The sequence below is a fragment of the Pseudomonas sp. F9001 genome, assembly GCF_013385435.1.
Lineage (GTDB): Bacteria > Pseudomonadota > Gammaproteobacteria > Pseudomonadales > Pseudomonadaceae > Aquipseudomonas.
Genome location: NZ_JACAPX010000011.1, coordinates 448,974 through 502,177, shown reverse-complemented (window position 1 = coordinate 502,177; position 53,204 = coordinate 448,974). Strand labels below are relative to the sequence as shown.

The following is a 53,204-nucleotide window of genomic DNA, read 5'->3' as shown; positions in this document are numbered from 1 at the left end:
CATCGGCATCGCCCGCGCCCTGCTCACCAGCCCGAGCCTGTTGCTGATGGATGAACCGTTGGCCGCGCTGGACAGCAAACGCAAAAGCGAGATCCTGCCGTATCTCGAACGCCTGCATGACGAACTGGAGATTCCGGTGCTGTACGTCAGCCATGCCCAGGACGAAGTGGCGCGCCTGGCTGATCACATCGTGTTGCTCAGCGACGGCAAGGCCCTGGCCAGCGGTCCTATCGGCGAAACCCTGGCCCGGCTGGACCTGCCAATGGCCCTGGGCGACGACGCCGGTGTGGTGATCAACGGCACCGTCAGCGCCTACGACGCGCACTACCAGTTGCTCACCCTGCAATTGCCCGCGAGCCAATTGCAGATGCGCGTGGCCCATGCACCATTGGCGCTGGGCAAACAGTTGCGTTTCAAGATCCAGGCGCGGGACGTCAGCTTGAGCCTGCAGGCCGAGGAACACAGCAGCATCCTCAATCGCCTGCCGGTGACGGTGACCCAGGAAATCCCGGCGGACAACGCAGCCCACGTGCTGGTGAGCCTGGACGCCGCCGGCACGCCGCTGCTGGCGCGCATCACCCGTTACTCGCGGGACCAGTTGCAGCTGCATCCCGGCCAGACGCTGTGGGCGCAAATCAAGGCGGTGGCGGTACTGGCCTGACTGCCCGACAGCTGCTACGGGGGAGCAAACTTGTTGGCACGACCGCAAAACCCTGCGGTCAATCAGAAATACCTGCCAAGGAATTTGCGCCATGCCCGATCCTGCGTTGCTTGCCGACCTGCCCCGCGACCTGCATTACGTCGACGATACCCAGCCCGGGATCTCCCGCAAAAAGCTGCGGGGCAAATTCCAATACTTCAAGGCCGACGGCACACGCATAACCGATGCCGACGAAATCAAACGCATCAACGCACTGGCAGTGCCGCCGGCCTATACCGATGTGTGGATCTGCGCCGACCCGCGCGGCCATCTGCAGGCCACCGGGCGGGATGCCCGGGGGCGCAAGCAGTACCGCTACCACCCGCGCTGGCGCGAGGTGCGCGACACCGACAAATACTCCCGGCTGCAACAGTTCGGCAGCGCGCTGCCCAAGTTGCGCAAACAGTTGGAAGCACAGATCGAGGCGCCCGGGTTCAATCGGGAAAAGGTCCTGGCCACGGTGGTGCTGCTGCTCGACGCCACCCTGATCCGCGTCGGCAATACCCAATATGCCCGCGACAACCGCTCCTACGGCCTGACCACCTTGCGCACCCGCCATGTGGATATCAAGGGCAGTGAGATCCTGTTCCAGTTTCGCGGCAAGAGCGGCATCGAGCACCAGATCAGCGTCAAGGACCGGCGCCTGGCCACGGTGATCAAGCGTTGCCTGGAGTTGCCGGGGCAGAACCTGTTCCAGTACCTGGACGAGAACGGCGAGCGCCATACCGTCAGTTCCACCGATGTAAATGCCTACCTGCACACCCTGACCGGCGCGGATTTTACCGCCAAGGACTACCGCACCTGGGCCGGCAGCGCCCTGGCGCTGGCAGTGCTGCGCGAGCTTGAGTGGCAGCCGGAATCCGACGCCAGGAAACATGTGGTGGAGATGGTCAAGAACGTTGCCAAGCAACTGGGCAACACGCCGGCGGTGTGTCGCAAGTGCTACATCCACCCGGCGGTGCTGGAGCATTTCAGCCTGGGCGAACTGGCGAAACTGCCCAAGCCCCGAGTGCGCAAAGGCTTGAAAGCCGAGGAAGTCGGGCTGGCGATGTTTCTGGAGCAACTGGCCGAACGCCTGTAAGTGCGCCAAGTCATTGCAGCGGAGCACGAAGCGCCCTACGGTAGTGGCCGGATAATCTCACCGAGGAACCCGGCCCCATGCTGCCTTCATCCCTGAAGCCCTACACCAACGCCGCCTTGCTGCATCGCCACAAATGGCGCGGGCGTGTCGGGTTGCTGCTGGTGGCCAGCCTTTCCGTGCTGGCGGGCATGACCGATGCGATTGGTTTCATGGCCAGCGGGGATTTTGTGTCGTTCATGAGCGGCAACACCACGCGCCTCGCCGTGGCGATCAGCGAAGGCGACCTGGGCCTTACCGGGCGCCTGACGTTGCTGGTGGCGACGTTTATCGCCGGGAATGCGCTGGGCGTGATGGTCAGCCGCGTCAGCCGGCGCCACGCCCTACCCTTGTTGCTGTGCATCGCCACCCTGCTGTGCGGGGCTGCGGCCTGGCCGTTTGCCGATCAATTGCCGGCGTTGCTGGCAGCGATCATCGCCATGGGCATGTTGAATGCCGCCGTCGAAGAAGTGAACGGGTTGCCCGTGGGGCTTACCTATGTCACCGGGGCGCTGTCACGCTTTGGTCGCGGACTGGGCCGCTGGATGCTCGGTGAACGCCGCAACGGCTGGCGCGTGCAACTGATCCCGTGGGCCGGGATGTTTGTGGGTGCGGTGATCGGTGCGTTGCTGGAGCACCACATGGGGATTCGTGCGCTGCTGGTCAGCGGGGTGCTGTCGGCGCTGTTGGGGCTGGTGTCGCTGAAGATTCCGCGGCGCTGGCACCTGGGGTACATGCCCCGCTAGAAAACAGTTGCCCTCCCGACGCTCCGGCCTCGACATCCCTGTACCGGTAAAGAGCCGTCACGCCGGGTGAGCGGGAAAATACTAAAACAATGCCTGCGGGACTGTCCGCAGGGCATTTCTGAACTTTTCTAACGGAATGGATTACAGGCAGGTCGCCAGCGCCGCCAGGCGGCGCTTGGCCGGATAGTCATCCTGGGCCGCGTAATAGTTGACGGAGGCGCCGGCGCCGGCACTGCGCACGTCGACAAAATAGTCACCTGCCGTGGTGTAGATGGTGAAGCCACCAGCCTGTGCAGGCTCCATGAAACCACCGGCATCCACCCCGAACACCGCTTCATCCTGCCAGCCGAACTGGATGCACTGGGCAACCACCAGCGGAGCCTTGTCGGAGGCCAGGGTTTTGTAGGGCGCGCCGGTACGCGCCTCTTTCATCTTCGAGCCCGCGCAACCGGCCAGCGATGCCAGGACCAAAGCGCCAATTACCACCATCCGCATACCGAAGCTTCCTTGGAAAAAACGCGACTGTACCATTAGCAGGCGACACCGAAGGATTATTGCGTCACCCTGCCGCCTACTTACGAACCCGCTTTTACCCGGAAACCCCATGACACCCAATGCCGAGCGCTACAACCCCTCCACCGACTACGCCGACAAGCTGATCAGCCGCATCGGCCAGACGCCTTCGTGGATCGCCAAACGCATCGGCGTGACCGACAAGCGCATCCGCTACATCCTTGACGGCGAGCGCACCGTGAAGGGCGAAAGCACCCCGATCCAGATGACCTACACCGAGCAATTTGCCCTGGAATGCCTGGCGGCCGAGGCGAAAGCCAACAAGAAAGCCGCCGCCCCGGTTATCGAATAGCTGACAGATTCATGAACTTTGTTTCACTGTGAAGGAAGACCTCGCCGCCTATAGTCGGCAGGCTCATTTTTAAGAAGTCTCCCTTCCAGCCTGCCCTCCCGCAGGCTTTTTTTTGCCTTGGTTTTGCTCCCCCGTAGCAGGAGTTTGCTGGTCAGAGCAGCCAGCGGAACAGATAGAACAGCGCCATGCTCAGCAACACGGTGATCAGCACGCTACGGGTCCAGAACATCAACGCCACGGCGCTGATTCCGGCCAGCAGGTAGGGGTTGCCCACACTCAGGTTGAGCTTGTGATCAGCCAGGAAAATGATCGGGCCGCAGATGGCGGTGAGCATCCCCGGTACGGCAAACCCGAGAAACTCCCGCGCCCCGCGATTGAGGCGCACCGGCAGGCGCGGCTCGAGAAACAGGTAGCGGTTGAGAAACACGATCAAACCCATGCCAAAAATCATCACGAAGATCATTGTTGCCCTACTCCCAGCCGCTTGCAGGCATACCCTGCGCTCATCCCCAACACACCGGACACCACCACCGCCGATTCCCAGTGCAGGTAGCTCAGCCAAACCGAGCACAGCAACGACACGGCTACGCAGACGATGGTCGGCACGTCGCGCACTACCGGGGTGATCAGGGCGATAAAGGTCGCTGCGATCGAGAATTCCAGCCCCAGTTGATCCAGCCCGGGAATGCTTTTGCCGAGCACGATGCCGGCGAAGGTAAAGACGTTCCAGATGATATAGAACGTCAGGCCGACGCCCAGGGCGTACCAGCGATTGAAGGTCTGGCGGTCGTACTGGCTGACCAGGGCGAAGAATTCGTCGGTCAGCAAAAAGCCCAGGCTCATGCGCCACCGTGGTTTGAGCGGCGACAGCGTGGGACGCATGTGCATGCCGTAGAGCAAATGCTGGGAGGTCAGCAGCAAGGTGGTCAGCAGGATCGAAATCAGGCTGGCGCCGCTCTTGACCATGCCGATGGCCACCAATTGTGCGGCACCGGCAAACACGATGGTCGACAGCCCCTGGGCTTCCAGTGGCGTGAATTGGGCATCAATTGCAGTCGAACCGGCCAGCAATCCCCACGGCGCACACGCCAGGGACAATGGAATGATCGCAATCGCGCCACGGGAAAAGGCATTCAGAGGCAGAGCGTTAGGCATACACAACAAGCTCATCGACAGTCAGTCGACAAGCATGCCAGCGGTATCAGGGATTGTCTTGAACGATCGTGCTCAAGCCAGTTTGACCGACACCCGCTCAACCGCGTCCCGGGCTTCGCGCAGTTCGTGGGCGTCCTGGTTGAGCCGGTGGATGGTATTGAGCAGGCGCTGGCGCAGCACTTCATCGCTGAGCTTTTCGACGGCGCGCATCAGGTCAAACGCCGCGGTTTCGTTATTGTCCGCGACGGAATCCAGGGTCTTGCGCAGGTTGCGAGTGGCACGGGTCACACGTTTTCTTCCTTCATCACCAATGGGCAGGCACTTTAGGACATTTGTGTTTCAGTTTAATTTCAACCACTTGTCATCGATTGTCGGGCACTTGACGCAGGTCAATCGAAACAAGGTTTGACTAATATATATGGAAATCCGTATATTCGTATTTCCATATGTATCAAGGCACTGACCATGTCAGATCTTTTCTCCCCGCCCAACGTCTTCAAATGCCTGGCCGACGCCACCCGCGCCAGGCTGACGTTGTTGATCCTGCGTGAAGGCGAACTTTGCGTGTGCGAATTGATCCATGCTCTGGACGACAGCCAGCCGAAAATCTCCCGCCACCTGGCGCAACTGCGCAGTTGCGGGTTGCTGCTGGACCGTCGCCAGGGCCAGTGGATTTATTACCGCCTCAACCCGGCCTTGCCGGAGTGGGTGACGGCAGTGCTCGACACCACCCTGCAAGCCAACCAAGCCTGGTTAAAAACAGACGCCCAGCGTCTGGAAACCATGGGTGACCGACCACAACGGGCCAGCGCCTGCTGCTGATCCTGCGGAGAGCTTTTCATGCTTGTAGCCGTTGCTATCTTTCTGTTCACCATCATTTTGGTCATCTGGCAGCCCAAGGGCCTGGGCGTGGGCTGGAGCGCCACGATGGGCGCGATCCTGGCCCTGGCCTGTGGGGTTATCAGCCTGGCCGACATCCCGGTGGTGTGGCACATCATCTGGAACGCCACCGGGACCTTCGTCGCGCTGATCGTCATCAGCCTGCTGCTGGATGAGGCGGGCTTCTTCGCCTGGGCTGCCTTGCATGTGGCGCGCTGGGGCCGTGGGCGCGGTCGGCGACTGTTCGCGTACATGGTGCTGCTGGGCGCGCTGGTATCGGCCTTGTTCGCCAACGACGGCGCGGCGCTGATCCTCACGCCCATCGTGATGTCGATGCTGTTGGCGTTGCGCTTTTCCCCGGCGGCCACCCTGGCGTTCGTCATGGGCGCCGGGTTTATCGCCGACACCGCGAGCCTGCCGCTGGTAGTCTCCAACCTGGTGAACATCGTCTCGGCCGACTACTTCAAGATCGGCTTCAACGAATACGCCGCAGTGATGGTGCCGGTGAACCTGGTGAGCGTCGCCGCGACCCTCGCCGTATTGCTGTGGTTTTTCCGCCGGGACATTCCGCAAACCTACGACCCGGCCGACCTCGACGACCCTGCCAGCGCGATCCACGACCGCGCCACCTTCCGCGCCGGCTGGTGGGTGCTGGGCATCCTGCTGGTGGGCTGCTTTGCCCTGGAACCGCTGGGCATTCCCATCAGCGCAATTTCTGCTGCCTGCGCCATATTGTTGCTGGTGATCGCCGCCAAGGGCCACAAAATCTCCACCCGCAAGGTGCTGAAGGAGGCGCCCTGGCAGATCGTGATTTTCTCCCTGGGCATGTACCTGGTGGTCTACGGCCTGCGTAATGCCGGGCTGACCGACTACCTCGCGACCTGGCTCGACACCTTCGCAAGCTATGGCGTATGGGGCGCGGCCTTGGGCACCGGTGTACTCACCGCGCTGCTGTCTTCGGCGATGAACAACCTGCCAACCGTGCTGATCGGCGCGCTCTCCATCGAGGCCAGCCACGCCGTGGGCGTGGTCAAGGACGCGATGATCTACGCCAACGTGATCGGCAGCGACCTCGGCCCCAAAATCACCCCTATCGGCAGCCTGGCGACCTTGCTCTGGCTGCACATCCTGGCACGCAAAGGCATCACCATCACCTGGGGTTACTACTTCAAGGTCGGGATCGTGCTGACCCTGCCGGTACTGTTGATCACCCTCGCCGCCCTGGCCTTGCGCCTGAGTTTCTAACGGAGTTCGCTTGATGAAAGTCCTGTTCATGTGCACCGCCAACAGCTGCCGCAGCATTCTTTCGGAAGCCTTGTTCAACCATCTGGCGCCGGACGGTTTCCAGGCCATCAGCTCCGGGAGTTTCCCCAAGGGCCAGGTGCTGCCACGCAGCCTGACCACGCTGAAGGCCGCCGGCATCAGCACGGAAGGCTTGTACAGCAAGGGCAACGACGCCTTTGAAGGCAGCCCGCCGGACATCGTCGTCACCGTGTGCGACAAGGCTGCTGGAGAAGCTTGCCCGGTGTATTTCGGCCCGGCGCTCAAGGCGCATTGGGGATTGGAGGATCCGTCGGATGTTCAAGGCGATGAAGCCCAAGTCGACGCCGCGTTCCGCGCCACCCTGGAAATCATTGAACGGCGCTGCCGGGCTTTTTTCGAGATTCCGTTCGCCAGCCTCAGCCCCATCGAAATCAAGGCCAAGCTTGATCGCATCGCCACGCTGTAACCGAAGAGCCGGGCGAGTAGTCGATCTGAAGCCCTTTTCCGGCGTATGCTCGCGGGCAACGGTCACAGCGAGCCCCCTCAATGAGTTCCATGCAGCACGCCTGGCTGGGCAACTACGAAGTCAGCAGCACCACCTGCACCGGCCTGACATTTGCCCGCCACAGCCATGATGAATGCGTGATCGGCGTCAACCTGCTCGGCGAGGAACAGGTGTGGCTGGATCGTCGCACCTTCGAGGCCGGCCCCGGCAGCATCACCCTGTACAACCCGGGGCAGATTCAAGGCGGAGGCGCGGCCGAAGGGCAGCCGTGGCGGTTTGTCAGCTTGTATGCGACTGCCGAGCAATTGGCGGCTGACCTGGGTCTGGCGCACCTGGAGTTTGACCGTTCGCTGTGCTTCCAGCCGGCGTTGGCGATGAAACTCGCCGGGGCGATTGAAGGTGCGTTGAGTGCCGATCCGCTGGCCCGGGAGCTGAGTGAGGAAGCCCTGGTGGTGCTGCTCGGCGAAGTCGTCGGTTGCAGCGGCGTCCGCTTGCCTGGCAGCACTGCGGTGGGACGCGGGTTGGTGATCAAGGCCCAGGAATTGCTGGCTGAAAACCTGCACCAGGCGGTGGCACTCGAGACCCTTGGTGACGAGTTGGGCCTGTCGAAATTCCATCTGCTGCGGGCTTTTCAGAAAGAAACCGGGCTGAGTCCACGCCAGTGGGCGATGCAACTGCGTACCCGGCGCGCCAAGGGGCTGTTGCGCTCAGGCGTTGCGGCGTCGCAGGTTGCCCATGCCTTGGGGTTTGCTGACCAGAGCCATCTGAATCGGCATTTCCGGGCGGCCTACGGGATCACACCGGGGCGCTATCAACGCGTGCTCAAGGGCTGAAAAGCGCAATCTGGTTCAAGACGACTTACACACCCTTCCCTAAAATGCCGGCCATCACTTGAAGGAAGGCAGGCATGTTGACGATCTTTTTTTCGGCGCTGGTGTTCGGTTTTGTGTTTTGCCTGTCGCCGGGGGCGGTGCTGGCGGAGACGCTGCGCCGCGGGCTGCTGCATGGGTTTACCCCTGCGCTGTTGGTGCAGATCGGTTCGCTGGTGGGCGATGCCGTGTGGGCGGTGATCGGGCTTACGGGCATGGCGTTGTTGATCCAGCATGAGTCGGTGCGGGTGCCGCTGACGGCCGTTTGTGGGCTGTATCTGGCCTGGCTCGGGATTCGCAGCCTGATGGATGCCTGGCGCTTGCCAGAGGCCGGGTGTGCGCCGGCCAGGTCCGGGCAGAATGCGCTGGTGGTGGGGGCGGCGATTTCCCTGGCCAATCCGAAGAACATTGTCTATTGGGGGGCGCTGGGGAGTGCGTTATCGGGGATAGTCGGGGCGGCGCCTAGCCATGGGCAGACGTTGATGTTTTTTGCGGGGTTTATGCTGGCGTCGGTGTTGTCGTGTTTTTTGATTGCGGGGTTGGTCAACTTGCTGCGGCGGAATGCTTCGCCCATGTGGCAGAGGGTTAGCTATGGGGCTTGTGGGGTGGTGCTGCTGTATCTGGCGATGTTGGCGTTGCGGGGGATTTGAGGGGGCATATCCGTTATTTGGGTAACGGCGGCCTATGGTTCCGCTCTTACAGCGGCTCACTTTGGAAAAGCCGGAATGCCGGCCCAGCCCAAAGTAGGCAAAGGGCTCCGCAATACCTGCGTTCGGCCTCGGGCTTATTGGGGCAGTCAGATCAAGATCAANNGACCTGAGTGTTAAAAGCAAAAGCAAAGACCAGAGCGAAAACAGATCTGCTTTTCTGTGGGAGCGGGCTTGCTCGCGAAAAACCTGAGAGCGCCGCGTTCATCCAGAATGCCCGCGTCATCGTTAACGACCTTCGCGAGCAAGCCCGCTCCCACATTTGGACCGTGCCCGCTTTAGCTTTTGATTTGGCTTTTGCTCTTCAACACTCAAGCCGGCCGGTAGGCCGCTGTGCTCTTGCTGTTGATCTTGGGCGCCCCGTTAAACCACGCTGGCCGAACGCAGGCTTCGGAACCCCGCAATAAGTTATCCGGCTATTGTTACTTCACCTGCCCGCCACACACCGGCCACTTATCAATAAGCACACTTGATATTGCAACTTCCCCCAACCTTCTATCTGAACAAACTCTGAACCAGTAACAATTTAAGTCATTAAACGTTGACATCCGGCAACTGCCTGAGTAAATTCCCCGTGCCTGCAACTCAGGGCCATTTTTCAACCTCACAAAAGAAGCCAATGGACACAGTATCTAGTCGTTGTCCGATCACCGTGAATGCGGCGAATCGGGCGCCAAACCCAGAAAAAATGACGGGACTCGCCTTTCCGGCCGAGTAAGCTGCGCTAGAGCCTGACGCTCCAACGTAACTGCCTCACCGGATGCCAGTCCGGTCCCGAGGTGTGTTATGACCTTTCAACTGATTGTTTTACCTGATCTGCGTACGCTGGCTAACGCCCTGCGTGCCAAATTGTGCCGCGAGCCCGTAGGCTTTTCCCCTACCCGCAGCACCTTTGTGACCTCATCCCCCCGCGTGTGCCCGACTCCCCGGGCACACTGGCGTATCTGCCCCACCACCGGCCACCTGGTCCAGCAATGGGATCACGCCGACCCTCAAGACCCACAGAGACGGGACGTTTCCAGCCTGGTCGCGCAAGCGAGCCTGATGCTGAGCCTCTACGTGGACGCTCGCGCGGCATAAGCCAGCTGGAAACAGCAACTTCCTGATTATCCGTTAATTGATTAGCTGGAGTTCTCTATGGACGAAGCCAGTAGTAGCCCGCTGCGCGCTAGTTAACTAACGCGCTGTTAGCGGGCCCATAGAAAGTTACCCAACACCTTATTTAAACCGATCGCGAAGTCAGCGACTCGGCATGCTTTCGCTCGCCTGTCATCAGGTAAGTACCGGGTATGTTTTGTCGAAAAATTGGCGACAGGAGTACACACAATGAGCGCAGTAAAAAACCCGAAACTGCACAAGAAAAACGGCACGGATACCGACACCAAGCTGTCGATGCGCGCCGCCCGCGAAGCCCAGAACGGCCTCTCGGCAACCCTCGCCAATGTCCGGGCAACCAAGGATGGCCTGACCGAACTGGATGCCTCTGCTCGCCTGCAACGTGAAGGCTACAACGAGGTGGCCCACGACAAGCCGCCTCACGCCATCGTGCAATTCCTCCAGGCCCTGAACAACCCGTTCATCTACGTGCTGCTGACCCTCGGCGCCATCAGTTTCTTCACTGACTACTGGCTGCCACTGCAGGCCGGTGAAGAAGCCGACCTGACCAAGGTCATCATTATCATGACCATGGTCATGCTCAGCAGCCTGCTGCGCTTCTGGCAGGAGCATCGTTCGGCCAAGTCCGCCGAGGCCTTGAAGGCCATGGTGCGTACCTCCGCCACGGTGTTGCGCCGCGAGCAAGTGGGCTCCAAGCCGACCCTGCGGGAAGTGCCGATGCGCGACCTGGTGGCCGGCGATATCGTGCAACTGTCTGCCGGCGACATGATCCCGGCCGACATCCGCCTGATCGAGTCCCGTGACCTGTTCATCAGCCAGGCCGTGCTGACCGGCGAAGCCTTGCCGGTAGAGAAGTACGACACCCTCGGGGATGTGACGCAAAAATCCGCCACGTCCACGGCGGCCGACCAGGGCAACCTGCTGGACCTGCCGAACATCTGTTTCATGGGCACCAACGTGGTCAGCGGCCGGGCGAAAGCCGTGGTGGTTGCCACCGGCCCGCGTACCTACTTTGGCTCGTTGGCCAAGGCGATTGTCGGCTCCCGGGTGCAAACCGCATTTGACCGCGGGGTGAACAGCGTCAGCTGGCTGTTGATCCGCTTCATGCTGGTAATGACACCGATCGTGTTCTTCCTCAACGGCTTCTCCAAGGGTGACTGGAGCGACGCGTTGCTGTTCGCCCTGGCAGTGGCGGTAGGCCTCACCCCGGAAATGCTGCCGATGATCGTCAGCGCCAACCTGGCCAAGGGTGCAACCGCCATGGCCAAGCGCAAGGTGGTGGTCAAGCGCCTCAACGCGATCCAGAACTTCGGTTCGATGGACGTGCTGTGCACCGACAAGACCGGCACCCTGACCCAGGACAAGATCATCCTCGAGCACCACGTCAACGCCTTTGGCAACCGTGATGATTCTGTGCTGACCCTCGCCTGGCTCAACAGCCATCACCAGAGCGGCATGAAGAACCTGATGGACCAGGCGGTCGTACAGTTCTCCGAGCAGAATCCGAAGTTCCAGGTGCCGTTTGCCTATAGCAAGGTGGATGAGTTGCCGTTCGACTTTATTCGCCGTCGCCTGTCGATCGTGGTCAAGGACGCGCAAAACGATCACCTGCTGGTGTGCAAGGGTGCGGTCGAGGAGATGCTGAGCATTTCCACCCACGTGATGGAAGGCGACGTGGCCGTCGAGCTGGATGATCGGCGTCGCAACGATTTGCTGGCGATTGCCCAGGACTACAACGAAGACGGCTTCCGCGTGCTGGTGCTGGCCACCCGCAACATTCCCCAGGCACTCGCCCGCAAGCAGTACACCACGGCCGATGAGCGCAACCTGGTGATCCGTGGTTTCCTGACCTTCCTTGATCCACCAAAGGAAACCGCTGGCCCGGCGATCGCTGCCCTGCGCGAAATTGGCGTGGCCGTCAAAGTGCTCACCGGCGACAACGCCATCGTCACCAGCAAGATCTGCCGCCAGGTCGGCCTGGAGCCAGGCGTACCGTTGCTGGGGACGGAAATCGAAGCGATGGACGACGCCACCCTCAAGCTGCGGGTCGAGGAGCGCACGGTGTTCGCCAAGCTGACGCCGCTGCAGAAGTCGCGGGTGCTCAAGACCTTGCAGTCCAACGGCCACACCGTGGGCTTCCTCGGCGACGGCATCAACGACGCTCCGGCCTTGCGGGATGCCGACGTGGGCATCTCGGTGGACAGCGCGACGGACATTGCCAAGGAATCCGCCGACATCATCCTGCTGGAAAAGAGCCTGATGGTGCTGGAAGAAGGCGTGCTGAAAGGCCGCGAAACCTTCGGCAATATCATGAAGTACCTGAACATGACCGCCAGTTCCAACTTCGGCAACGTGTTCTCGGTGCTGGTGGCCAGTGCGTTCATCCCGTTCCTGCCGATGCTGTCGATCCACCTGCTGCTGCAAAACCTGATGTACGACATCTCCCAACTGGCCTTGCCGTGGGACAAGATGGACAAGGAATACCTGGCCAAGCCACGCAAGTGGGACGCGAAAAACATTGGCCGCTTCATGATCTGGATCGGGCCGACCTCGTCGATCTTCGACATGACCACCTTTGCCCTGATGTGGTACGTGTTCTCGGCCAACAGCGTGGAAATGCAGACCCTGTTCCAGTCCGGCTGGTTCATCGAGGGGCTGCTCTCGCAAACCCTGGTGGTGCACATGCTGCGCACCCGCAAGATCCCGTTCTTCCAGAGCAACGCCGCATGGCCGGTGATGATGATGACCTGCATCGTGATCGGGCTGGGCATCTACGTACCGTTCTCGCCGCTGGGCGCGATGGTTGGCCTGGAGCCGCTGCCACTGGCGTACTTCCCATGGCTGGTGGGCACCCTGGTCGCCTACTGCTGCGTGGCACAACTGATGAAAACCCTCTACATCCGCCGCTTCAAGCAGTGGTACTGATCAACCGCCCCTGAAAGCGCTGGCTATCGGTAGATAGCCAGTGCACGCGGAGACAGACAATGAACACACTTATGAGCTACCTCGACAACGCTGCTCGCGCGCTGCTGGTGTTCGGCCTCGCCCAGGCGGCCAAGGCGGTGATGGTGCTGGGCGTACGGCTGTACGCGCGCAACGTGCTCAGCGCCGTGGAAATGCGCTTCATGCTGGGGTTTTCCAGCACCTTGAACAGCACCTGCATACGCTTGCTGCGCCCGCGTCGATAAATGGCAATACGCACTACAAGGAAAGATCACCATGCGCGTCTTGATCTGTGCAGGTCGTCATTACGCCGATACAAAAATGTCCCGCCAGGTGCTGGACGCCTACCACCGCCTGCGCCCGGTGCAGGTATTGATCCACGGTGGCAGCCAGTTCCTGGGCAGCGACGTGGAAGACTGGGCCCGGGAAACCGGAGTGGATGTGGTGCGTTACCCACCCAACTGGCAACGCCATGGCAAGCAGGCCGAACGCCATCGCAACCAGTTCATGCTCACCGACAGCCGGCCCGACGTGATCATCGCGCTGCCCGGTGGCGACGACACCTCGGAACTGGTGAGCCAGGCCAGGGCCAGTGGCATCCATGTGCTGACTGTAGACAGCTGAATCAACCCTTATTGGAGTATCCAGGCATGAACGAAGAACCCCGTTGTAGCGGTACCCCGTTGCACACTTTTTTCTATTTGAAACACGGCGCGTCCCTGCCAAGTCCGGTCGGGGCGCGCCACCGGCTGTTGATCGAGGTTCACCATGTACAAGAAACACACCCCTGACGGTTTCACTAAATACCGCAACCGCACCACCCACGTTACCTTCCATCCCCTGCCCGCCTCCAAGCTTCGGGCAGTGCGGCGCAACCTGATTTTCGTCGGCGTGACCGCGGGCATCGTGCTGGTGCTCAGCCTGATGTCGAATGCCCATGCGGCAGGCGGCTCCTACGTGGTCGACGACGGCGCAATCAACGCCCCGGGCGAATGCAATGTCGACGCCTGGTTCACCGCCAACCGGCACGCGGGCTCAACCCACAGTGAAACCCTGGCGCCGGCCTGCACCTCCGCTGCCATTCCTTGGTTGCAGTGGACTGCCGCCGTGTCCCGGGCCAACCATGATGGCGACGGCGAAACCCAAGTGAATCCGCAGCTCAAGGCGCAGTTGTGGGCCCGGGAAGACCTGGGCCTGGAACTGGCCGCGTCTGCCGGCGTACATTACGCGCTGAACCGCCGGCACTCGTTTGATGGCGCGGACTTGAATGTGCCGTTTACCTGGCAGCCCATGGAGGCCCTGCGGCTTAACTTCAACGCCGGCTGGAGCCACGCCTATAACGACGGCGACCAGACCCATCGGCCGACCTGGGGCACCGGGTTTGAATACAGCCTGATGGACTCACTGACACTGATCGCCGAACGCTACGGCCAGCAAGGCGGCGACCAGGCCTGGCAAGCCGGGCCGAGGATGCATATCGGCAAGAATGTGGACGTGGACCTGGTGGTAGGACGCAGTTTGATCGGGGATCAGCATCAATGGCTCACGACGGGGGCCACACTGCGGTTCTAACCCACAGACGATGATCCCAGTGGCGAGGGAGCTTGCTCCCGCTGGAGTGCGAAGCGCTCCCAAAGATTCCGGGGCCGCTACGCAGCCCAGCGAGAGCAAGCTCCCTCGCCACAGCAAGCTCCCTCGCCACCGGCTTGGTATGACCGTAATAGCGATTTAAACCTGCCCCTTGGCCTGCTGTTCCAGATGCACCTGCAACGCAGGATCAATCTTCAACTGCGCCGCCAGCTCATCCAGATAATTGCGCTCCGCGTCCCGCTGGTCATCCACCAGCAGCACACTGACCAGGTACACCTCCGACGCCACCGCCGGGTCGCCGGCAAACTCGGCAAAATCCGCCGCATTCAGCGGTTTGGCTACCTCGGCATCCAGCCACGCCTGCAATTGCGGATCATCGGTGTGCTTGCCGATCTCGGCCGAGATCATCTGCTGCTCCCGCTCATCAATCTCGCCATCCGCCTTGGCTGCCGCGATCAATGCACGCAGCACGGCGTGGCTGTGTTCTTCGACCTGCGCGCCAGACAACTGGTCAACCGTCTGCAACGCCTGCTGCGGCGCCGACGCCTGTTGCCGCTGCCAGGCCTGATACGCCTGGAACGCCATCATCCCCAACGACGCCAGCGCCGCGTAGTTGGTGCCGCCGGTGCGCCCCTGAGGCGCCGCACGGGTTCCGCCGAGCATGCCGCCCAGGCCACCGAGCAAGCCACCAAGGCCGCCACCGCCGGAAGCCGAAGCAGCGCTGCCGCCCAGCAAACCGCCAAGCAAGCCGCCCAAACCACCGAGCCCGCCCTGAGACCCGGGTGCAGCGCCGCCCTGCTGGCTGGACGAGGCCTGGCCCGCCCGCAACAATTGTTCCAGTAGATCGCCGGTATTCATGGTGTCACCCTCCCAGGGCGCAGAGTTCCAGATCAACAACAATAGCTGCGCTGCGCGAGAACACCATGACCGCCCGGCAGGCTCGCATTATCATGGCGACGCGCCCCCCATCGAGGAACCTCACGTGACCCGTACCGAGCAGATTGCCTTGATGGCGACCTATAACCAGTGGATGAACCGCAAGGTGTATGAAGCGGCCCACGGCCTGAGCGACGAAGACTTGATTGCCGACCGTGGCGCGTTCTTCGGATCGATCCTTGGCACGCTGAACCACCTCGCCCTGGGTGATCGCGTCTGGCTCAAGCGTTTCGCCGAGCATCCGGCAGGCTTTGCCGCGCTGGTACCGTTAGACGCGTTGGGGTTGCCGCCACGTCTGAATCAACTGGCCTTCGCCGATATCCGTGAACTGTCGGCCCACCGCGCCTGGCTCGACCAGCTCATCATCGACTGGGTGCAGTCGATCAGTGAGTCGGACCTGGATCAGCCCCTGCAGTACCACAACATGGCGGGCACGCCCATGAACAAGAATTTTCATGCACTGCTCGTGCACTTCTTCAATCACCAGACCCACCACCGGGGCCAGGTGACAACGCTGTTGACCCAGGCCGGGCGCGACGTGGGCGACACCGACCTGCTGGCACTGATGGACTAGTTCAACCGCCGCTGTACTCGGCGTACGCCTGTATCAGCGCGGGGAAATTCTCCCTCTCCGGGAGCTGCGCAAAGCTGTGCTGCGCCGGGGTAGTCGCCCACGGCAGCTTTTCACTGGTCCAGGTTTCTATGAATGGCACATAACCGCTGGCGTCATCCAGCATGGTGGGGCGCAGGTTGATCAGATCTTCCACGCCATTGGGGCGGGAAAACATCCAACTCATGCAGTGGGGGCAGCAGTAGTGGCGGTCTACGCCATGCAACCCGCCGATCACCGGGTTGCCCTGGGTGATGGTGAATCCGTGGCTGGGGATCAGCGCGCTCAGCGAGAACGCGCTGGATGACATCTTCTGGCACCCGGTGCAGTGGCACGCCATGGTGATCAATGGTTTTTCGGTCACGGTAAAACGCACCCGGTCACAACGGCAGCCGCCTTCCTGGGACTCTTGATTGCTCATCTTCCACTCCAGTCACATTGTGTGTGTGACCGGAGGATAAACGAGCGGGTGCGTCGCGAACAGCAGTGCCAGCTTGCATTACCGAACGCATGGAGCAGCGAACTGTCATAAAAGACAGAGCGGTGAACATCAGCCAATGGCTGCCCCGCCCTGCCCGCGCGCATCAGCAGATTACCGATGCGACGCATCCCCCAAGAAGGAGACGCTTACATGGTCATTCACTTCAAGGTCGCCGGGCATCTTGCCTGCGGTCATCACGGCAACAACCTCCCTTCCAGCACCGAGCTGAATCGGGTCAAGTGCCGTACCTGCCGTAACACCGAAGTCTTCAAGGAAGCCCGCCGCACCCAACGCAACGCCGCTCGGCGTGCCGCGCGCAAGTCCAAAATCGCCCATGCCGCCGGTGACTGGCGCAGTGCCTGGACCCAGCGCCTGACCGACCTGCCAGGCCGTCAGCGCCTGCCACGCGGGTTCCACGGCCAGCCATTCGTTTAAGTTACGCAGCCGGGGCACGACGGTAAGCGGCCAACAGCACGCCCATCGTCATCAACAACCCACCCGCCCCACGGTTGAAATGCTGCAAATGTGCGGGCCGCAGGCGACTGAGCAAGCGTGCCCCGCATACCGCGTAGAACATCATGATGCTGACATTGAGCACGCACAGCGCCAGCAACAGGCACGCGTACTGCGGCAGTTGCGCCTGGGTGCTGTCGACAAATTGCGGCAGGAATGCCGACATGAACAACAACGCCTTGGGATTGGAAATCGCCACCAGGAAACTGCGGGTGAAAATACTCGCCGAGCGGGTGCCGCCGTCCTCACCTTCGCCCACCGATGGCAACGCCGCCTGGGGTGATCGCAACATCTGCCAGCCGATCCAGATGAGGTACGCCGAACCGATCCATTTCAGCGCCTGAAACAGCCCTTCGCTGGCCGCGAGCAGCAATCCCAGGCCACACGCCACCGCCGTTACCAGCAACGCGTCCGCCAACACCGCTCCGGCCATGCCCCAGAACGCCGCCTGCAAACCATGGCGCGAACCATTTTGCAGGGCCAACAGAACCGTCGGGCCAGGTATCGCGATAATCGCGGCGCTCATCATGACGAACAGAAATAAGGTTGCCAGGGACATGACAGGTTCCTACGGGCTGATCAGCTGCGAATCATCCCACCATATCCTCTGTGTGGCGAGGGAGCTTGCTCCCGTTGGGTTGCGTAGCGGCCCCAAAATCCTGGGAGCGCTTCGCACTCCAGCGGGAGCAAGCTCCCTCGCCACCGGTCATGTATTGCTCAATTGGGTGCCAATAAAAAGCCCCGGATTGACCGAGGCTGTTGAGGGCTCATGCATCATTGGCGACCGGCCTCGACCGTGCCTTGTAACCCGGTAGCGCCGCGGCATACGCCAGCGCCTGTTCACGGGAACCGAAGGATGCCAGGCGATCAGCCTTGGTACAGACGCGCCACGGGCCGCTGTTGACCTGCACGATGTCATAACCGTTGAGATGCAGCTTGTTCAGCATGGGAGTGCTCATAGTCACCTCTCTCTCCAGAGATAATCCAGGTGTTTGCCCGGTCTACCATACACCCGCTGACGACGAGGCAGCCTACCGGACGTCGAGTCAGCGGTAGGCTGGCAACCCCCATCGCGCGAGGTCAAACGCCTCCAGGCTCAGCAGTCTTCCATCCGCATGCAGGAACTTCTCCTGCGGCATCGCCGGGTCCGGGATGGCCACGGCGTACATGCCGGCCGCCTTGGCCGCAGTGATACCGAATGGCGAATCCTCGAACACCAGGCATTCAGCGGGCGTCACTCCCAGTCGCTGGGCGGCCACCAGGAAGATATCCGGCGCCGGCTTGGCAGCGCCTACCTGAGGGTCATCGGCGGTGACGATGGCATCGAACAAGCAGAACCAGTCGCGGTGCAAGGTGGTTTTCAGTTCGAAATAGTGCCGCGACGAACTGGTACCCACCGCAATCGGCACACCGTGGGCCGACAAATGCCGCACCAGCGCCTGGGCCCCGGCCATGGCCGCCGCCTGGGGGAACCGCGCATTCATCAATGGTGTGCGTTCCTGCAAGAACGTCTCGGGGCTCATCGGCAAGCCCACGGCCTGCACGATATAGCTGGCCAGTTCATAAGCCCCCAGGCCGATGGTGTTCTGCTTCATGCTCCAGTCAAAGGTGCGGCCGTAGCGGTCGGCAATCAGTTGGGTGACTTCGGTGTAGATGCCTTCGGTGTCGAGCAGCAGGCCGTCCATGTCGAAGATCACGGCCTTGATCGGCGCGGGTAGCGGTGCATTCATCACGGTGTCCTCAGGTGCGCCCGGCGTAATGGTCGATCAAGCGGTTGAGCAAAATCGCCAGCACGATGATCACCCCGGTGATCGCCATCTGGTAGAACGAGCCCAGCCCCAGCAGGTTGAAGATATTGCGCAACACCTGCAGCAGCATCACCGCCACCGCCGTGCCTACCACGCTGCCGCGCCCGCCGAACAGGCTGGTGCCACCCAGCACCACGGCGGCAATTGCATCCAGTTCCAGGCCCTGGGCAGCGGTCGGTTGGCCGACGTGCAGGCGTGAGGTCATCAACAAGCCGGCGAATGCTGCCAGGCCGCCGCAGATGGCGAACACCGCAATCGTCACCGCCCGCACCGGCACGCCGGACAGCCGCGCAGCCTCCAGGTTGCCGCCGGTGGCCAGCACATACTCGCCAAACACCGTGTAGCGCAGCACCAGCCAGGCGATGACGGTGATCAGGATAAAGATCAGCCCCAGCACCGGAAACGCAATGCCAGCGCTGGGCCAGATGTCGATCATGGCCGAGCCGAACGAGGTGAAGCTGGCCGGCAATCCGCCAATCGGCGCACCGTCGGATGCCAGGAAGGTGGCCCCGCGCAGCGACACCAGCCCGGCCAGGGTGATGATAAAACTCGGCACCTTGCCAAACACCGTGAGGCTGCCCATCAAGGTGCCGATGGCCAGTCCCACCAGCAACGTGGCCGGCACCGCCAGCCAGCCGCTGACCTGCTGCTGCAGGAGCACCGCCACCAGGATCCCGCCGAAGGCACACAGGCTGCCCACCGACAGGTCGATATTGGCCGTGAGGATAACGAAGGTCATGCCGATGGCGATGATCCCGACAATCGCCCCCTGCTGGAACAGGTTGGCGATGTTGCCGAAGGTCAGGAAGTCGTCCGACAGGAACGTCGCCACCACCACCGCAAACAGGAAAATGAACACAAAGTTGTAGCGCATCACCCACTCCAGCACCGCACTGCGACGGCGGCTGGTGAGGGTCACGGGCTTATCGAAAACCGGGCTTGGGTTGCTTGCAATAGTCATGGTTCTACACTCGTTCTACCGATAAGGATGGCCTGGTCGATCTGGTCGCGACTGGCAGTCAAGGGGTCGAAACACAGCGCGTTGCGCCCCTCATGCATCACCCAGATGCGGTCGCAATTGACGTACAACTCGTCCAGCTCGCTGCTGGCGACCAGCACCGCCGCCCCTTCCTGCGCCAGGCTGCGGGCCAGGGCATAGAGGTCGGCCTTGGCGCCGACATCCAGGCCACGACTGGGCTCGTCCAGCAGCAACAGGCGCGCGCCGTCGATCACCCACTTGGCCATGACCACCTTCTGTTGATTGCCGCCGGAGAGCTGGCGTACCGGTTGCTCAAGGTTGTCGAGCTTGGTCTGCAAGCGCTGCAGCACCGGGCCGGCGCGGTCCTTGGCCTGGCGATGGGAAAACCAGTTCAAGTGCCGGGTGTGCACCAGGCAGGCATTGCGGTAGATCGGCGCATCCAGCAGCAGGCCTTCGGTCTTGCGGTTTTCCGGCACCAACCCGACGCCCTGGCGGATCGCCTGGCGCGAGGTTTGCGGCTGATAAGGCTGGCCAAACAGTTCAACATCGCTGTCGTTGCGCCCCACGCCAAACAAGGCTTTGAGCAACGTGCTGCGCCCTGCCCCGTTAAGCCCGGCAAGCCCGATAATTTCGCCCTGACGCACTTCCAGCCCCTGCACGTCCAGGCCCTGCTCGCCTTGCAGCCGGCGAATATTCAGCGCCAGGTTGTCCCGCGGCGCCTGACGCGGGCTGCGTTCCAGCAGGTCGCGGTGCTCGCCGACCACGGCGGCGATCAGCGCCTGGTCGTCGATCTGCGCCAGCTCGTGGGTTTGCAGGGTTCGCCCGGCACGCAGCACCGTGACCCGGTCACCGATCTCGCGAATTTCATTCAAGCGGTGGCTGACATACAGCACCGCCACACCCGCCGCAGTGATCTCGCGAATCACCTGGAACACCCGCTTGAGTTCGGTCTCGTTCAGCGCCGCCGAAGGCTCATCCATCACCACCAGCCGGGCCTCACAGGTCAGTGCCCGGGCGATGGCCGCCAATTGCTGGTTGGCAATCGACAGGCTGCCCACCCGGTCGGAACTCGAGAAGTTGGCCCCGACCCGCAACAGTGCGGCCTTGGCCAACGCACTGCGCTTGCCCCGGGAAATAATCCCGAAGCGCTGGGGCGCATAGCCGAGCATCAGGTTCTCTTCGACGGTCATCTGCGGGATCAGGTCGAGCTCCTGATAGATCATCGCGATCCCGGCCTGGCGCGCCTGTTGCGGGTTCTTCAGTTCCACCCGCCGGCCCGCCACCGACATCTCGCCGCCATCCGGGCGATGGGCGCCGGCGACGATTTTCAACAGGGTACTTTTGCCCGCGCCATTGGCACCCAGCAGGCAATGCACCTCACCGGGCCGAACGTCAAGGGAGGCATCGGTCAGCGCCACCACATTGGGCGGAAAACGCTTGCTGACATGACGGATATCCAGGGCCAACTCACTCATGATCCTGCTCCAGCAAATAGCGGGCGGTGGCCGCGTCGGTGGCCAGCACATTGACATAGCCGGCCTTGACGCTGGCGTGGACGATGCGGTGCTTCTGCGCGCCGACGCACACGGCAATGGACCAGGCCTTGTCGCGCAAGGCGGCCAACGGCAGGCCCAGGGTGCGGGCGTCGAGTTCGGGCATCACCGGTTCACCGTCCATGCCGATAAAGCGGCCCATGATGTCGCCGACGGCGCCCAGGCGTTCCAGCTCTTCGAGCAATGGCCGGTCGATGTAACCCGACTCCATCAACACCGAATGATCAGACAACTCCCCCAGGCTGAAACACGCCACCGGCGCCTGTTGCCCGAGGCGCAATACCTGGGCGATCACCGGGTCCTGCTCCAGCGCTTCGCGGGTATGCGCATGCCCGAGAATCGCCGGCACCGGCAGCAACGTGGCCTGGCCACGGGCAGCCTGGGCGAAGCGCTCGGCGACGTTATGGCTGGACTCGCCCATCGAACGGGTATTGATCGCGCCGTTCAGCAGCACCACGTTGACCCCCTCGTTCCAGCGCGGCACCAGCCACTGGGCCATTTTGGTCAGGGTGCGGCCCCACGACACGCCGATCAGCGCCGGCATCGGCTGCAAGTTGCACAGGTAACGGGCGGCGGCCTGGGTCACCACGTTCAGCGCGGTGTCGGCATCTTCCACATCCAGCACCAATGCTTCACGCAGGCCGAAACGCCGTTGCAAGGCTACTTCCAGCTGCGGCAAGCGCGCCGAGCGGGCGACGATATCGATGCGCACCACCCCGCAATCCCGCGCCTCGCGCAGCAAGCGGCTGACTTGCCAGCGGGTCAGGCCGGTCTCCCGGGAGATATCGCTTTGGGTCTTTTCCAGGTCGTAATACAGCTTGGCCACCTGGACCATCAAGTCATCACGCTGGGAATCGGCCGACAACCGCGTGGCAAACGTTTCTTCAGGATGGGCGCTCATGCTGCCGGCCTTACGCCGAGCGTGCGGTTCGCCGGTGGCTTGCAACTGATGGGCGCGACGCTGTCGGTGGCGGCGCGATAGCGGCCCAACAGCTCGATGTATTGCTCGTGGGCGTAAGGGTCGGGCTCGATCAGCCGGCCGATGGTGGTGAAGTCGGTAGCGGCTTCCTGCAAGGTGCCGAACTCGCCGAGGGCGCAGGCGGCAGCGGCGGCGGTGCCGATCAGGGTGAGGTTGTCGTGGGGCACCATTTCGAACGGCACACCGGTGGCATCCACCGTGGCCTGCAACCATAACGGGTTCTTCTGGAAACCACCGGCGGCGACCACCCGGGTGATCTCGATGCCCTCGGAGCGCCAGGTGTGAAAGATGTTCGCCGAGCCCAGGGCAATCGCTTCCACCGAGGCGCGGTACAGGTCATGCCGGTCATGGTTCAGCGACAGGCCCATGATCGCGCCGCGCATGTCCGGTGAGCGGTACGGTGTACGGTTGCCCATCCAGTAATCGAGCACCAGCAAGCCGGTGGAGCCGGGCTGCAGTTCTGCGGCCTGGCGGATCAGGCGCTGGTGCCCGGCATCGTCGAGGCCGAACATCTTTTGCGCCAGCCAGTTGAGGATCGAACCGGCGGAGACTTGCCCGCCTTCCATCAACCATTGGCCGTCGAGCAAGGCGCCGGGGTACGGGCCCCAGATGCCCGGTACGTCGATGCGTTGCGGGGTGTGCATCAGTTGCACCACCGAGGTACCACCGATAAACAACAGCTCGCCGGCGCCAGTGGTGCCGGCACTGAGCATTGCCATGTGGGCGTCGATTCCGCCCTGGGCCACCAGCGTGTCGCGGCTCAGGCCCAGATGATTGGCGGCATCGGCGCTCAATGGGCCGATCCGGCCACCAACCTTGATCACTTCCTGAGGGAGTTTTTGCGCCAGTTCAGGCACGCCCAGTTCGGCGTACAATTCCACCGGAAAACGCTGCTGCAAGGTGTCGTAATTCCACTTGCAACTGGCATTCAATTGGGAGGCGACCCAGCGCCCGGTCAACTGAAAGTTGATCCAGTCCACGGCCTCGCAAATACGCTCGGCGCGCTGGTAAACCTGAGGCTCGTGCTCGGCCAGCCACATGGCCTTGGGCACCAGCCATTCCACCGCGTCACCGCCCTGGTTCATCATCGGGTGGCTGACGTGGGCGGTGCGCGACGACTCGGCAGCGGCGCGGCAATCCATCCATAACAACGCCGGGGCCAGGGGTTGGCCGTCCGCCTGGGCAACCACCACGGTGGAGGCTGTGGTGGCGACGCACACCGCCGCCACCTGCGGGTGCCCGGCCTGGGCCATCAACTGCCGGCAGGCCTTGCCCAGCGCCGACCACCAGTCCGCCGGCGCCTGCTCGGCCCAACCCAACTGCGGGTATTGCGTGGCATACGGCGCCTCGGCGACGTGTACCAGTTTGTGGCTGTGCAGGTCATACAAACCGGCCCGCACCCCACCTGTTCCGAAATCCAGTCCCAACAACAAGGTCATCGGTAGTTCTCCTGCGTCTTGTAACAACGCTTTTTGTTTTAAGCCCGGCAACGCACAGCGCCGTCGGGCTTGGCGACACACAGCTGACGGCGTGGCTCAGGGACGGAAAATCACCTTGGCCGCGACTTCGCTGCGATCGGCATAGCGCTTGAACATCGCCGGCAATTCATCCAGCGGCAAGTCGTGGGTAATCATGAACTGCCACTGCAATTCACCGGAAGCCAGCTTGTCGATGGAGGCCGTCCACTCATCGCCCGGGAACGGTGCCGAGAACGAGTTCCAGGCGCCGTGCAGGGAGATTTCCTGGCGCAGGAAGTGCGAGAACGTCGCAGTGCTGAGGGCCACGTCACTGGTGGGAATGCCGATAAACACCACATGCCCGCCAGCCTTGGTCAGTTGCACGGCCTGGTTGATCGAGCTGGGATGGCCTGCCGCTTCAATCACCAGTTGGCAACGGGGCAACTCGGCATCCGCCGCGCCGCTGAGCAGGGTGTGGGTGGCGCCGGCTTCGCGGGCCATGGCGAGTTTCTCTTCGGCGATGTCGATGGCGACGATGTCCTTGGCCCCCATGATCCGCAGCCACTGGATCGCAAACAGGCCGATCGGCCCGCAACCTACCACTGCCCCGCTCTGCCCGGCCTTGAAGTCGGCTTTCCAGATCGCATGCAGGGCAATCGCCGCCGGGTCCACCAGGGACGCGGCAATCGGGTCCATGCCTTGGGGCACCTTGATCAGGTTGCTCAGCGGCACATTGACGTACTCGGCATATGCGCCGTCGCGGCGGCTGCCGAAGTAATCGTAGCGCTCCGAGCGGGACGGAAAGCCTCGGGCATATTGGTCGCTGCTAACGTCCGGGATCATCGGCGGCACTGTCACCAGTTCGCCGATGGCATAGCCTTCGACACCGCTGCCGATCTCTTCGATAAAGCCTGCGAATTCATGGCCGCAAATCAGCGGCATCACATGGGCGCCCTTGCTCAGCATGCGCGGGATATCCGAGCCGCACACGCCGCAGGCGGCGACCCGAACCAGCGCGTGGCCGGCCTTGACCGCAGGTTTTGGAACATCTTCGACCCGGATATCGCCCGGTTGGTACATGACGGCAGCTTTCACAGTGAATTCCTCTGTTGAGTGACGAGTGCGTTCGAACAGGCACCTACCGCAAGAGGTGCCCGCAAAAATCCATAGCGTGGCGGCGCAGATCCGTCAGAGCGCGCCGGGGCGGTATTCGCCGAAGGTAGAGTCATGCTTGACCTCGGCCACGTTGGCCTTGGTCACCACCTGGGTGCCGGCGTCGACAAAGTTCGGCACCGACTTGCCGGCCGCCAGGGCCCGCGCCGCCTCAATGGCGACCTCGCCCAGGTAGCGTGGGTCGTTGAGGGCGGTGGCCACGTATTGATCGCCGCTCTGGATGGCATTCAAGGCCTCGGACAAGCCGTCGATCCCGGCCACGAGGACGTCTTTCTTGCCGCTTTCGGTGAGCACTTGCAGCGCGCCCATGGCCATGTCGTCGTTATGCGCGATCACCGCCTTGAGGTCCGGGTGCGCTTGCAGCAAATCCTGCATTGCCGTGACTGCGTTGGCGCGCATGTACTCGCTGTAGGGGCCGTCGATGATCTTGAAGTCGGTGCCGGCCAAAGCGGTGTGGAAGCCCTTGCGGCGTTCTTTCATTACCGTACCGCCGGCGTCGCCCTGGATCTCGATGATCTTGCCCTTGGTCACACCGCGCTGCTTGAGCGCGGCGAGCAGCGCCTTGCCGGACAGCTCGCCCATCTCGGCATTGTTACGGCCAATGGTGGTGGCGACCGGGGCATTGATTGCGCGGTCGACGGCAATCACCGGCACCTTGGCGCGTTTGGCGGCGTCGAGGGCCGCGCCCACGGCGTCGGGGTTCACGGCGTTGATGATGAGGATGTCGACCTTACGGGTCAGCAGGTCCTGGATATCGTTGTTCTGCTTGCTGATATCGCCGTTGGCGTCGAGGAAGATCAGCTCGTCGCCGCCCTTCGCCGCTGCAGTCTTGGCGCCGTCGCGCAGTTGTACATAGAAGGGAGATTGCAGGGTGACCTGGCTGAAACCGATCTTCAGATCCTTGGCCTGGGCGTTCAGCGCCAGCGCCGAGGCCGCGACAGCCAGTGCAAGGGCCAGCACATGAACAGGTTTACGGGCTATCTGGAGCATGGTGATTCCTATTTTTATTGTTGTCAGGATTCGGGCACGGCCTTCAGGGAGGCCGTGCTCACAAATGTGAACCGCGATCACATTTGAAAAACTATGCCTTGCTCCCGAGAGTGTCAAGGCCAATTTGTTAGATTCCGAACAAATGAAATAAAAATCACAATGCTGTTTGAGTCAGATCAGCAGGATCGCCCCGCTGTCCCTGATCACCTGCTGCTGTGCCGCCTCGAGCCCGGGGTCGCTGATCACCCGCTGGAAGTCCGACAGCTCGGCAAAGTGTGCCGCACGTACTTCGTCGAACTTGCTGTGGTCGGCCACCAGCACGCAGGTCTGCGCCCGCGCCATGACCCGGCGCTTGACCTCCACTTCGTTGAGGTTGTAGCAGGTCACACCGTGGGCGGCGCTGACGCCGGCCGCGGAAATGAACGCCCACGCCACACGGATGCCATCCAGGATGCCCGCCTCGGCATGGCTCTCGAAGACCATGTTGCGCCGATGAAAGGTGCCACCGCAGAGGATGATGGTGCAGTGGGGCTTTTGCTGGAGCTTGAGCAATACGTTGAGGGAATTGCACAGCGCGGTGAACTCCAGGTCATCCGGCAACGCCTCGATAATGAACGGCGTGGTGGTGCCGCAATCGATAAACACCGTGTCGCCGGGGCGCACCAGGCTGGCGGCCAGCACGCCGATCTGACGCTTCTCGGCGACGTGGCGCTGGTCTTGTTCGGCGACCTGGTAATCGGGCTCCGGCGGCCCGCTGCGGGTTACGTGCCCGCCCAACAGGCGCAGGCCCTGTGGGCTGTCTGCCAGGTCGCGGCGCAGGGTCATTTCCGATACGCCCAGCAATGCGGCCATGTCACGCAAGTGAATCGCCGACTCGCCCTGCAAGGCCTTGTGCATGGCCCGAAATCTTTCGCTTTTCTTTGAATCCACTGCGTTCCAACCCTCGTTGAATACGTGCCCTTGATCAGGACAGTCACAAATTCCATTTACAATGTTATTTATTTCACATTTAATGCATCCAACTTAACACAAACCGCCTTTTCCCAGCACCTCATCCTTACAGGACACTTGCCATGCCGACTGATCCGTTGCCGCTCGCAGCCTATATCGACCACACCCTGCTGGCCGCCGATGCTTCCCAGGCGAGCATTCGCCAACTGTGCGCCGAGGCCCGCGAGCATGGCTTCAAGTCCGTGTGCGTCAACAGCGCCAACGTGCCGCTGGCCGCCGAATGCCTGCGCGACGCCGCGCCGTTGGTCTGTGCCGTCGTCGGCTTCCCCCTGGGTGCGGGCTTGAGTGCAGCCAAGGCTTATGAGGCAAAGCTTGCGATCGAGGCCGGTGCAGGCGAGATCGACATGGTGCTGAACATCGGCTGGCTGAAGGATGGCCTGCTGGACCAGGTACGCGACGATATTGCCCAGGTGCTGGCGGCCTGCGGCGCGGTGCCGCTGAAAGTCATCCTCGAGACCGGCCTGCTCGATGACCAGCAGAAAACCCATGCCTGCAGCCTGTGCCGCGAGCTGAACGTGGCGTTCGTCAAGACCTCCACCGGTTTCGGCCATGGCGGCGCGACATTGGCGGATGTGCGCCTGATGCGCGGCGTGGTGGGGGCGCAGATAGGCGTGAAGGCGTCGGGCGGCGTGCGCGATCTGGCGACGGCCCAGGCGATGATCGAAGCCGGTGCTACGCGCCTGGGTAGCAGCTCCGGGATCGCCATCGTCAGCGGCGCAAAGGCGGCCGCGGGCGCCTACTGAGTTGAGTGCAGCGCTGGCGCCCTTTCACAACCCTTTCACAGTCGGGCGCCTATGGTCACCTCAGCTCCTGGTGAAAACCTTTAAGCCCGCGCTCCCCATCGCGGGCTTTTCTTTGCCCGGAATTTATCCGCAGGTCATCTACAGCCGGCGTGGCGGTGAGCCGGCGCAGGCCACGCCCTCCAGGCAGAATACAAACGGGGCTACCACTTGAATTTCGCCTTTGAGCAGCATTGAGGGTGGAGGCGCAGGCACTGGCGACGCCGCCGGAACGAATCGCTCCACGGCGCTGACGAACAGATCCGAACCTGTATGGCTGATGACTTTGTGGCGTATCAGGTTGCCTTTGGCGTCGACCACAAATTCAACCCTGACCAGGCCGGTCAATCCTTGCAGGCGAGCTTCTTCGGGGTACGACTTGAAGTGATTGAGGTGAGTGAGCAACTGGTATTCCCATAAGCGTTGTTCTGCCAGTTGTTCCCGGGTGGGGCCGCTCGTGCAGGCACAAAGCAGTAAGACAAGTGCGATCCAGCTGTATTTCATAAACGCAGTTCCGTTGACGTTTGGTGTGCAAGGTGAGGCTAATCAAGGCTCGGTGCGTCAGCGTGTTATCCAGGTCGAACAGAATGGCCCGTGGGTACACGAATGCTTCTTGTGGAAAACCAAATCTGCCTCTCAGGCGGTGGTACTGACGATGGAACCGGTACCGCTTCCACCGTCGGAAGTTAGTGCCTGCAACAACGCCGAAGACGCAGACTGCAATGCAGCTGCCGTTGCGGCAATCTGCGCCTGGGCGGCAGCCACGGCGGCCGCTTTGGCGTCTGCGCTTTGATTGCTGGCCTGGGCCTTTTGCATGTTTTGCTGCTGCTCTTGAAGCTGCTTTTGCAACTCCGCAATCTGCTTTTTCAGCGCCTTGACGGTGTCGGACTCCTGCGACGTGGATGCCGCCTGGCCGCCACCTGCAGCGGGCGCACTTTTGGCACCCGTGTCCGGGTTGAGACTCAAGGTTCCAGAGTCTTCGGTCTTGGAGCTATCGCTGACGCTGGCCGGACTTGGGTTGGCGGGTACTGAAGCGAGACTGCTGACGTTCGTGATCATGTCAAATATCCAATTCCGGTATCGATGTTAATTGATCGGCGCTTAAGCTGATTACTTTAACCCGTTATCGACCCTACCGAACCTGGCGACAACAGCGGACCAATTCAGCGGCAAGGTCTCGAAAAGACGTTGACCAGGCTTCCATCCGGATCACGCAGCAATACCGAAGTGTTGCCCCATGGCATGACTGTCACCGGCATCACCACATCAGCCCGACCGATACGCAGCAGGACAGCCTCCACATCGTCCACTTGAAACTCCAGGATCGCCGAACGGTTGCTGGCGGCGACTGCCAGTCCATCGTTGTGAAGGCGGACCAGGCGCTCATCGGCTATGGCCAGGACGACGCCGTCGAGGTGAATTTCAGCGAACCCGTCAGCCAGGTGCCTTGGCTCGACAGTCGAGAGGTTGTGATAGAACTGAACGAGCCGTTCAAAGTGGTTGGTAACGAGACGAACAGACGAGAATTTCATCATTTGACCTGACAGGAGTGAGAGAACTCACCTTAATTCAAGCCCGCGTCAGTTCCTGACAGTAGCGTTGTCATCAGTCGATGATCACATCGCGACCCTAAGATGAAACAGTGAGCAGTTGCGGCGAGCTGGCCCGGCGTTTGATTGCCGGGCCAGAGGGCGGAGTCAAAGCAGTACAGTAGCAAGCATGCCCAAGGCGCCGAGGACAAACCCGATGAGCGCGCCACGCCCTGGTGCTTCATGGAACAGCGCCCAGACCACCACGGGCTCAAGCAGCACCAGGGAGGTGACTGAGACCACGGTGACGACCCAGATATCACCGACCGCCACGTAACCCAGCCAATACGCACCCAACAGGCAAAGCCCGGCAAAACACATCAGCACAACGGGAAGGACGAACGCCTCCCATGAACCATGCCCTGTCTGGGCAAGCCTGGCGGTTACCACCTCGCTGTAGATTGCACAAAACTCCCCCACCACCATCAACCCTAGAGCAGAAACTCCGAGTAGTTCTTTGGACATATCAAAAACTCCTTCGTATTCAACGCAATATTTTTCAGCTCCCAGCGAGCAATGCCGCTGCCCAGGAGCGTGTTGCAGTGATACGAAGCAGCCTTGAACAGGCCTGAATTACCGAAGTGCTTTTCCATGCTCATGTCCTTCAAAGGGTGAGTCTCAGCGCCCGGAAAAGGGCGCTCGCTGCGATCATACGTTCCGACAGCCCGCCTGAACAACCTGCCCCCTCTCGGTCTGCCGCGAAGTGCTTGTGCTGGATCAGTGAGCGTTGAACCAGTCGGGGGCACAACCGGAAAATGACACCAATGGTCGTTTCAAAAACAGGTTCCGGTCGTAATGTCAGTGAGCAAAAGCAGGCTTGCTGTAGTCGAAAAGAGGCTTTGCGACTAAACCGGTATAGGGGACATCGCCAAATGAGCAAGGGTAGGCCCCCTACCCCCACGGTGGCCGAACACCCGGCGCACCCGGCACATTGAAGGACCGACGCCATGCAGAACCTCAAGATCGCGACATTCAATGTCAACGGCATAAAGACGCGACTGCCCAACCTTCTGCAGTGGCTGGAAAAGGAGCGCCCGGACATCGTCTGCCTGCAGGAACTGAAGGCGCAAGACAACGCGTTCCCCGCTGGAGAACTTGAGGCGGCGGGCTATGGCTCATTGCACCATGGCCAGGCATCCTGGAACGGAGTGGCAATTCTCGCGCGGGATTCCGAACCCCTTTTGATCCATAAGGGCCTGCCGGGAGCCAAGGACGACTCGCAGTCTCGATACCTGGAAGCGGCTGTCCATGGCGTGATTGTCGGATGCCTGTACCTGCCCAACGGCAACCCTCAACCCGGGCCAAAATTTGATTACAAGCTCGCGTGGTTCGAGCACCTGATCTCCCACGCTGCAACACTGCAGGCCAGCGAACATCCGGTGGTCCTGGCCGGTGACTACAACGTGGTGCCCACCGACCTGGACATCTACAACACCCGCTCATGGCTCAAGGATGCCCTCCTCCAGCCAGAAAGCCGTGAGTGCTTTCAAAGGCTGCTTTCCCAGGGCTGGATCGACTCGCTGAGGCACCTGTACCCGGAAGAGCGGGTGTACACGTTTTGGGATTATTTCCGTCAGCATTGGCAGAAGAATTCCGGGCTGCGCATCGACCATCTGCTGCTCAACCCGGTACTCGCGCCGTACCTGAAAAACGTCGGCGTAGATGCATGGGTACGGGGTGAAGAGCATGCCAGTGATCATGCGCCGACGTGGATCGAGATCTCATCACGGCAAACCCGGTCAAGAAAGAAGCCAAAACGCAGTTGATCACAAGCCACGACGCTGACTACCGGCACGCGTGCCGGTCCCCGACTCACCCATCCCAAGGTGTGATCCGGGCTTACTGATGGGGCACGAATTTCGCGAGCATCAGCCAGCGACTTATGGCCGCAACGAGTTCGGTCTTGCACTCCACCGGCAGCCAATGCCCGCCAGGCAGGCTCGCCACTGTGAGGTCTGCGCAGGCCGCACGCATTGGATCGCCCAACTGATTGCCGTTGATGGTATTCATCGGGTCGTAATCACCGTTCACAAACAGGACGGGCATGGACAGGCGGCCGCCATCGGGTGCGCGATGGGCATATTCGATGTTGGCGTCGTCGTTCAGATACCACGCGCAGGGCGTGCGGAAACCATGCTCCTCGAACGTGCGCACCAGTACCGCGAAGTCCGTCTCGGGCCAGAGCGCCGGGTCTGGCGGGGTCGGGGGAGCCCGGTGCGCTTCGCCAAACCGCCCGCCTTTGCGGGTCACTTCGGCATTGGAGGCGACCCTGGCGATGCTTGCAGGGTCGCCTCTTTGATAAATCGACGCCAGCGATGCTGCTTTGTCCGCGTCAAGATCAGCCACGGCGGACGCAAAATGCGTGTTGTAGTAGCGGTAATAGTCCCATTGGCCGTCTGGATACTGGTCGACCGGGTAAATCCCTCGGTCAACCAGCGGTATGAGCGTCGCCAGCGCGTTCGTCGAAGGAAAGTACGGAACCGAAACCAGCACAACGCCGCGGCTGCGCCAAGGTTCATGGGCGACCAGTTCACCGGCCACGACGCTGCCCCAATCGTGGCCCACCCAGATGGCGGGCGTTCCACCGAGATGGTCATGCAGCTCTGTCATGTCTGCCACGATGTTTTCAATCGTGTACGCATTGATCGCGGCCGGCGCCGAAGAGCCGCCATAGCCGCGCATATCGGGTGCGACGCAGTGCCAGCCTTGGGCAGCGAACGCTTCCATCTGTGCACGCCAGATCAAACCGAGTTCGGGCCAGCCATGCAGGAACATCATCAATGCCCCGTCGGCAGGTCCCGATTCCAGATAATGCGTTGTGTGACGGGGCGTACTGAAGATGCGCGAAGTCAGCTTGAAAGTGGACATAGGATCTCCTCATGTCATACCGGCGCGATGTTTCACTGTAGGTCACCTCGAGTGCGTGAGCACCACTGCCCGCGTATTTTCAGGTAGCACTTATCCTGGGATCGGGAGCAAAAGAACTGAAGCAACCACACGTCAATCAACGTTGTAGAAAATTTGAATTAGCCAGTTGCCCGGCCGGTCAAGAATTATGAACGCAGTAAATCTGACGAGGTAACAGCAATGACTATCCAGGCAGAGACACTCGTACAACTGACCGAAGCCCTGCAAGAGCGAGGCATGCATCTGGTTTCAGATGTTCACTTCACCCGCGCGCCCTATCGGCAGAATCACCTCTGGGTCTGCACCGTAGCGTAACGATCCCTTATGATGCTTGCCTGCCAGAAGGCCGCCAACCGCGACAGATGGATCAATGCGAACACTCTTATGGATAAGCCCGATGCGGATCAACGTTCTGACAATTTCCCTGGCCACCTTGATGATGACCGGGTGTGCCAACCATGGCGCCAAGCCTTCGACGCACGCGGTGGCGACTCAAGATAACGTAGTCGGCATCTGGGCCATGGTTCCTCTGCGCAACGGAATTGCCAACGTGGTCGAATACAGCGCTGATGCCAAAGCCACATTGCATCCATTCAACTGCGCTGAACCCGGGAAGCACCAGGAAAAAGAAGTGAGCGACTTCAAGGTGTCCGACGATGGAAAGGTCATCCATCTCAAATCACCTTCAGACAACTTCGACCTGAAGGTCCTGGCATTCGACCCGCAGACCATGACGCTGAGCATGGATGTTTCGGATACGAGCCTGACCTTCAACTACGTAAAAGTCAGTAACGTCGCACCGCTGTGTGCCCTTTATCCAAACGCCGCCGCTGAAGCTGCGCGCAAAACCCCTTTCAAGGCCAGTGACTTTGTAGCGGATCCCGGGATACCTGCCCACTCCGGTATGGAGCGATATATGGGCAAGTGGGCAAATGACAAAGGCGAGCTAGAGGTAGAAGTCATCATGGGTCCCAACGGCAGTGCCTACCTTTACATGGCTTCCAGCAAAAACTGGCACTTCCTGTACAACGAGGTGCATTGGGTAGGCGACGAACTGCATTTTGAAAGCTATGCCTATTCAGACCTTCCCTCTCTTTACAGCCACCCTTTCCATAAATCCAAGACCCACAGCATTCTTCAGCCGAGCGGCGACGGAGGATTACGTTATTCGATCTTTATCGAGAAGCGTCGGTACGAATTTCCATTGAGCCGGGCGAAGAACTGAGGTTGAGGTAGCGCAGTACTGTTGCGATGACCGGGCGGTGCATCTGCAACGCAGAAGGCAAGGAAGCCTCGCAAACGAAGTGGATTGCGGACCTGTTGAAAAATTGCCGACCGGAAACAAACAAGGGCTTGCATCAGCTTTCGCCCGCAAACCCTTGGTTTTAGATGGTGCCCGAAGCCGGAATCGAACCGGCACGCCCTTACGAGCGGGGGATTTTAAGTCCGGAAACTAATCCTTTAAATACATAGGCATAGAAGCAATTCCTTTCCGCATCAAAGATAAAAATGACCCTCTACAGCCCAGCAAATTCAAGGGCCGGCATTTTTTTGCGGAAAGGAATTAACCCCTCCCCGGCGTCCTGCCGATCGAACACATACCCAAAAACTCTGAACAAGAGCGGGCTGCCTTTTCAGGCTTGGCCAACTTCCTCCAGCGCAGCATCCCCTCGAAGTCTGACCTCTTCTTTTATCTCCGCAACGAGCCTGGCGATTGCGCGGCTTGATCCCAACGTTTTTGGATCAACCCCGGCGACCGTCAACAATTCCTGCTGAGTCATAGGGTCGATCAGCTGAATGTTGAGTGAGTCATACCTGATCGAGCACACGCACCTGGTGGGAAGGAACGCCGTCTCAATTATATGGCGTAACTCTAAGGTAGAGATCATCAGGTGACCCTTTAAACCAATGGATAGAGGCCTTTCGGCGCGGCGATGTGGCTTAGGGACCCTAAATGTAAAAACGTTCAAGTTAGTACATGTTAGTTTAGTTTTTGAGACGTGGTTCACGCATCGTAGCCGTCCGTCGTATGGCCATGGAGCTTAGAAGGTAAAGCATAGTTCGCCTGCTGCTACGCTGTTCACTCCACCAGAGGAACGCCGATGCCCAACTCAGACCTGCTCCCTTCCCTGCTCTCCAAGCTCTACGAAAACCAGCTGGCCCTCGAAGCCTCCATCATGGAGCTATCTAACTGGGTCGAGCAGCGTGGTTCCGCCGATGTAGCCGAGAACGTGCGCGGCGCTCTGCACACCATCGACGAGAATGAAGAGTTCATAAAGCTGACCCTGGCCGTCCTCATGTCGCCCGAGTGAAGTTGATCTGGCGCTGAGCGCTTCACTACTTGCAAGCAACCGACCACAGCTGATCGAGCTTCGTGGTGTAGCTCTGGCTCATCATTTCCCGGCGCATCCCCCAGTCGGGGTTCGTCGGCACACTGGCCGACCGCAGCGTTCCTCTTCCCCACCTGTCGTTGATCTGGTCCAGCACGGTCATCACCCGGGTGGCCTCCGCTGGCTGAGACACCGCAAATAGATCGTCTGTGTATTCGCCTGGCTGGCACAGATTGAGCAACATCACCTCGGCCTTGCTGTATTTGAATCCTGGGCGGTAGATGTGGTCGAGCGCATCGACGGCTGCTTTGGTCAGCAGCCGCACGTCGTCGGTCGGGTACGGCATGTCCACCACTACCCCATTGGCATACTTGGCTTCTTCGGGGTTAAACATGCCTGTGCGGATGCAGACACGGACCTTTTTGCACAGCGAGTTTTGGGCTCGCAGCTTTTCAGAGGCACGCATCATGTAGGTAGCCACCGCCTCCTTGATCGGCGGCAGCTCGGTCAGGCGCTTTCCGAACATCCGGCTACAGCAGATTTCCTGCTTGGGTGGGTCGGGCTCGTCCAGCTCCAGGCATGAGGTGCCGGCCAGTTCGCGGGCGGTCTTCTCGATTACCACGCTGAATTTTTTGCGGAGCGTCCAGGGGTCGGCCTTGGCCAAGTCCATCGCTGTCTTGATGCCCATGGTGTCCAGGTGAAGTTTCATCTTTCTGCCGACACCCCACACCTCCGAAACGTCGGTGTTGCGCAATACCCAGTCACGCTTTACCGGGTCGGTGATATTCACCACGCCGCCGGTCTGGGCCTGCAGGCGCTTCGCTGTGTGGTTGGCCAGCTTGGCCAAGGTCTTTGTATGGGCGATTCCGACGCCCACCGGGATTCCAGTGCACTGAAAGACCCGTGCGCGGATCTGGCGCCCGAGGACATCCAGGCTACCAATACCGGTCAGGTCGGCGAAGGCCTCATCAATGCTGTAGATCTCGACGGCGGGCACTATGCTCTCGATCAGCGTCATGACCCGCTCACTCATGTCCCCGTACAGGGCGTAATTTGAGGAAAATGGGACAATGCCGTGCTGCTTGAGCTTGTGCTTGATCTGGAAATACGGCTCGCCCATCTTAATGAAAGGCTTTGCGTCGTAACTTCGGGCGATGACACAGCCGTCGTTGTTGCTGAGCACCACAATGGGCACCTTCGCCAAGTCGGGGCGGAACACACGCTCGCAGCTTGCATAAAAGCTGTTGCAGTCGATTAGCGCAAAGACAGGTGGCGACTCAGACATGGCTGCGCACGGTGCTGGTGATTACGCCCCAGATCGACAGCTCGTCGCCCTCCAAAATGTACCGCGCCGGGTATTTCGGGTTCTCCGACAGAAGGATCACCTCTTTCCCGCGCTTACACAGGCGTTTGCAGATGGGGTCATTGTTCAGCAGCGCCACGACCACGTGCCCGTGGGCCGGCTCAATAGATCGGTCCACGACCGCCAAGTCACCCTCAAAAATACCCGCGCCCTGCATGCTCTCGCCAGTGATGGCGATCAGATAGACGTGCGGAGCCCTGATATTTAAGACCTCATCCAATGAGATGTGCTGCTCGATGTGATCGGCCGCCGGCGATGGAAAGCCGGCGGGTACCCGAAAAGAGCAAAAGGGCAGCTTCGTGCCACCCTCGGCGATAGGACCTAAAATTGAGAAGCTCATGACGCAGCCTTTTACAGACACTGTACGAATGTACAGTTAATATCGCAGATGGCTTGCGGTCAATTTGGTGCAAGAGATATCTGACAAGCGGGCGCGTCAGCCCAACTCATCTGCGTACGCGACGACGGCCGCTTCGGTCAGTTCCCGCCACTCGCCGCTGTCGATTGCGCCGCGCTCTTTCATGTCGTCAGCCAACGCCAAGCGCCTCTCGTAACGCTCCTCCGGTGTGGCTGAGTTGAAGTCCGGGTCGTTTCGCAGGGAAAACCACGCCTCCATTGCGTTGATCTGATCGATGTTTATTGCCATGACGAATACCCGGGGCCAGTGTCTACAGTGTAGAGATTGGCCTGGCCCAGGCTGTTCATTGGGGCCGACGAGCGGAGACGACTATGTGCGGAAGACTTTCCCAGTACAGCGGCATTCATGACTTCGTTACAGCGCTGAGCATGCCAAATGCACTGGCGAACTCCGTGGGTGAGTTGCCCCTGGAGCGGTACAACGTCGCGCCGACAACCCAAGTCGCCCTGCTCCACCTGCAGGGCGATCTGCTGCATGCCGACCTGGTGCGCTGGGGATGGCGACCGCACTGGGCCAAGGACCGTGCTGCACCGATCAATGCCCGCGTAGAGAAGGTGGCCCACGGCCCGTTCTTCCGGGCGATCTGGCCGCACCGGGCAATCACACCCGTCGATAACTGGTTTGAGTGGGTGGATGAAGGCGGGCCGAAGAAACAGCCCTACCTGATCCGCCGGCGGGATGGCTCGCCGGTGCTGTGCGCCGCCATTGGCCAACTGCCCGACAGCGACGAAGGCCCAGGCGAGCATGACGGCTTCGTGATCATCACCGCCGACAGCGCCGGCGGAATGGTGGACATCCACGACCGGCGGCCCGTGGTGCTGACGCCGGACCTGGCTAGGGAATGGCTGGACCCAGCCACGTCCAAGGAGCGTGCCGAGCAGATGGTTCTGCACCAGGGCGAGCCTGCCGAGGCCTTCGAGTGGTTCAAGGTCAGCATCGCCGTGGGCAATGTGCGGAACAAAGGTTCAACTTTGATACAGCCAATCAGCGCCAGCTAACGACAAGGCGGATTTGCAATCCGCTATATTAATTATACTTCTCAATAAGTTAAGTAATTTTATATTCCGCAAACTATGGTTTTCTGCACAACCCAACACCAATGTTTGCACAGTATAGAAAGCTAGTCGCGGAATGATCTCGGCCGCTGATTTATCATGCGCAACCGACGGTGGTGAGCTTTCCAAGTGTGATCTGAGCTGGGCACTCATAGGAAAAAAGCTCAGCTAGCCCCGGAAGATAAATAGCGATGTGCTACTATTTTAGGCACACAACCCAAGGAGCACGAAAATGGCAACCGCCATACTGGCTGAAGGATGCGTTGGAGGGTCTTTTACAAATAATTCATTTATTGGTCTCGATGTCGGAATAGAGCTGATCAACTCAGACGCGACTATCGAAAACTCTGAATTCATCGGCACGAAAATAGCGGTGAAAGGAAGCGGTGGCAGCTCACTCAGGGCAAAAAATTTATTTCATAGCGAATCCTTTGACATGCCAGCCGTTACGTTACTGGCCTATGCGATATGGAGAGCAAATCGTGGCGATGTTTGAATTTGAAAATAGCAAAAAAATGGACCTTGAAAATTGCGAGACTACATCCTCGGTGATGGTAAAAGCCAAAAATGTCGATGATTTCAAGGCAGTGAACTGCAAGCAAAATGAAGAATCGGCTTCATCATTGCCCAAGAAAAGCCTCCTCAAGAAATGCATGACATTAATTTTAGATAAATCATTAAATATATTGGTTGGCCTTGTCGTCGCTTTGATAGCTGCGGCCCTCATCTATAAGTAATTTAGCATTTAGGGCTCACCTTCCCCCCCTTATGACACGGACGTATGCCTGGCATGCCCGCAGCGCGATCACGGCGCTGTCCCCATCGTCGGTGATGGCGATAATTCGTTGCGCATGCGCTGGGTCAACTTGGGCTCGACGGGCTGCATGAACCACGCCGACGGCGCCGGGGATGGCAGGCACGTCGCAGCCACTGGCTGAATCCGTGGCGTCGAGAAGGACTGACAGCCGCACATCAGCAGTAGCAAGACGGTCACGCAGCAGAGCCTGGTTGCGCTGGGCATCGGATAATTCCTTGGTGTGTTGTTGGTCGGAGATGGCCAGCTGCTGCTCGGTGGCCAAGCGCTTGTCTTGCTCGGCGCGGACTTGAGCGGCGGCGGCATTACTGATCGCTGCCAGATCATCCTTGTGTAGGCTGACCTGCTCGGCGAGCTGCTTTCCCATCCGCCAGTTCTGTACTTGCCAGGCGCCCCCAAAACCGATGGCAATTGCCAGCACGATCGCAGCTAAGATCTGCTCAGGCGTCATCATTGCTCATCCTCCCAGTCAGGCAGGTCAACAGTTTTGCCCGCCAAGCTATGTGTGCAGTCGCCAAGGAACTGAATGCGTCCGTCGGTCACGAATGAATGGCAAACCCTTAGCCCGTCAGACCAGTTGTATCTGACCAGCACTGACGGCGTGAAGGTCGGTGCCTGGGCATTGCCGTTGTAACCCCAGCGCGGGCCAGGCCCGCTTCCGGTAGAGATGCCGTGCACCATTTCGCAACCTGGGCACTCGAAGAAGAGATCGCCCTCCTTGGCCTGGGCCAGAACGCGCGACAGCCTAGTAAATCCTGTTCCGCTCATGCCAGCACCTTCAGCGCCTTGTCGTACAGCGCCTGGCGGTCGGCAAGTCCGGTGGTGCCACCGTTGATGCGCTTGGTGATCTTCAGAAAATCGCTCTGGTCAGCCAAGGTGTTCAGTCCACGGGAGGACCAAAACCACGCTGCCGACATCGCGGCGTGCTGCGGCTGCTCGAGCAGCTCCGGCTTATTGATCAGGTCCAGGCTCAACGCATCGCCGCACGCCGCATAGTTCGCCCGACCGGTGATCTGGATCAGGCCTCGGCCACGATATTTAAAGCCATCACCATTCACCGTATTACCCAGGTCGGTGCGCCCTTCGTAGCTGGCCTGCTGCGCCGTAGGGCCCCACAACTCTTTCAGCCAGCGGAACTGCCCCGACTCATGCCCGACCTGGGCGATGAAGGCCGCTATGCGCAGTCGAGTGACGATTCCGTACTTGGCCATGGCTGTATTCAGTACGGGAACAAAAACGCCGGCTTGGCGGCCGGCGTTCGGGAGGATCTGCAGCAGCTGCTGCTCGGTGATCGGCATACTTTTCTCCAGGCGAAAAAAGCCCGCAACTTGGCGGGCGGGACACTTTCGATATACTCGGGGGATTATCGGAGTAAACAGGAATGGACCCCAGATGAAATACCTAGCGATCCTTATAGTTTCTGCAACTCTCGGCGCTTGTTCGTCGTACAGCCCTGGACACAACACCACTGACATGAGGGTTGGAGGCTTCCAAATCAGCTGCGATGCAGAGCCGGCCAATCAGCCTGGCTGCAATTCCACACCATCCCCTAGGTCGAAAAAACCATCAGAGGAAATCGACCTGAAACCTAGTGGAAGCTGACCTTTTTTAGAGCCGAATTTGCCAAGGCTTTCTCCAGGCAATAAAAAACCCGCTCAAGGCGGGCGGCTTTGATCGTTTGCAGTTACGCAGGCACGACAGGCCACTCAATGGCATCCGGGTATTGCTGCTGCTCGATAACCCGGCTCAGCGCTACTCGGTATTTCTTCCAGGACTTGAGCGCCGCGAGATCTGCGTCAGTGGCTTCGTCGACATCCACGGCGTCCTGAAGTGGCGCGATCGCATAGTCAGCGACCGCCCGCAGCCGGGTGATCTCGGCCTGAGCCAATTCCATCGGATCAACTGCAGGTGCTGTCAGCTCCGGCACCACCTGGACGGGCAAGGAGTCCACGGCCACATGTAAAGTGATGCTGTGCACCAAGTCGGCGGGCTCACCATCCTTGGCCACGCTGACAGCCAGCACGCCCTCGTTGTAACCGATGTCTACCGAACAAGCCGCGTCGACCTGGTTCAGAACAAAACCCCAGCCCTCTGGTGGTGGAACCATCCCAAGCGTTCCGTGCACCAGATACTGGCCAGGGCCCGGGTGCTCGGTGGTGATGGTGCTAACGCCCAAAGACGTGACATCGATGACGGCGCCGTCGGCACCGAGAATGTTTACTGCTGCGCGAGTGGTCATTAGATTGCCTTCAGTGTGCCGTCAGCGGCGCGAGTGGTGTTCCCGGTGTGGTACAGCTCAATCCAGGGCGTTGTGGCACCGTTGTAAATCGACTGTAATTTGATAGTGCCCGTGTTGCCGTCCAGCCCGTAAGGCCATGCGATTGTGAGTCGGTTAGACCCGTCCGAATGCCTGAGAATCTGCTTATACCAATAGCCTGTACCGCCGCTGGGCATACCCGGAGAACCAGGCGGATAAAGGTTTGGATCAAGCCCATGCACAGCGTTCGTCAACCAACTTTGAGCCACGCTCGTCCGCGTTCTGCCGACTGAATAAGCGTTCGCCACGTTCCCGTCGTCATACCCGATAGCGGCCACCGCCGCGCTGCCAAGCCCTAAGCCAGAGCGGGCTGCAGCCTGGGTTGTACCGCCGGTACCGCCCATGGTCACAGGAACCACGTTTTGCGTGGATACCGTGCCCAGACCTGCCAGTGTGGCGCCCCATTGGTTGACGATCTGCCGAAGTTGATCGGCGGAGTCCTTCACGTAGCCCTGCACTGGCATCAGCGCATATGCACCGGCACTAACAGAAGAGCTTCGATAAGGCGGCGCGATTGATATGGCCGTGTTGCTAGATAATCCGGTGACCTCATATTGCAATCCATCGGGGCCAATGAAGGCATCTCCTACTCGGCAGTTGCCAGCAAATAATGTACCAGTGCCAATAACAGCGGTGGAATTCAATGCAACTGCAACAGTGCCGGCTCTGTACCAAGGCATACTTTTCTCCAGGAAATAAAAAACCGCTCAGGGCGGCTATTGGATATTGAATTGTCTGGTGAACGGCTAAATCACTGGCTTAGCGAACACCACGGGCACATAAAATGTCGCAGCGTTAGAGACTCCAATCGTAAACATCACAATCCGGTTGTTCGCGTAGTCCCACACGCAGTACAACTTAGCGCCCTTGCTAGAACCGGCACTGACATCCATCCCTATGTTGTTGATCATGATGTAATCGCCGGAGTCCAGTGGGGATGGCGCTGTAAAGTTGACCTGGGTCTGACCCTGCGGTGTTGTGCTGGATCCAATGTAGGTCCATGCCGATATCGTGCGGGTGAACTGCGCGCACGGCGTCCCGCTATCAACCAGCAACTTGCCTTGCCCATCCCATAATCTAAACCCGTACTTCGCAGTGGGAGTTGCCCCGCCGAACGAGGCCACAAAGAACTTTCCAGAGCCCATTCCCAAGAATGAGAAGCCCGTCCAATTGCCTGCGGTACCGGTTATCTTGGCGTAACTTATGGTTACCGAGGCACTGGGGCGAACAAACACCAAGGGCGGTTCCTGGGTGGTTATCGGCGCCGGGAAGACGATAGGCCCGCTGTAGTCACCTTTGTACAGGACGACCAACCTGGCAAACTCCGAATCGATGACTACGACACCTGAGTCGTTGGTAAAGGACATTCCATAAGACGGCATTATCGGTACTTCATCACTAAAAGCCTCTGTGTGGCCAACCCTGGGGCCGGCGGCGACGACGGATTTATGCTTCGGTTAACGTACCAAACCCTCACTACCCCGGACATGACTTGAGGCTCGTATTGGATTGCGTTCAGGTTCTGTGCGCTGGGGTCTTCAGGGTATGGCGCGGTTGGAACGCACACCGCGCTGCAGGTGGCTGGATCACAACCAGGCACCGCTATGTCGCTATACAGCGTGCCGGCAGGCCGGGTTACTAGGGCTGAATAGATAACGCGCACGGTGAAAGAGGTCTCATCTAATTCAAGGAGGCCCGTAGGCCCCCAAACTCTCGCCCCATGGCTCATGCTGAAAGATCCCCCCACTGGTATCGCTTAACACCGTTCTCATCGAACACCTTGCCACCGGCGTTGTTGATTACCTGGCGTGCCTGGCCGCCGAGCGAGCTATTGATTTCAAACGTCCCGTCGAAGAACAACTTCCAGCCGGCAATACCTGCCTGGTAATTGTTCGACTGGATGTAGTTGCCGATCTTGGCGTTGGTGATCGTCCCGTCCTGAATCATGGCGGAGCTCATGAACACCTGGCCGCCCTGAACTACAAACGGCGTGGTGAAAGCACCACCATCGATTGTGTTCACTACGGCAAATCGATCAGCACTCACCAGGAACTGGCTCTGCAACAAGCCATCGGCGTTCTGCTCGATACCCAGGGCGATACCGGCGGCGACATACTGACCGTTGGCATTGACCTGCATTTTGACGGACCACATCGTAGACAGCTTGCCGGCGGTGTCAGCCTGGGCCCTGGCCGTGATCTGGATGGCAGCCTTGTTCTTCACCTCGCTGATTGCGCTGGCCAGGTCCCCCTCGTCGGTACCGTCCCGCCCGCCGCCAACAACAGCTTGAAGCGTGGTGGACTGTGAGGCGACGGCCTTGCTGGTGTCGGCCAAGGAATCGGTAACCGTTTGAACGGCTGCCGAGTTCTCTGCAACCTTGGCCTGTGTCGTATCGATTCTTTGGCCGAGCGCGGTGTCCGCATTCGCCCGGGCGGTTGCCTCCTGGCTGATCGCCGCACCGTTATTGCCGACGGTGACCCCCACCTGATCGATGCGAGTCCCAAGAGCACTATCGGCATCAGCCCTTGTCGCTGCCTCACTGCCAATCGCAGCAGCGTTGCCGTCGACACTGCTTTTTAACTGATCCAGTCGCGTCGCCGTAGCAAGGGTTTCAGTGGCCACCACCTGCTCAAGCGAGGTAAGCCCGGCCCTGTTCTGCCCTACCGCCGCATCCAGCGACGTGGTGCGCTCAACCAGCGCTCGGTTGTCCGAGGCCTGAACCTTCACCTGCTCAGCGAACTTGGCCGTGGCATCCCAACCTTTCAGGGCGTCCGCCAGGTCGCCCTCCCCGCTGTCCTCCCTCCAGCTAGCCTGGAGCGATTGCAGGGCGGAGGCCTGTGCCGTGACCTTGCCGTCCACGGTGTCGATGGACGCCTTGTTCTGCTGGATCTGCAACGCCATGGCCTGGGTTGTCTCGGCAATGGTGCCGATATCGAACCAGTACTGGGCATTGGGAGGCGTAGTGTTTTTCGGTACCGGCGCGATGGCTTGGTACAGGTGCTGGCCCTGCCGCACTACGTCGCCGGCGGCATAGGTTTTGGTCGGATCGTAGACCAGGGCGTCCGCGATCTGATCGATCAGGTCTTCCAGTTCCTGCTTGGCCTGCTCCAAGCGATCGTTCACAGACCCCGGACCGTCGCCGGAGATCAGTTCAATCTCCTTGACCAACTCCTGAGCCAGCTCGGTTTTGCCAATCTGGCCGGCAATCAAGTCCAGGATGGGGCCGGCCTGCGAACTGGCCTGCCCAATCACACCGTTCACCACCGGATAGAACGGCCCAATGTTTCCGGTCCGGTCCACCAGGCGCGCCCAGAAGAAGAAACGAGCGCCCGCCAACAGCGATTGCATGCGGTAGTCAGCCTGCGGATATGCCAGGTCGGCCAGCTTGGTAGCGGCTCCAAGATTGTTTGCTGGGCCATACCACAACTCGGTGCGCTGGGTATCCTGGGCGCCAGCAGGGAAGCCCCACTTGATGCCGATGCCGAACAGCTCGCTGGTGGTGGTCAGGAACGCCACCGCCGGTGGCAGGCCGACCTTCCCTTGTAGATTGGTCAGGTTCGAGCTTTTCCAGATCGACGAGATCTCGAAAGCGCTCACCGAGCGGACCCGCGCCAAGTAGGCGCCCGAGTAGATGCCAGTGACGTCAACACTGGTCGAACCTGTCCGCTGCACCTTGATCCAGTTGCCGCTGTCCTTGCGCCACTCCACGTCATAGGCGACCGCACCGTTCACCCCGGGCCACGAGATGTTCATGGTGCTGATGGCAATGCCCTGGTTTACGGCGTAGCTCGACGTCAGCGTGACGCTGGCCGGTGCTGGAACTACGGTAATCGGGATAACGCTGATCGGCCGTTCTTCCAGCCGAGCGCCGGTGTCGATGTGCGCAAACTTGCTCGGGTCGTACTGCACAGCCGAGATTTCGAACACGCCAGGCTCTGGCCGGGAAACGCTGGTCACCCGGTACAGTGGGATGGCCAGGTCGTCAGCGTCGAGCGCCCACACAAGTTCCCGCTCAGGCGCCACGGAGTACGCCGTGGTGACCGTGACCTGGCGGCCGCTGACCAGTTGCACGGTGCGCCCCTCGCACTTGCCGTCGGGCAGGTTGAGGATCAGCCGGTCACCGGGCTTCGCCTGGGTATCGCGGTCCAGGGTGATGACTTTGCCGTTCACCGCAGAGATACGCCCGCCCACAGGTCGGCCAGCGAGTAGTTCGTCAGCGATCGGGATTACGTAGCCAGGCAGCGGGATACGCCCGTCGAGGCCTACCTTGAAGGTAACAGCCCTGTCCTTGGAGTTGGTCAGCAGAGCCCACTTGCCGCGGCGCTGCGCCTCCGACTCACGCGTGCAGCCGATCGCGCTGATCTCCAGCGGGTTGTCGCCATAGCGCCGCTGCAGCTTTTGGTCGGTCACGGCCGTAACGTCGGTGTCGTAGTTGTTCAGCGGGTTGTCGTAGCTGACCAATGCCCGGGAATAGCGGGTGCGCTCCGATGCGCTGGAATAGGTGAACTTGCCATCAATGACGTTCGCCCGGGTGTAAGCAAAGTCGAAGTCCGTGGCACGCGGCATATCCGACAGAGTGAAGACCTGGCCTTGGGCCCAATAGGTCATCCCCCGGTAGATCGCCGAGATGTCGCGTAGCAGCGACCAAGCATCAGCCTTGCTCTGCAGGTTTAGGTTGCAGATAAAGCGAGGTTCCATGCCTCCCTTGCCGTCCGGCACCAACTGGTCGCAGTATTGCGAGATGCGGTAGAGCTCCCACTTATCGACCATCCACGGCTTGATGCGGCGGCCAAGGCCGAAGCGGTCGTTCGTGGTTATTCCGAGCGTCGCCCAGGTCGGATTGTTGGTGTAGGACTCCTTGAAGGTACCGTCCCACACGCCGCTGTATGTCCGAGATGCCGGGTCATAGTTGCTCGGTACCGACCATTTTCGAGCCTTGCAGCCCACGGTCACAGCCGGGATGCTGCGAAATTGCTCAGCAGAGAATTCGATATAGAGCAATGCGGTGTTCGGGTAGCGGATCTTGGCGTCGATCACCTCAGTAAATCCAGCGATCTGCATCGTGTCGGAGATTTTGTTGTTGTTCTGGTTGATCGTCAGGCGCGTGATGCGCATCAGCCAGCCGGAAGTAGCCTTCGGCAAATCGATGCGACGGGTGCGCTCGTACACGCTGGTGGTCTTGCCGTCGACAGCTTCGCTCAGCACCTGCCGATACGCGCCGCCGTCGGTCGCCAGTTCAACCTTGTACTCGATCCGGTACCCATTGATGTTCCCGCCGGCATCCACAGACTGGAGCGCCGGCCAAGCGAAGCGCACGCGCACGGCGGAAAGCTGGGTGTTGCTGATGGACTTAACCCATGGCGTGCCGCTGCGCAACTCAGTGCCAATCGTGGTTTCGTTCTCAATCGACGGGATGCCCTGGATATAGGTCTGGTCCACCGCACCGGTGCGCCATTCCCACTTCACGTTCGGGAAGTTCATGTTGCCCTGAGGGTCTTGCAGCGGGGTGTTGTCAAGGTCGATGTCGCGCGCCGTAGGCGTGCCTTCGAATTCACCCTCACCGATAGCGATGAGCATCTTGGCAATAGCGACCGAGCGCAGACTGTCCGGGGCTTCCGTTGGCGTTTTTGGTTTGTCTTCGCCGCCCTTGGCGCCGTGGATATCAATCTTGAGTGCTGCGCCCATGCTTTTCTCCAGGCAATAAAAAACCGCCTCATGGGCGGCTGCTGTGTTTCAGGTATTGGCTACATCTGGTCTTCTGCGTAAATCGCGGCACTGATGATTGCGCCGCCCCAGCGTCGCTCGCCAATGCAGAGCGGTACCGGGTTGCCGGAAGCCGTTGTGTTCTTCGCGCTGCCGAAGGCGTAGCCGGGCGTGTTCTCTGGCGCAGCACTGGTCTTTAGTCCGCCGGCCTGGGGGCTGAGCATTTGGATTACGCCGCCGGCGACTAGTCCGATGCCCGCTCCAATTAACGGGGTGCCGAACGGAGTTGCCGCGAAAATAACCCCGACAACAATCAGGATCGCGCCAACGATGGTCTGAAGGACCCCGCCGCGCTTGCTACCCACCACTACAGGAGCAATCCGAATGTCGCCGGCGCCGCTGTAGCTCAACTCTTTCTCGCCGATGTTGCGCTTATCGCGAAAGACTGCGAACTCCAGACCTCGCGATTTGGCGTTCGACAGGAAGCGTTCAAATCCGGGAATCTGAATGCACAGAGCCTTAATGGCCTCGGCAGGCGATTTCACCGCAAGCCTGAAGGACTTTCCGAACTGACGTAGCTGCCCGTGCAGTCGAATGGTTGTCATTGGTTGGTAGTTGATCGCTGATGCCTGCATCTTATTTCTCCGGGCAATAAAAAACCGCCCGGAGGCGGCTTTAGGATTTTCGTTTTTCAGTTGTAGTCGACATAGGGGCCGATGTAGAAGCCGCCTATATCACCGCTGATCCTGTACAGACTTTCCTTCCCAGGCTGTACGGTCGCCGCAATAGTTCGGATCGCCGCGCCAGCACATAGACCAGATCCTGCCAGGCCAGCGCCGAGATTTGGCGATCCCGGCGGAAGGTAAAAGGTGGCGCGCTGACCAGTACCAATTTTCGCAGCCTTGCGCCCATCTACATAGACGACGATATCGCAGCCCGAACCGACGGCGCCGGAGTCGCGCACAACCGTGATTTTCCCACTTTCGCCAGATGGCTTGGACTGAAAGGCATAAACCTCATCCGCCGGCACCGGCTTTGCGTCGCGCACTGAAATTGCCGTTGAGGCACACCCCGCCAGCATCGCCACCGCTGCCGCAGCTATCAAAATCCGCATGATTGATCCTCGCCCTGAAAGTGGCGACTGTATCACCGCGCGTCACGGTGGCGAAGAATTAGGCGGGCTCGGTCATGCCAGGGCCCCCCGTAGACGATAATTTCGGACGGCCTGCCGTAAAGATGGTGCAGCAGGAAGGGTCCGGGGCCGAAGGTGCCCGACTCTTCCTCTGGTAACGTCGGATCAGTGCCCAGGTAAATCCCGGCGTGGTTGGGATGAACCGTCCGCCCGACGTGCATGACGATCAGGTCGCCACGCTCTGGCCGGTCGACGCGCACAAAGCCGGAAGCCTCGTAGTGCTGCTCGTACAGGCTCGCGTTCTCCGCACTCTCCCACCAGCCATCAGTGCGCTGGAAGGCTTCGAATTCAAGACCCCATTCCCGTTGATACCAATCAGCACAGACCTGCCAGCAGTCCCAGGCGCCGTGAACAAACGGACGCTTGAGCAGCGGCGTGCTGCCCGTTGGCGTGATCGTGCGTAGGTCGCCCTCAGGCCACGACAGGATGTGCCATGGCAAGGCCGTGGCCTCGCACATGGCCAGGTCGTGCGGTGACGGCCGGCTGGTGGCGTCCGGGTGCGAGTGGACAATGCCGATCACCTCACCCAGGTCTTCCGCCGCGGCGTAGTCCTCAGGATCGAGCCGAAACTCTTCGTTCGGCTCAGTGGCGATATTCCGGCACGGGAAGTACTTCTGCGCCCGCCCTACAGCCAGCAGCAGCCCGCAGCTCTCTTTCGGGTACTCCGCTGCCGCATGGGCCTGGATCGCCGCAATGATGTGCTTGCGCATGGTCAGCTCCTGGCAATGAGGGACACGGCGGGGAATCCGCCGAAGGAAAGTTCGTTGTTCTCGCCGAAGCGCAACTTGCAGGACGACAGGCAGCCCTTGCACTGGTCCTTGGCCGGGTCATCCGTGGGGTTGTCCTCATCGTCGAACATGGCCGCACCGGTGTAGCCGCAGTCCGGCCCCCGGTAACCATTGGTCATGGCCCAGTGGCAAAACGTAGTCATCTGGCGCCCGGGCAGTCCGTGGTTATCGATCTCGCCCGGGGACGACAGCTCCCAGACCACTGCCTCGCCGTCCTCACTGGTTTTCTGGTCGATGTACCAGATCTCCAGCCCTTCCTGAGTCGGGTCAGCAGTTAGGTTGCCTTCGGGAAAGTTGGCCGCGTCCAAGTACTGGGCCAGGGTCTCGCGAACAGTCAGCTTGAACTTCAGCATGTCCTCGAAGGCCAGGCACAACGCAGTGACGCGCCCGTTGATGTTGCCGGCGGCGAACGTCGGCCTGGTGGCCGTGCCGTCGCTATTGGACCCGATACCCTCAATCTGCACTGGCCATGCCGCGTACTCAGCGCCCTGCCACCAAATTGACTTGGCCGGCAGGTCCTCCTCCGAGTGCTCGTAGGCCAGCAGTTCCTCGGGCGTGTGCGGGATCGCGTGACCGTGGAAGCGCAGGTAATCCGCGCCGTATTCAGTCCCGTCAATTTCGAACAGGCGAATTTCGGCGCCGGGCTCCAGTTTCTGGATGTCCGTGATCAGTGCCATGGGTGGTTATCTCAGGGGTGAAAGGTTTGTTCAAAGGTCGCGGTGATCGCGTAGACCTGGCCGCCGCGGTGCACTGGCTTGTAGCCGTTGCACTTGTAGAGGCCCAGATCTCCCAGGGGCGGCTGCCAGAGGAAGCCCTTTGCACCCTTGTGCCGGTCGATGAAGTCCATGATGTCCTTGATCCGGCCCTTCATGCCGGTGAAGGTGACCGGCCAAGCCTGGGATTTGTTGTTGATCCCGTCCTCGGTCGACTGCGCGTAGCCGTCGGCAAACTGCGTGGTGCGTACGCGCTGCTTGATGTCACCCTCGACGCCCTTTTCAGTGGCCCAGGTGAATCGCTCGATTGCCATAAATCATCCTTTTACGTTTCGGCTGCTCACGCCGCCTTGGCGCCAAGACTTGGCGATCTCTTCTGTTGCGATTTGCCGGGTGCGCGTCTCCATGTTGCGCTGGAAAAGTTCGGCGTCGAACTCGGCCCCGTCTGGGCGACCGGCCTCTTGGTCCGTAAGGATGATCGGCATGCTGAGGCTGAGGTTTACCCCGCCACCGCCGCCTCCAACCGCAGAAACACCCAGCTTGCCGTTGGCTGTGCGGGTGAGCGGCATGATTGCCTCTGGCCCGGCCTCACCAAACAGCGCCATGGGCGCCAATGTTGGCCCCGTGGCGATGGTGTTGGTGAATGCACCTCCGTCGGCGAACATCTGCACACCGCCCGACCAGGCGCCACCCTTGGCTTGAATGCTGCCTGGGGTGAAGTTTGAAAGGTCGGTACCGGTGTACCCAGCCTGACTTGCCCCGCCAGAGCCGCTGCCGCCGAAATAGCTCAGACCTGCGCCAAACAAGCTGCTGAGTAGCTGTGAGCTCGCTTGTCGAGTGGCAATCCGCGCCATGTCCGCAAGGATCGATTTGGCAAAGTCAGCAAACGACAGCTTCCCAGTCAGCGCGAAATTAACCACCGCATCTTCCATGGAGCTGAAGGCATTGCCGAACAGGGTCTTGGTCTGGCCGGCGATGTTCTTCGCCGAATCCAGATAATTGGCCCAGGCCGACGTCGCGCCCTTCGTCCAATCGCCCTGGGCGTTCTCCACATCCGCATAGTTCTGCCGGATCTGGTCAGTGGCGGCCTTGTTCGCATCTGCGAGCGCCTGGGATTTTCGCTTGAACTCCTCCTCCGACATGTTGCGCGACGGGTCGGATTTCTGGTTGGCCAACTCCAGCGACTGCTGAGCGAACCGGTCTTGCTGGCCGTTCAGTTCGCCGTTGAGTGCGTTCTGGCGGTCCCCCTGGCCCACGCCAAGTACTGCGCGTTGGCCGGCAAGTTCCAAGGCTCGCTGTTGCTGAGCCAGGGCCTGCACGTAGGTGGTGATCGACCGTTCCTGCTTGGCCAAGCGCCCCGTCTCGTTGGTGGCCAACACCTCAAGCTGGCTGTCGGCCTCCTTCTGCGCCTTGACCATCCCTGCGCGCGCGTCAGCGATCTTCTGGTCCAGCTGGATGCTTTGCGCTGCCGTTGTCGCCTTCTTACCTTTGACGGCCTCCAGCGCGGCAATCTCGGCCTCATAGGCTGCCGTCACCTCGTCGCGCTGGTTGCCGATCAGGGCTTCACGCTTCAGCGCGTAATCGGCCTGAGAAATGAGCCCGGCCTTCTCCGCGGCGTCCAGTCGCTTCTGGGTGTTTTTGTACTCATCAACGATCGCTGCAAGGTTGTTCTTGGCATCATTGAAGCCCGTCAGGTCAACCTGAGTGCCGGCTGTTTTCGGGTCCTTGAACTTATCGTTGATATTGGAAATATTCTTGTCGATCGCCGACTGATCGAGCCGCGAGTCCTTCGGGTCAACCTTGCGGATATCGTCGAGTTGCCGCCTATATTCCTTGACCGCCTCAGTGCGCTTTTGCTCGTTCGTCCACGACGACTTGGTCAGGGCATCGATCTTGGCCATCGACGAAACGGCATCACCCTGCGCCTTCGCCTGCTCGCCTTCCCACTTGGCGATATCAGCCTGGGCCGCCTTTTCGTCCTCAAGCATGTTCAGGCGGTTCTGCCGGAACTCGATCATTTCCTTCTGGTTTTGGAACAGGCCGATATTGCTCTTCTGCGCATCGGTCAGGTCGCGGCGAGCCTGCTCAATGTCTGCACCAATGTCCGGTCGGCCGATGTTTTTGAGGTTGTCAGCAGCACGCGCAACGGCGTTGTAGCCTCGCTCCCAGAAGCTCAGGTTCTCCAGAATCTTTGGCGTGCGCTCGTTGATTGCATCTGCATAGGATTCGGTCGCCAGCTTCACGGCGCCCGCATGATCGCCCTGCGCTTCCAGCGCGGCAATCTGCGAGTAAACCGAGGCCGTCAGGTAGTGGTACTGCTCGTTCAGCGCAGCAGAGGCCTTTACCGGATCGTCTGCCAGCTTGGAGAACTCGGCGACAGTCTCGCTCACGGCCTTGCCGGTGGCTTCCTGCATCGACACAGCAGCCTGGGTGATGCCGGTGAAGCTGTCCCCGGCGATCTTGCCGTTGTCAGCCAGCAGCGCCAGCACGGCGGCGGCCTGACCGGTGGTACCGACCGTTGCGCTCACCTGGCGCGCCATATCTCCCAGTTGGCCAGCGCTTACTCCCGCGTAGTTGCCGGTGAGGATCAGCGACTTGTTGTATTTGTCCTGCTCTTCGCTGCCCTTGTAGTAGGCAACCGCCAGGCCGCCCACTGCTGCGGTGGCCAGAGCCAGTGGGCCCAGGATGGCGAGCAGCCCGGCAGCGCCTGCCCCAGCCCCGGCGCCCAACTGAGCAACAGCACGCACGCCGCTGCCCCAGTCACCAGAGGAAAGCGCATTGCCCAACTGCACTACGTTTTCCTGCGCCTGACGGGTGCCGAGGCGCAGCTTGTCGAAGCCGTTGGTGGTCTTTTCGAGCTTGGCGTAGTCCTTGTCGATCTTGCTCAGGGCAGTGTTGTACTGATCCTGACTGATGCGGCCGGCGTCCAGATGTTTGCCCAGTTGCTCGACCTGTGTGTCCAGCTTGGCCAGCGCGCCGCGAGCCGGGTCAATCGCCCCCAGCAGGCTGTTCAGCGCTTTCTGCTCATCCATCGCAGACTTCGCCAGGGCAATTTGCTGCTTATCGAGCTGCGCCGAGATCTTCGCGGCCTCAGCCTCGCCATAGGCGCCGGTCTTGGTCAGCTTCGTCAGGGCATCACGCTGCTTTGCCAGGTCCTGTGTGGTCTTGGCGCTGGTGGAAAGCGATTTCTCCAGCGCCTGCATTTCGTTCATCAGGCTGGCAGCGGATTGCTCGGCCCGGCCACCGGCCTTCGCCATCTCATCCAGGCTCGTTTTTGCCTGGATTGCATCGGCCGAGTCGATCTTGACGCCGAGTTCTGCAATGTTCATCGACTCACCTTGAATAAGTGCCCGTGGTTACGGGCTGTTTTCCCTTTCCTCCGCCATGACGCGCAGGGCTTCGCCTTCCAGCACCTGAAGGTCAGGGAAGATTTCAGCGAGTTTCTTTTTCTTGATGCCGAGGAAGCTGGCCACGTCGCGGATGCAGGTGTAGTCGAGACCGATCGCACCGCCGGCGCCTGCCCGCCACTGAGTCGACATCCTGTTGAACAGGTAGAACGCCGGCCAGTTGCAGGGCCAGACCTCGGTTACCTCTTCGAGGTCGCCCGGGGCAAGCCCGAAGATGCTCATCAGCTCAGCCGGTGCCGCCGGCGCGTAGAGTGCGCGGGCGGCGTCCGTCAGTTTCCCAAGCGCGCCTGATTGAATGCGCTCTGGTAGGCATTCACGACCGCTTCAGCAGCGCCCTGGCATGATGTCACCAGCGCCCGAATGCTCTTGTCGTCGAACTTGTCATCGAAGCCCCAGCCGACCACCAAGTCCTTGATCTGCTGCGACTGCTGCTCAGTGTCAGCGGCAACGATTTCGGAAAGCGTTGGGCTTTCACCCAGGGAGGTCCGAGCTTCATCGCGCTTCAGGTTCCACTCATCAAACAGCGCGGCAAGCCCCGGGCGATCCCGATACTTAAAGGTGAACTCGATTTTCTCGGGCTCACCCCCAACGATAGGGATCGACACGAAGGCCTTGAACGTCGGGTTTTGGGCGATTCTGATCTTTGCCATGGGTTACGCCACCGCTGTCAGGTAACGGGTCGGTTCGCCCTGCAGCGCCAGGTTGACGGTGCGGGTCAGCAAGTTGCTGCGGGACACAGTCGGCTGGTTGGAGAAGGAGGTGAAGGCGCCGTAGAACAGCGTGTCGTTGCCCGGCAGGTTCAGGCGCGCAGCCTGAATGGTCTGGCTGGCATCCGCTGCACGCAGGATGGCGTTGAACGCCTGGCCCGGGTCATCTGCAATGGT

66 protein-coding genes (2 of these 66 cut by a window edge) are annotated in these 53,204 nt (G+C 60.5%); 24 read left to right on the top strand and 42 right to left on the bottom strand.

Annotated elements, in window-relative coordinates:
- From modC to HX818_RS11225, 3 genes are all read left to right on the top strand, one after another.
- Positions 1–661: the 3' portion of a molybdenum ABC transporter ATP-binding protein gene (modC, locus tag HX818_RS11235; protein WP_177020089.1), read on the top strand. It extends 425 nt beyond the left edge of the window; only the last 661 of its 1,086 coding nucleotides appear in the window; its start codon lies beyond the left edge, outside the window; its stop codon occupies positions 659–661.
- A 91-nt stretch (positions 662–752) separates the two neighbouring features.
- The gene (locus tag HX818_RS11230; protein WP_102369005.1) at positions 753–1,781 is read left to right on the top strand and encodes a DNA topoisomerase IB; all 1,029 of its coding nucleotides are present in this window, start codon (positions 753–755) and stop codon (positions 1,779–1,781) included.
- A gap of 77 nt (positions 1,782–1,858) precedes the next feature.
- Positions 1,859–2,563 carry a YoaK family protein gene (locus HX818_RS11225; RefSeq protein WP_003212598.1) on the top strand — a complete coding sequence of 235 codons (705 nt, stop codon included), beginning with the start codon at positions 1,859–1,861 and terminating at the stop codon, positions 2,561–2,563.
- A gap of 141 nt (positions 2,564–2,704) precedes the next feature.
- On the opposite strand, the gene HX818_RS11220 is transcribed toward HX818_RS11225, so the two are convergent.
- A complete protein-coding gene (locus tag HX818_RS11220; RefSeq protein ID WP_087693907.1) occupies positions 2,705–3,058 on the bottom strand; it encodes a hypothetical protein in 354 nt (117 codons plus the stop codon).
- Positions 3,059–3,167: 109 nt separating this feature from the next.
- Between HX818_RS11220 and HX818_RS11215 the strand changes: the two genes are divergently transcribed.
- Positions 3,168–3,428, top strand: a complete 261-nt coding sequence (locus HX818_RS11215; RefSeq protein WP_003212600.1) for a hypothetical protein — start codon at positions 3,168–3,170, stop codon at positions 3,426–3,428.
- Positions 3,429–3,579: 151 nt separating this feature from the next.
- On the opposite strand, the gene HX818_RS11210 is transcribed toward HX818_RS11215, so the two are convergent.
- From HX818_RS11210 to HX818_RS11200, 3 genes are all read right to left on the bottom strand, one after another.
- Positions 3,580–3,891 (bottom strand): AzlD domain-containing protein, encoded by a 312-nt coding sequence (locus HX818_RS11210; protein WP_008432487.1) that lies wholly within the window; start codon positions 3,889–3,891, stop codon positions 3,580–3,582.
- Complete coding sequence (locus HX818_RS11205; RefSeq protein WP_087693909.1) at positions 3,888–4,583, bottom strand: AzlC family ABC transporter permease; 696 nt, start codon at positions 4,581–4,583, stop codon at positions 3,888–3,890. The genes HX818_RS11210 and HX818_RS11205 overlap by 4 nt, the downstream gene beginning before the upstream one ends.
- A 72-nt stretch (positions 4,584–4,655) precedes the next feature.
- Positions 4,656–4,871, bottom strand: a complete 216-nt coding sequence (locus tag HX818_RS11200) for a hypothetical protein (protein WP_003212603.1) — start codon at positions 4,869–4,871, stop codon at positions 4,656–4,658.
- A 177-nt stretch (positions 4,872–5,048) separates the two neighbouring features.
- Between HX818_RS11200 and HX818_RS11195 the strand changes: the two genes are divergently transcribed.
- From HX818_RS11195 to HX818_RS11150, 10 genes are all read left to right on the top strand, one after another.
- Positions 5,049–5,405: a metalloregulator ArsR/SmtB family transcription factor gene (locus HX818_RS11195; RefSeq protein ID WP_003212604.1), complete on the top strand. Its 357-nt coding sequence runs from the start codon at positions 5,049–5,051 to the stop codon at positions 5,403–5,405.
- 18 nt (positions 5,406–5,423) lie between these two features.
- On the top strand, positions 5,424–6,707 hold the full coding sequence (locus HX818_RS11190; RefSeq protein ID WP_003212605.1) for an arsenic transporter: 1,284 nt from the start codon (positions 5,424–5,426) through the stop codon (positions 6,705–6,707).
- Between the two features lie 13 nt (positions 6,708–6,720).
- Complete coding sequence (locus HX818_RS11185) at positions 6,721–7,191, top strand: arsenate reductase ArsC (protein ID WP_177020088.1); 471 nt, start codon at positions 6,721–6,723, stop codon at positions 7,189–7,191.
- An 80-nt stretch (positions 7,192–7,271) separates the two neighbouring features.
- Positions 7,272–8,063 (top strand): AraC family transcriptional regulator, encoded by a 792-nt coding sequence (locus HX818_RS11180; RefSeq protein WP_174717782.1) that lies wholly within the window; start codon positions 7,272–7,274, stop codon positions 8,061–8,063.
- Between the two features lie 74 nt (positions 8,064–8,137).
- Entirely contained in the window at positions 8,138–8,749 is a 612-nt protein-coding gene (locus HX818_RS11175; protein ID WP_177020087.1) for a LysE family transporter, read from the top strand.
- A gap of 843 nt (positions 8,750–9,592) precedes the next feature.
- A complete protein-coding gene (locus tag HX818_RS11170) occupies positions 9,593–9,886 on the top strand; it encodes a hypothetical protein (RefSeq protein WP_003219143.1) in 294 nt (97 codons plus the stop codon).
- 246 nt (positions 9,887–10,132) lie between these two features.
- On the top strand, positions 10,133–12,847 hold the full coding sequence (gene mgtA, locus HX818_RS11165; protein ID WP_177020086.1) for a magnesium-translocating P-type ATPase: 2,715 nt from the start codon (positions 10,133–10,135) through the stop codon (positions 12,845–12,847).
- Positions 12,848–12,906: 59 nt separating this feature from the next.
- Complete coding sequence (locus HX818_RS11160) at positions 12,907–13,110, top strand: hypothetical protein (RefSeq protein WP_023658813.1); 204 nt, start codon at positions 12,907–12,909, stop codon at positions 13,108–13,110.
- A gap of 31 nt (positions 13,111–13,141) precedes the next feature.
- On the top strand, positions 13,142–13,489 hold the full coding sequence (locus tag HX818_RS11155) for a DUF2493 domain-containing protein (RefSeq protein WP_003217865.1): 348 nt from the start codon (positions 13,142–13,144) through the stop codon (positions 13,487–13,489).
- A gap of 144 nt (positions 13,490–13,633) precedes the next feature.
- Positions 13,634–14,437, top strand: coding sequence for a hypothetical protein (locus HX818_RS11150; protein WP_177020085.1), 804 nt, complete (start codon positions 13,634–13,636; stop codon positions 14,435–14,437).
- A gap of 156 nt (positions 14,438–14,593) precedes the next feature.
- On the opposite strand, the gene HX818_RS11145 is transcribed toward HX818_RS11150, so the two are convergent.
- Positions 14,594–15,313, bottom strand: a complete 720-nt coding sequence (locus tag HX818_RS11145; protein ID WP_087693913.1) for a tellurite resistance TerB family protein — start codon at positions 15,311–15,313, stop codon at positions 14,594–14,596.
- Between the two features lie 124 nt (positions 15,314–15,437).
- Here HX818_RS11145 and HX818_RS11140 point away from each other — a divergent pair, with 124 nt between their 5' ends.
- Positions 15,438–15,965, top strand: coding sequence for a DinB family protein (locus tag HX818_RS11140; protein ID WP_134326561.1), 528 nt, complete (start codon positions 15,438–15,440; stop codon positions 15,963–15,965).
- Between the two features lies 1 nt (position 15,966).
- Here the strand turns inward: HX818_RS11140 and HX818_RS11135 are convergent, their stop codons facing one another.
- Positions 15,967–16,422, bottom strand: a complete 456-nt coding sequence (locus HX818_RS11135) for a GFA family protein (protein WP_003207766.1) — start codon at positions 16,420–16,422, stop codon at positions 15,967–15,969.
- 210 nt (positions 16,423–16,632) lie between these two features.
- Here HX818_RS11135 and HX818_RS11130 point away from each other — a divergent pair, with 210 nt between their 5' ends.
- Positions 16,633–16,917, top strand: coding sequence for a hypothetical protein (locus tag HX818_RS11130; protein WP_177020084.1), 285 nt, complete (start codon positions 16,633–16,635; stop codon positions 16,915–16,917).
- Position 16,918: 1 nt separating this feature from the next.
- Here the strand turns inward: HX818_RS11130 and HX818_RS11125 are convergent, their stop codons facing one another.
- From HX818_RS11125 to deoR, 10 genes are all read right to left on the bottom strand, one after another.
- Positions 16,919–17,554 (bottom strand): LysE family translocator, encoded by a 636-nt coding sequence (locus HX818_RS11125; protein ID WP_008435048.1) that lies wholly within the window; start codon positions 17,552–17,554, stop codon positions 16,919–16,921.
- A gap of 208 nt (positions 17,555–17,762) precedes the next feature.
- Positions 17,763–17,954 (bottom strand): hypothetical protein, encoded by a 192-nt coding sequence (locus HX818_RS11120; protein WP_023658809.1) that lies wholly within the window; start codon positions 17,952–17,954, stop codon positions 17,763–17,765.
- An 87-nt stretch (positions 17,955–18,041) separates the two neighbouring features.
- Positions 18,042–18,725 carry an HAD-IA family hydrolase gene (locus tag HX818_RS11115; protein WP_008435051.1) on the bottom strand — a complete coding sequence of 228 codons (684 nt, stop codon included), beginning with the start codon at positions 18,723–18,725 and terminating at the stop codon, positions 18,042–18,044.
- Between the two features lie 10 nt (positions 18,726–18,735).
- Positions 18,736–19,764, bottom strand: a complete 1,029-nt coding sequence (locus tag HX818_RS11110; RefSeq protein WP_003207754.1) for an ABC transporter permease — start codon at positions 19,762–19,764, stop codon at positions 18,736–18,738.
- Entirely contained in the window at positions 19,761–21,257 is a 1,497-nt protein-coding gene (locus HX818_RS11105) for a sugar ABC transporter ATP-binding protein (protein ID WP_177020083.1), read from the bottom strand. The genes HX818_RS11110 and HX818_RS11105 overlap by 4 nt, the downstream gene beginning before the upstream one ends.
- Positions 21,250–22,236 (bottom strand): sugar-binding transcriptional regulator, encoded by a 987-nt coding sequence (locus HX818_RS11100; RefSeq protein ID WP_003207750.1) that lies wholly within the window; start codon positions 22,234–22,236, stop codon positions 21,250–21,252. Before HX818_RS11100 ends, HX818_RS11105 begins: the two co-directional genes overlap by 8 nt.
- Complete coding sequence (locus HX818_RS11095; RefSeq protein WP_177020082.1) at positions 22,233–23,753, bottom strand: ribulokinase; 1,521 nt, start codon at positions 23,751–23,753, stop codon at positions 22,233–22,235. The genes HX818_RS11100 and HX818_RS11095 overlap by 4 nt, the downstream gene beginning before the upstream one ends.
- A 96-nt stretch (positions 23,754–23,849) precedes the next feature.
- The gene (locus tag HX818_RS11090; protein ID WP_023658808.1) at positions 23,850–24,866 is read right to left on the bottom strand and encodes a galactitol-1-phosphate 5-dehydrogenase; all 1,017 of its coding nucleotides are present in this window, start codon (positions 24,864–24,866) and stop codon (positions 23,850–23,852) included.
- 93 nt (positions 24,867–24,959) lie between these two features.
- Complete coding sequence (locus HX818_RS11085; RefSeq protein ID WP_177020081.1) at positions 24,960–25,934, bottom strand: substrate-binding domain-containing protein; 975 nt, start codon at positions 25,932–25,934, stop codon at positions 24,960–24,962.
- Positions 25,935–26,105: 171 nt separating this feature from the next.
- Positions 26,106–26,864, bottom strand: a complete 759-nt coding sequence (gene deoR, locus HX818_RS11080; RefSeq protein ID WP_008435058.1) for a DNA-binding transcriptional repressor DeoR — start codon at positions 26,862–26,864, stop codon at positions 26,106–26,108.
- Between the two features lie 143 nt (positions 26,865–27,007).
- Between deoR and deoC the strand changes: the two genes are divergently transcribed.
- Entirely contained in the window at positions 27,008–27,688 is a 681-nt protein-coding gene (deoC, locus tag HX818_RS11075) for a deoxyribose-phosphate aldolase (RefSeq protein ID WP_003207741.1), read from the top strand.
- A gap of 138 nt (positions 27,689–27,826) precedes the next feature.
- Here deoC and HX818_RS11070 read toward each other — a convergent pair whose 3' ends face one another.
- From HX818_RS11070 to HX818_RS11050, 5 genes are all read right to left on the bottom strand, one after another.
- Entirely contained in the window at positions 27,827–28,228 is a 402-nt protein-coding gene (locus tag HX818_RS11070) for a TonB family protein (RefSeq protein ID WP_003207740.1), read from the bottom strand.
- A gap of 132 nt (positions 28,229–28,360) precedes the next feature.
- Positions 28,361–28,783 (bottom strand): hypothetical protein, encoded by a 423-nt coding sequence (locus HX818_RS11065; RefSeq protein ID WP_003207738.1) that lies wholly within the window; start codon positions 28,781–28,783, stop codon positions 28,361–28,363.
- Positions 28,784–28,887: 104 nt separating this feature from the next.
- On the bottom strand, positions 28,888–29,256 hold the full coding sequence (locus HX818_RS11060) for a VOC family protein (RefSeq protein ID WP_008435061.1): 369 nt from the start codon (positions 29,254–29,256) through the stop codon (positions 28,888–28,890).
- Positions 29,257–29,421: 165 nt separating this feature from the next.
- Positions 29,422–29,778: a hypothetical protein gene (locus HX818_RS11055; RefSeq protein WP_250884657.1), complete on the bottom strand. Its 357-nt coding sequence runs from the start codon at positions 29,776–29,778 to the stop codon at positions 29,422–29,424.
- A complete protein-coding gene (locus tag HX818_RS11050; RefSeq protein ID WP_166742167.1) occupies positions 29,745–29,906 on the bottom strand; it encodes a hypothetical protein in 162 nt (53 codons plus the stop codon). Before HX818_RS11050 ends, HX818_RS11055 begins: the two co-directional genes overlap by 34 nt.
- 354 nt (positions 29,907–30,260) lie before the next feature.
- On the opposite strand from HX818_RS11050, the gene xth reads away from it, so the two are divergent.
- Positions 30,261–31,079, top strand: a complete 819-nt coding sequence (xth, locus tag HX818_RS11045) for an exodeoxyribonuclease III (RefSeq protein WP_102368989.1) — start codon at positions 30,261–30,263, stop codon at positions 31,077–31,079.
- Positions 31,080–31,152: 73 nt separating this feature from the next.
- Here xth and HX818_RS11040 read toward each other — a convergent pair whose 3' ends face one another.
- Positions 31,153–32,181 (bottom strand): alpha/beta fold hydrolase, encoded by a 1,029-nt coding sequence (locus HX818_RS11040; RefSeq protein WP_177020080.1) that lies wholly within the window; start codon positions 32,179–32,181, stop codon positions 31,153–31,155.
- 219 nt (positions 32,182–32,400) lie between these two features.
- Between HX818_RS11040 and HX818_RS31205 the strand changes: the two genes are divergently transcribed.
- Both HX818_RS31205 and HX818_RS11035 read left to right on the top strand, forming a co-directional pair.
- Complete coding sequence (locus tag HX818_RS31205; RefSeq protein ID WP_023658805.1) at positions 32,401–32,535, top strand: hypothetical protein; 135 nt, start codon at positions 32,401–32,403, stop codon at positions 32,533–32,535.
- A gap of 82 nt (positions 32,536–32,617) precedes the next feature.
- The gene (locus HX818_RS11035) at positions 32,618–33,445 is read left to right on the top strand and encodes a hypothetical protein (RefSeq protein WP_177020079.1); all 828 of its coding nucleotides are present in this window, start codon (positions 32,618–32,620) and stop codon (positions 33,443–33,445) included.
- Positions 33,446–33,854: 409 nt separating this feature from the next.
- On the opposite strand, the gene HX818_RS11030 is transcribed toward HX818_RS11035, so the two are convergent.
- Positions 33,855–34,109 (bottom strand): DUF1652 domain-containing protein, encoded by a 255-nt coding sequence (locus HX818_RS11030; protein WP_102368986.1) that lies wholly within the window; start codon positions 34,107–34,109, stop codon positions 33,855–33,857.
- Positions 34,110–34,322: 213 nt separating this feature from the next.
- Between HX818_RS11030 and HX818_RS11025 the strand changes: the two genes are divergently transcribed.
- Entirely contained in the window at positions 34,323–34,532 is a 210-nt protein-coding gene (locus tag HX818_RS11025) for a hypothetical protein (protein WP_177020078.1), read from the top strand.
- A 25-nt stretch (positions 34,533–34,557) separates the two neighbouring features.
- Here the strand turns inward: HX818_RS11025 and umuC are convergent, their stop codons facing one another.
- From umuC to HX818_RS11010, 3 genes are all read right to left on the bottom strand, one after another.
- Entirely contained in the window at positions 34,558–35,835 is a 1,278-nt protein-coding gene (gene umuC / locus HX818_RS11020; RefSeq protein WP_177020077.1) for a translesion error-prone DNA polymerase V subunit UmuC, read from the bottom strand.
- Positions 35,828–36,253 (bottom strand): LexA family transcriptional regulator, encoded by a 426-nt coding sequence (locus HX818_RS11015; RefSeq protein WP_102368983.1) that lies wholly within the window; start codon positions 36,251–36,253, stop codon positions 35,828–35,830. The genes umuC and HX818_RS11015 overlap by 8 nt, the downstream gene beginning before the upstream one ends.
- A gap of 96 nt (positions 36,254–36,349) precedes the next feature.
- A complete protein-coding gene (locus HX818_RS11010) occupies positions 36,350–36,559 on the bottom strand; it encodes a hypothetical protein (RefSeq protein ID WP_102368982.1) in 210 nt (69 codons plus the stop codon).
- An 83-nt stretch (positions 36,560–36,642) separates the two neighbouring features.
- Here HX818_RS11010 and HX818_RS11005 point away from each other — a divergent pair, with 83 nt between their 5' ends.
- From HX818_RS11005 to HX818_RS10995, 3 genes are all read left to right on the top strand, one after another.
- Positions 36,643–37,329: an SOS response-associated peptidase family protein gene (locus tag HX818_RS11005; protein ID WP_177020076.1), complete on the top strand. Its 687-nt coding sequence runs from the start codon at positions 36,643–36,645 to the stop codon at positions 37,327–37,329.
- A gap of 289 nt (positions 37,330–37,618) precedes the next feature.
- Positions 37,619–37,882 (top strand): hypothetical protein, encoded by a 264-nt coding sequence (locus HX818_RS11000; protein ID WP_177020075.1) that lies wholly within the window; start codon positions 37,619–37,621, stop codon positions 37,880–37,882.
- Positions 37,869–38,123, top strand: a complete 255-nt coding sequence (locus HX818_RS10995; RefSeq protein ID WP_177020074.1) for a hypothetical protein — start codon at positions 37,869–37,871, stop codon at positions 38,121–38,123. The genes HX818_RS11000 and HX818_RS10995 overlap by 14 nt, the downstream gene beginning before the upstream one ends.
- A gap of 15 nt (positions 38,124–38,138) precedes the next feature.
- Here HX818_RS10995 and HX818_RS10990 read toward each other — a convergent pair whose 3' ends face one another.
- The 16 genes from HX818_RS10990 to HX818_RS10920 form a co-directional block, all read right to left on the bottom strand.
- A complete protein-coding gene (locus HX818_RS10990) occupies positions 38,139–38,651 on the bottom strand; it encodes a lysis system i-spanin subunit Rz (RefSeq protein WP_177020128.1) in 513 nt (170 codons plus the stop codon).
- Positions 38,651–38,968: a DUF6527 family protein gene (locus HX818_RS31200; RefSeq protein WP_177031313.1), complete on the bottom strand. Its 318-nt coding sequence runs from the start codon at positions 38,966–38,968 to the stop codon at positions 38,651–38,653. Before HX818_RS31200 ends, HX818_RS10990 begins: the two co-directional genes overlap by 1 nt.
- Positions 38,965–39,498, bottom strand: coding sequence for a glycoside hydrolase family 19 protein (locus HX818_RS10985; protein ID WP_177020073.1), 534 nt, complete (start codon positions 39,496–39,498; stop codon positions 38,965–38,967). The genes HX818_RS31200 and HX818_RS10985 overlap by 4 nt, the downstream gene beginning before the upstream one ends.
- Positions 39,499–39,884: 386 nt before the next feature.
- Positions 39,885–40,439, bottom strand: a complete 555-nt coding sequence (locus tag HX818_RS10980) for a tail fiber assembly protein (RefSeq protein WP_177020072.1) — start codon at positions 40,437–40,439, stop codon at positions 39,885–39,887.
- Positions 40,439–41,197 (bottom strand): hypothetical protein, encoded by a 759-nt coding sequence (locus HX818_RS10975; protein ID WP_177020071.1) that lies wholly within the window; start codon positions 41,195–41,197, stop codon positions 40,439–40,441. Before HX818_RS10975 ends, HX818_RS10980 begins: the two co-directional genes overlap by 1 nt.
- Positions 41,198–41,263: 66 nt before the next feature.
- Positions 41,264–41,884, bottom strand: coding sequence for a hypothetical protein (locus HX818_RS10970; RefSeq protein WP_256346309.1), 621 nt, complete (start codon positions 41,882–41,884; stop codon positions 41,264–41,266).
- A gap of 358 nt (positions 41,885–42,242) precedes the next feature.
- Positions 42,243–46,202 carry a phage tail protein gene (locus tag HX818_RS10965; protein ID WP_177020069.1) on the bottom strand — a complete coding sequence of 1,320 codons (3,960 nt, stop codon included), beginning with the start codon at positions 46,200–46,202 and terminating at the stop codon, positions 42,243–42,245.
- 59 nt (positions 46,203–46,261) lie between these two features.
- Complete coding sequence (locus HX818_RS10960) at positions 46,262–46,855, bottom strand: tail assembly protein (protein ID WP_102368972.1); 594 nt, start codon at positions 46,853–46,855, stop codon at positions 46,262–46,264.
- 56 nt (positions 46,856–46,911) lie between these two features.
- Positions 46,912–47,334 (bottom strand): hypothetical protein, encoded by a 423-nt coding sequence (locus tag HX818_RS10955; RefSeq protein WP_177020068.1) that lies wholly within the window; start codon positions 47,332–47,334, stop codon positions 46,912–46,914.
- Between the two features lie 32 nt (positions 47,335–47,366).
- Positions 47,367–48,122: a C40 family peptidase gene (locus HX818_RS10950; RefSeq protein WP_177020067.1), complete on the bottom strand. Its 756-nt coding sequence runs from the start codon at positions 48,120–48,122 to the stop codon at positions 47,367–47,369.
- Positions 48,123–48,124: 2 nt separating this feature from the next.
- Positions 48,125–48,877, bottom strand: coding sequence for a phage minor tail protein L (locus HX818_RS10945; RefSeq protein WP_177020066.1), 753 nt, complete (start codon positions 48,875–48,877; stop codon positions 48,125–48,127).
- An 11-nt stretch (positions 48,878–48,888) separates the two neighbouring features.
- On the bottom strand, positions 48,889–49,227 hold the full coding sequence (locus tag HX818_RS10940; RefSeq protein ID WP_177020065.1) for a phage tail protein: 339 nt from the start codon (positions 49,225–49,227) through the stop codon (positions 48,889–48,891).
- Between the two features lie 3 nt (positions 49,228–49,230).
- Positions 49,231–52,242, bottom strand: a complete 3,012-nt coding sequence (locus HX818_RS10935) for a phage tail tape measure protein (RefSeq protein ID WP_177020064.1) — start codon at positions 52,240–52,242, stop codon at positions 49,231–49,233.
- A gap of 27 nt (positions 52,243–52,269) precedes the next feature.
- Positions 52,270–52,542 carry a DUF1799 domain-containing protein gene (locus tag HX818_RS10930; RefSeq protein WP_177020063.1) on the bottom strand — a complete coding sequence of 91 codons (273 nt, stop codon included), beginning with the start codon at positions 52,540–52,542 and terminating at the stop codon, positions 52,270–52,272.
- A 47-nt stretch (positions 52,543–52,589) separates the two neighbouring features.
- Positions 52,590–52,970: a phage tail assembly chaperone gene (locus HX818_RS10925; protein WP_058419808.1), complete on the bottom strand. Its 381-nt coding sequence runs from the start codon at positions 52,968–52,970 to the stop codon at positions 52,590–52,592.
- A 3-nt stretch (positions 52,971–52,973) separates the two neighbouring features.
- Positions 52,974–53,204: the 3' portion of a phage tail protein gene (locus HX818_RS10920; protein WP_010211415.1), read on the bottom strand. Its footprint extends 426 nt past the window's final position; the window shows 231 of its 657 coding nt (coding positions 427–657); its start codon lies beyond the right edge, outside the window; its stop codon occupies positions 52,974–52,976.

What these genes read in the sequence shown, in the direction of transcription:
- mgtA (WP_177020086.1), top strand. Translation starts at nt 10,133, where the DNA reads ATGAGCGCAGTAAAAAACCCGAAACTGCACAAGAAAAACGGCACGGAT.
- HX818_RS11100 (WP_003207750.1), bottom strand. Translation starts at nt 22,236, where the DNA reads ATGAGCGCCCATCCTGAAGAAACGTTTGCCACGCGGTTGTCGGCCGAT.
- HX818_RS11025 (WP_177020078.1), top strand. Translation starts at nt 34,323, where the DNA reads ATGCCCAACTCAGACCTGCTCCCTTCCCTGCTCTCCAAGCTCTACGAA.
- HX818_RS10925 (WP_058419808.1), bottom strand. Translation starts at nt 52,970, where the DNA reads ATGGCAAAGATCAGAATCGCCCAAAACCCGACGTTCAAGGCCTTCGTG.
- HX818_RS11150 (WP_177020085.1), top strand. Translation starts at nt 13,634, where the DNA reads ATGTACAAGAAACACACCCCTGACGGTTTCACTAAATACCGCAACCGC.
- HX818_RS11065 (WP_003207738.1), bottom strand. Translation starts at nt 28,783, where the DNA reads ATGATCACGAACGTCAGCAGTCTCGCTTCAGTACCCGCCAACCCAAGT.
- HX818_RS11160 (WP_023658813.1), top strand. Translation starts at nt 12,907, where the DNA reads ATGAACACACTTATGAGCTACCTCGACAACGCTGCTCGCGCGCTGCTG.
- HX818_RS11110 (WP_003207754.1), bottom strand. Translation starts at nt 19,764, where the DNA reads ATGACTATTGCAAGCAACCCAAGCCCGGTTTTCGATAAGCCCGTGACC.
- HX818_RS10955 (WP_177020068.1), bottom strand. Translation starts at nt 47,334, where the DNA reads ATGCGGATTTTGATAGCTGCGGCAGCGGTGGCGATGCTGGCGGGGTGT.
- HX818_RS10965 (WP_177020069.1), bottom strand. Translation starts at nt 46,202, where the DNA reads ATGGGCGCAGCACTCAAGATTGATATCCACGGCGCCAAGGGCGGCGAA.
- HX818_RS10975 (WP_177020071.1), bottom strand. Translation starts at nt 41,197, where the DNA reads ATGCCTTGGTACAGAGCCGGCACTGTTGCAGTTGCATTGAATTCCACC.
- HX818_RS11095 (WP_177020082.1), bottom strand. Translation starts at nt 23,753, where the DNA reads ATGACCTTGTTGTTGGGACTGGATTTCGGAACAGGTGGGGTGCGGGCC.
- umuC (WP_177020077.1), bottom strand. Translation starts at nt 35,835, where the DNA reads ATGTCTGAGTCGCCACCTGTCTTTGCGCTAATCGACTGCAACAGCTTT.
- HX818_RS11170 (WP_003219143.1), top strand. Translation starts at nt 9,593, where the DNA reads ATGACCTTTCAACTGATTGTTTTACCTGATCTGCGTACGCTGGCTAAC.
- HX818_RS11010 (WP_102368982.1), bottom strand. Translation starts at nt 36,559, where the DNA reads ATGGCAATAAACATCGATCAGATCAACGCAATGGAGGCGTGGTTTTCC.
- HX818_RS31200 (WP_177031313.1), bottom strand. Translation starts at nt 38,968, where the DNA reads ATGAGCGGAACAGGATTTACTAGGCTGTCGCGCGTTCTGGCCCAGGCC.
- HX818_RS10950 (WP_177020067.1), bottom strand. Translation starts at nt 48,122, where the DNA reads ATGCGCAAGCACATCATTGCGGCGATCCAGGCCCATGCGGCAGCGGAG.
- HX818_RS11050 (WP_166742167.1), bottom strand. Translation starts at nt 29,906, where the DNA reads ATGGAAAAGCACTTCGGTAATTCAGGCCTGTTCAAGGCTGCTTCGTAT.
- HX818_RS11060 (WP_008435061.1), bottom strand. Translation starts at nt 29,256, where the DNA reads ATGAAATTCTCGTCTGTTCGTCTCGTTACCAACCACTTTGAACGGCTC.
- HX818_RS11210 (WP_008432487.1), bottom strand. Translation starts at nt 3,891, where the DNA reads ATGATCTTCGTGATGATTTTTGGCATGGGTTTGATCGTGTTTCTCAAC.
- HX818_RS11035 (WP_177020079.1), top strand. Translation starts at nt 32,618, where the DNA reads ATGCGGATCAACGTTCTGACAATTTCCCTGGCCACCTTGATGATGACC.
- HX818_RS10990 (WP_177020128.1), bottom strand. Translation starts at nt 38,651, where the DNA reads ATGACGCCTGAGCAGATCTTAGCTGCGATCGTGCTGGCAATTGCCATC.
- HX818_RS11145 (WP_087693913.1), bottom strand. Translation starts at nt 15,313, where the DNA reads ATGAATACCGGCGATCTACTGGAACAATTGTTGCGGGCGGGCCAGGCC.
- HX818_RS10935 (WP_177020064.1), bottom strand. Translation starts at nt 52,242, where the DNA reads ATGAACATTGCAGAACTCGGCGTCAAGATCGACTCGGCCGATGCAATC.
- HX818_RS31205 (WP_023658805.1), top strand. Translation starts at nt 32,401, where the DNA reads ATGACTATCCAGGCAGAGACACTCGTACAACTGACCGAAGCCCTGCAA.
- HX818_RS11220 (WP_087693907.1), bottom strand. Translation starts at nt 3,058, where the DNA reads ATGCGGATGGTGGTAATTGGCGCTTTGGTCCTGGCATCGCTGGCCGGT.
- HX818_RS10980 (WP_177020072.1), bottom strand. Translation starts at nt 40,439, where the DNA reads ATGACCACTCGCGCAGCAGTAAACATTCTCGGTGCCGACGGCGCCGTC.
- xth (WP_102368989.1), top strand. Translation starts at nt 30,261, where the DNA reads ATGCAGAACCTCAAGATCGCGACATTCAATGTCAACGGCATAAAGACG.
- deoC (WP_003207741.1), top strand. Translation starts at nt 27,008, where the DNA reads ATGCCGACTGATCCGTTGCCGCTCGCAGCCTATATCGACCACACCCTG.
- HX818_RS11005 (WP_177020076.1), top strand. Translation starts at nt 36,643, where the DNA reads ATGTGCGGAAGACTTTCCCAGTACAGCGGCATTCATGACTTCGTTACA.
- HX818_RS11030 (WP_102368986.1), bottom strand. Translation starts at nt 34,109, where the DNA reads ATGATCTCTACCTTAGAGTTACGCCATATAATTGAGACGGCGTTCCTT.
- HX818_RS10930 (WP_177020063.1), bottom strand. Translation starts at nt 52,542, where the DNA reads ATGAGCATCTTCGGGCTTGCCCCGGGCGACCTCGAAGAGGTAACCGAG.
- HX818_RS11070 (WP_003207740.1), bottom strand. Translation starts at nt 28,228, where the DNA reads ATGAAATACAGCTGGATCGCACTTGTCTTACTGCTTTGTGCCTGCACG.
- HX818_RS11225 (WP_003212598.1), top strand. Translation starts at nt 1,859, where the DNA reads ATGCTGCCTTCATCCCTGAAGCCCTACACCAACGCCGCCTTGCTGCAT.
- HX818_RS11230 (WP_102369005.1), top strand. Translation starts at nt 753, where the DNA reads ATGCCCGATCCTGCGTTGCTTGCCGACCTGCCCCGCGACCTGCATTAC.
- HX818_RS11085 (WP_177020081.1), bottom strand. Translation starts at nt 25,934, where the DNA reads ATGCTCCAGATAGCCCGTAAACCTGTTCATGTGCTGGCCCTTGCACTG.
- HX818_RS11115 (WP_008435051.1), bottom strand. Translation starts at nt 18,725, where the DNA reads ATGAATGCACCGCTACCCGCGCCGATCAAGGCCGTGATCTTCGACATG.
- HX818_RS11215 (WP_003212600.1), top strand. Translation starts at nt 3,168, where the DNA reads ATGACACCCAATGCCGAGCGCTACAACCCCTCCACCGACTACGCCGAC.
- HX818_RS11130 (WP_177020084.1), top strand. Translation starts at nt 16,633, where the DNA reads ATGGTCATTCACTTCAAGGTCGCCGGGCATCTTGCCTGCGGTCATCAC.
- HX818_RS10960 (WP_102368972.1), bottom strand. Translation starts at nt 46,855, where the DNA reads ATGCAGGCATCAGCGATCAACTACCAACCAATGACAACCATTCGACTG.
- HX818_RS10985 (WP_177020073.1), bottom strand. Translation starts at nt 39,498, where the DNA reads ATGCCGATCACCGAGCAGCAGCTGCTGCAGATCCTCCCGAACGCCGGC.
- HX818_RS11155 (WP_003217865.1), top strand. Translation starts at nt 13,142, where the DNA reads ATGCGCGTCTTGATCTGTGCAGGTCGTCATTACGCCGATACAAAAATG.
- HX818_RS11015 (WP_102368983.1), bottom strand. Translation starts at nt 36,253, where the DNA reads ATGAGCTTCTCAATTTTAGGTCCTATCGCCGAGGGTGGCACGAAGCTG.
- HX818_RS11190 (WP_003212605.1), top strand. Translation starts at nt 5,424, where the DNA reads ATGCTTGTAGCCGTTGCTATCTTTCTGTTCACCATCATTTTGGTCATC.
- HX818_RS10940 (WP_177020065.1), bottom strand. Translation starts at nt 49,227, where the DNA reads ATGGCAATCGAGCGATTCACCTGGGCCACTGAAAAGGGCGTCGAGGGT.
- HX818_RS11120 (WP_023658809.1), bottom strand. Translation starts at nt 17,954, where the DNA reads ATGAGCACTCCCATGCTGAACAAGCTGCATCTCAACGGTTATGACATC.
- HX818_RS11195 (WP_003212604.1), top strand. Translation starts at nt 5,049, where the DNA reads ATGTCAGATCTTTTCTCCCCGCCCAACGTCTTCAAATGCCTGGCCGAC.
- HX818_RS10970 (WP_256346309.1), bottom strand. Translation starts at nt 41,884, where the DNA reads ATGTCCTTTACCAACGACTCAGGTGTCGTAGTCATCGATTCGGAGTTT.
- HX818_RS11185 (WP_177020088.1), top strand. Translation starts at nt 6,721, where the DNA reads ATGAAAGTCCTGTTCATGTGCACCGCCAACAGCTGCCGCAGCATTCTT.
- HX818_RS11125 (WP_008435048.1), bottom strand. Translation starts at nt 17,554, where the DNA reads ATGTCCCTGGCAACCTTATTTCTGTTCGTCATGATGAGCGCCGCGATT.
- HX818_RS11205 (WP_087693909.1), bottom strand. Translation starts at nt 4,583, where the DNA reads ATGCCTAACGCTCTGCCTCTGAATGCCTTTTCCCGTGGCGCGATTGCG.
- HX818_RS11135 (WP_003207766.1), bottom strand. Translation starts at nt 16,422, where the DNA reads ATGAGCAATCAAGAGTCCCAGGAAGGCGGCTGCCGTTGTGACCGGGTG.
- HX818_RS10945 (WP_177020066.1), bottom strand. Translation starts at nt 48,877, where the DNA reads ATGGCACTGATCACGGACATCCAGAAACTGGAGCCCGGCGCCGAAATT.
- HX818_RS11000 (WP_177020075.1), top strand. Translation starts at nt 37,619, where the DNA reads ATGGCAACCGCCATACTGGCTGAAGGATGCGTTGGAGGGTCTTTTACA.
- HX818_RS11055 (WP_250884657.1), bottom strand. Translation starts at nt 29,778, where the DNA reads ATGTCCAAAGAACTACTCGGAGTTTCTGCTCTAGGGTTGATGGTGGTG.
- HX818_RS11105 (WP_177020083.1), bottom strand. Translation starts at nt 21,257, where the DNA reads ATGAGTGAGTTGGCCCTGGATATCCGTCATGTCAGCAAGCGTTTTCCG.
- HX818_RS11040 (WP_177020080.1), bottom strand. Translation starts at nt 32,181, where the DNA reads ATGTCCACTTTCAAGCTGACTTCGCGCATCTTCAGTACGCCCCGTCAC.
- HX818_RS11175 (WP_177020087.1), top strand. Translation starts at nt 8,138, where the DNA reads ATGTTGACGATCTTTTTTTCGGCGCTGGTGTTCGGTTTTGTGTTTTGC.
- HX818_RS11180 (WP_174717782.1), top strand. Translation starts at nt 7,272, where the DNA reads ATGAGTTCCATGCAGCACGCCTGGCTGGGCAACTACGAAGTCAGCAGC.